Source organism: Pseudomonas spirodelae, from assembly GCF_034653255.1.
In the GTDB taxonomy this organism is placed as follows: domain Bacteria; phylum Pseudomonadota; class Gammaproteobacteria; order Pseudomonadales; family Pseudomonadaceae; genus Aquipseudomonas; species Aquipseudomonas spirodelae.
Window position 1 is genome coordinate 230,686 of record NZ_JAYEET010000001.1, and the last position, 55,700, is coordinate 286,385.

Below are 55,700 nucleotides of genomic sequence, written 5' to 3' on the forward strand. Positions count from 1 at the left end.
GGAAGCACGCATTCTGGCCCGCGAAGACTATTACCTCGACCGTGGTGCCAAGCTGTCGCCGACCGACCTGGCGCTTGGCTGGGGGCCGATGGCCGACCCCGAGGTCGTGCGCCATATCAGTATCAGTCAGCGCAACCGCTGGTACTTTTGGCGCGCTGAGCAACTGCCCATTGCGCGCCGTCAAATCGAGACGCACAGCGCCAACATGCACCTGATCCCCGCCACCCCCGAAGTGGCCAAAACCCTGGCACAGCTCAAAGAGGGCCAGCAGATTCGCCTGGCGGGCCAACTGGTGCGCGTTGATGGTGACGACGGTTATCGCTGGGTCAGCTCGCTCAGCCGTGAGGACACCGGCGACGGTGCTTGCGAACTGATCTGGGTCGAACAGCTGGCTGTACTACCCTGATCATCCCGGCGCTCAACAAAGCGGCGCCTAGCTGAGGATGAAGCGTCTATAACTAAACGGCACTTGGTCGGGCTTATGTGGTCAAATCGATCCGCATTGCACTGCGACACCAGCAACAGCCCTCGCTCTCAAGAGATTTAGCCATGCCGTATTTCCTTCGCCTGCTTGCCCTTCTCGGCTGCCTGGCTCTGGTCACTAGCGCCAGCGCCGCCGACATCGACGCTGACAGCTATGGCTACCCCATCAGCAACGCCTTTGAAGCCACCCTGGTAACAACCCCGCCAGAACTACGCCCAAAGCTGCCGACAGATGCCGATATCAACCAGCGTGATTACCAGATCAAACTGCGCCCGGGGCGTGAATTTGAGCTGCCGGAAAACTTCTGGCCCGTCACCAAAATGCGCTACCGCCTGGCCAAGCAACGTGGCGAGGCACCACTGATCTTTATCATCGCCGGCACCGGCGCGCATTACGCCAGCAGCACCCCGGAGTACCTGAAGAAGCTGTTCTACGGCGCCGGTTATCACGTGGTGCAACTGTCATCGCCCACCAGCTATGACTTTATGTCCTCAGCCTCGCGCTTTGCCACACCGGGCATTACCCGTGACGATGCAGACGATCTGTACCGCGCCATGCAGGCAGTTCGCGCTCAGCATCCGCGGCTGAAAGTCAGCGCGTTTCACCTCACCGGCTACAGCCTGGGCGCCTTGCAGGCGGCGTTTGTCAGCGAACTGGATGAAACCCGTCGCAGCTTCAACTTCAAGCGCGTTTTGCTACTCAACCCGCCGGTCAACCTCTACACCTCGGTGACCAACCTCGACCGCATGGTGCAAACCAAGGTTAAAGGGATCGACAGCAGCACCACCTTCTACGAATTGGTACTGGGCAAGCTGACCCACTATTTCCAGGACAAGGGCTACGTTGATATCAACGACGCCCTGCTCTATGACTTCCAGAACTCCAAGGAGAAACTCAGCGACGAGCAGATGGCCATGCTGATCGGTGCGGCGTTTCGCTTCTCCTCCGCCGACATTGCCTTTACCTCAGACCTGATCAACCGCCGCGGCCTGATCACCCCGATCAACTATCCAATCACCGAAAACACCAGCCTGAGCCCGTTCTTCAAGAATGCGCTGAAGTGTGACTTTGATTGCTACCTGACCGAACAAGTGATCCCGATGTGGCGGGCCCGCTACGACGGCGGCAGCCTGGCGCAACTGATCGACCAGGTCAGCCTATATGCCGTGGCTGACTACCTGAAAAACAGCAGCAAAATTGCCGTCATGCATAACGCCGATGACGTCATTCTCGGCCCTGGCGACCTGGGCTTTCTACGCCGCACAATGGGCGAACGCCTGACTGTTTATCCGCTGGGTGGCCATTGCGGCAACCTCAACTACCGCGTCAACAGCGACGCCATGCTGGAGTTTTTCCGTGGCTAAGCCTATTTCCCTTGCCGTGTTTTTTAGCCTGCTGCTGGCCAGCAACCTGGCCTGCGCAGAGCACACGACCGACGACGACGGCTTCAAGCAGCCGATGCAGCACCTGCAATTTAACCCAGGCCTAGACCAGCGTGAATTCGAGCGCTCAACCCTCAGCGCATTGAATGTTTATGACCCATTAGAGTCGTGGAACCGCCGCGTTTACCACTTCAACTACCGCTTCGATGAATGGGTATTTCTGCCGATTGTCGATGGTTACCGCTACATCACGCCCACGCTGGTGCAAACCGGCGTCAGCAACTTCTTCAGTAACCTGGGGGATGTACCCAACCTGCTCAACAGTGCGCTGCAGTTCAAAGGCAAACGCACCCTGCAAACCACCGCACGCCTACTGTTCAACACCACCATTGGTGTCGCCGGCCTGTGGGACCCGGCCACGCTGATGGGCCTGCCCAAGCAGAAAGAAGACTTTGGCCAGACCCTCGGCTATTACGGCACCCCAGCGGGGCCTTACCTGATTCTGCCGCTACTGGGCCCATCCAACCTGCGCGATACCGGCGGCTTGGTTGCTGACTTTGCGGCGAAAAGCCAGGTTAACTGGCTGAATGTCGCCGAGGTCAGCACTAGCCATCCGGAAATCACGCTACTGGAGGTCGTAGACCAACGCTCAACGGTGAACTTCCGCTACGGCCAGCTCAACTCGCCATTTGAGTACGAGAAAATTCGCTTCTTCTATCACGAGTCGCGCAAGCTGCAGATTGCCGAGTAGCTTGACCCAAGGGCCGCCCCAAGGTTTTAACCTGATGCGGCCTAGCACTACTGGAGAACAAGGGTCATGCGCGTCGCCCAACTGGCAAAAGCTGCGGCAGTCAGCAGTGAGACCGTACGCCACTACACCGACCTTGGTCTGCTCAGGCCCACACGCAACCCGGATAACCGCTACCAGCAGTATTCCAATGCGGACCTGCAACGCCTGCGTTTTATCGCCCGCGCCCGCCGCCTGGGTTTTAGCCTGAAAGACACGCAACAAATCATCAGCAGCGCCGATAACGGCCACGCACCGTGCGCCGAGGTGCGCGACTTATTACACGAACGCTTAGCTGCGTTGCAGGCGCATATCGAGGAATGCCAACGCCTGGCGCTGGTGATGCAAAACGCCTTCAACGACTGGGCCGACAAGAACGATTGCGCCCCTGACGGTCAAGCCATTTGCCGTTTGATCGAAGACTTCGAACCGCAGATCGAGCGCCGCCCAGCGACACCCTGCCCCGCCCACTAACCAAGCTGCCTGAGATCTCGCAAGCTAGAGTCCTGCAAGGCGCTACGTTAGTAACAGCCTCCGGCTGGTCAAAACAAGCGAGGACGCGGAGTGTACTTTTGTACATGAGCATTCCGAGCTTGTTTTTAACGCAGTAGGGCCGACGCGCAGCAGATCGTAACCCTAGTTACTGCGCGTAGCGGCGATTCAGGCCAGGCGGTACACCGCTGCTGTCAGTCGGTAACCAAGGCCCTTGCGGATTAGTGGCCCAACTCCAGCCAGCATTCCAGCGGTAATAGGTGCGCTCACGGTAGTACAGATGAGAAGCGCCACCGACCACATACACCCCCAGCCGTGCATCCCACTGACTGGCCACCCCGGGTGGCGGGGCAAAGCGTGGGTGGTTGCTGCTGCCACTCGGGTACGTCACCGGCGCTGTGCTGAGCGGCGCCTGCACGCAGGCGCCGAGGCTCAGCACGCTTACAAGTACAACACCACGCCATAGCGGACTCATGGCGCCTTACTGTCTGCGCTGTCGATCAGCAGTTGTTGTGGCTCAGTGGTCTTGCTGGCCAGCGGCAGGCTGCTGCCGACCCACTCACCGGCCGTGGCATTGCCACTGCGAGAAATACGCGCCACCAGCTGCACCTGCTCGAAGCCAGAGATCTTCAACTGCGGCATCATCGCGTCGCTGTCCGACAAGCGCACTTCAGCGGGCAGGTCAGCCACGGTCAGACGCTTGACCGCCAGCGGCATCGGTGGCCCGGAAACCGCGCGGGCGAAGATAAATACCGCATCGCCCGGTTGCACCTTGGCCTGCAAGTCGTCGGCGAGCGCCACCTGTACCGTCAGGCCAGGGCCGGCACTAACTGCCGCCTCTTCAACGGGCTCACCAAGCTGCTCGCGGGCGCGGTCTATCCCGCCCTGAATCGCCTGACGTGAAGGGTCTTCAGCCGGCAGAACCGCCACCAGCTGCTGCCAGTGACCAATCGCCTGCTTGAACTGCCCGCTCTCATAGGCGGCAATACCCAATAGGCCAAGGCTGGTGACTTCCGCCGGATCGGCTTTAAGCGCCTCGTCGGTCAGTGCCTGCAACTGCGGCGTCCATTGTTTGCCACCGGCAAAATAAAGCGCCTGCGCCCATTGCCCGAGCAGCTCAGGCGCACGCCCGGCTACTTCAATGGCACGTTCAAAAGCCTGGGCAGCATCAGCCGCACGCTCCTGAGCCATGTAGGTGCGACCCAGGAAGTACCAGCTTTCGGCTGACTTGGGATCACTTTTTACTGCAGCTTCCAAGCGCGCAGTCATTTCCTCAATGGTCTTTGGCTGATCAGCAAAGGTGCGGGCACGCTCGACATCATCGATAGCCCCCCAATGCTGATACAGGCCATACCCCAGCAAGGGCATCAGCAAGGCAAACACCAGTGGGACTTTAATGCCCAGTGTGCGCTGCGGCGGCAGCGCCTGCGCACCTTCGGTATCGGCCAGCAACTCACGGGCTGCCTCATCACGACCAGCGGCAAGCTGCTCAGCGTTCAACGCGCCAGCAGCATTCTGCGCCTGCAGGTCCTGCAAGCGCTCTTGGTACAGGGTCACATTGAGGGCGGTGCGGTCTTCTTCAGCCTGGAGCTTGCGCCCACGCAGCACGGGAATCAGTACAAATGCCAGGGCTGTCAGCAACAGCAGGCCGGCGCATAACCAAAATTCAATCATCAGTCTTTTTATCCACAGGCGGTTGATTGGCGGGCTGTTGGCTGAGCAACGTCGCCAGACGCTGCTGCTCGTCCGCAGACAGGCCGCTGGCGACACCACCCGACTTAATACGACGACGCAACAGGATGACCCCAAGCAAAGCGAAACCACCGATCAGCAGACCGGCCGGGCCGTACCACAGCAAAAGGGTGCGCGTGGTTACCGGCGGTTTGTAGAGCACGAAATCGCCATAGCGGCTGACCAGATAATCGATGATCTGCTGGTTGCTCTGCCCCTCCTCCAACATGCGGAAGATCTGCGCACGCAAGTCCATGGCAATCGGTGCATCGGAGTCGGCGATGTTCTGGTTCTGGCACTTAGGGCAACGCAACTCTTGCACCAGGTTGCGATAACGCTGGCGCTCGGCCTCAGTGGCGAACTCGTAAGTATCGATAGCGGCCTGAGCGGTACCTAACAGAGCCAGACCCAGCACGGCGGCGGTGAGTAAACGCCTCATGGCTGGGCCTCATCGACCAATTCTTGATAAAGCGGCGCCAGCTGCTCACGCCAAACACGCTCATCGATCACGCCAACAAACTTGTGGCGGATGATGCCGGCCTTGTCGATCAGGAAGGTCTCAGGCGCGCCATACACGCCCAGGTCCAGCCCTAGAGTGCCTCGGGCGTCGTTGATATTCAGCTGATAGGGGTCATGGAACTCCACCAACCACTTTTGCGCGGCGGCATTGTCGTCCTTGTAGTTGACCCCATAAATGTTCACGCCCAGCTTGGCCAACTTGTTCAGCACCGGGTGTTCGACCCGGCAAGCCACACACCAGGTGGCCCAAACATTGACCAGCGCAGGCTTACCCTTGAGATCGGCCTCGCTAAGCAACTTACCGTCCTGCACGGCCGGCAGGGAGAACGCCGGCAGGGGCTTGCCGATCAGCGCCGATGGCAGCTCAGACGGATCGAGGAACAGCCCGCGGTAGAGAAACACCGCCACACCGAGAAAAAGCGCCAGGGGCAAGAGCAGCAACAAACGCTTCATGCCTGCGCCCCCGCCATACCCAGCGCTTCACGCACGCGGGTGCGCACCTTCATCCGGTAGCGTTTGTCGGAGGCTGAAAGGAAGCCACCAAAGCCCATCAGCAGCGCGCCGAACCAGATCCAGCGCACAAACGGCTTGATGTGCACGCGCACTGCCCAGGCGCCATTCTCCAACGGTTCACCCAGGGCGACGAACAGGTCTCGGGTGATCCCGGCGTCAATGCCGGCTTCGGTCATCACCGATTGCTGCACGGTGTACAAGCGCTTCTCAGGGTGCAGCACGGCAATCTGCTTGCCGTCTTCGAGGATGCGCACAGTGCCTTTATCCGAGGTGAAGTTCGGCCCTTCAAAGTGCTCGGCACCTTCGAAAGTGAACTGATAACCGCCAATCTCCACTGACTCACCCGGAGCCATGCGCATATCACGCTCGAAACTGCCGACACTGGTCAGCACCACGCCCAACGCACAGATCGCCATGCCCAGGTGCGCCGTCTGCATGCCCCAATAACTGCGGGTCAGGCTCGGCAAACCTTTGAGCAAGCCCTTGTGCCGGGTTTTCTCAAGAATGTCGCGCACACCGGCCAAAACCACCCAGGCAGCCAGCAGCCAGACCCCGAGCACCGCCCAGTTAAAGTCACCCACCAGGAAGGTGGCGATAACCGCCAGCACCACGCTGCCGATCAGTACCGGCGCGAGCATGTTCAGCAACCATTTAACTGGCGTGTCTTTCCAGCGCACCAGCACACCGACCGCAATCATCGCCATCAACAGGCCCATCAACGGCACGAACAGCGCGTTGAAGTACGGCGGACCAACCGACAGCTTGGCGCCGGTCATGGCGTCCAGCACCAACGGGTACAGGGTGCCGAGCAGAATCATCGCCGCGGACACTACCAGAATCAGGTTATTCACCAGCAGCAGGGTTTCCCGCGACCACAGGGCGAAGCCGACCTGGCTCTTGACCACCGGCGCACGGATTGCAAACAGCGCCAGCGAGCTGCCTACCACGATCAACAGGAATGCCAGGATAAACACGCCGCGCTCAGGGTCGCTGGCGAAGGCATGCACCGAGGTCAGCACCCCGGAACGCACCAGGAAGGTCCCCAGCAAGCTGAGGGAGAAGGCGGCGATGGCCAGCAGCACGGTCCAGCTCTTGAACACGCCGCGCTTTTCCGTGACCGCCAGGGAGTGAATCAGCGCGGTGCCGACCAACCAGGGCATAAAGGAGGCGTTTTCCACCGGGTCCCAGAACCACCAGCCGCCCCAGCCAAGTTCGTAGTAGGCCCACCACGAGCCCAGAGCAATACCAATGCCGAGGAAGGCCCAGGCAACGATGGTCCACGGCCGCGACCAGCGCGCCCAGGCCGCATCCAGCTTGCCGCCGAGCAAGGCGGCGATGGCGAAAGCGAAGGCGACAGAGAAGCCGACATAGCCCATGTAGAGCATCGGCGGATGCACGATCAGACCAAAATCCTGCAACAGCGGATTGAGATCACGGCCATTGGTCGGGGTATCAAACAGCAAGCGCGCGAACGGGTTGGACGTCACGATCAGAAACAACAGAAAGCCGATGCTGATGATGCCCATGACCCCAAGCACGCGCGCGAGCATTTCTTCCGGTAGCTGGCGCGAGAAGATCGACACGGCAAAAGTCCAGCCGGCGAGAATCAAGCCCCAGAGCAACAGCGAACCTTCGTGGGCACCCCACACGGCGCTGAATTTGTAATACCAGGGCAGCGCGCTGTTGGAGTTGTTGGCCACATAGGCGACGGTAAAGTCGTCGACCATAAAGGCGTAGGTCAGGCAGATAAAGGAAAACAGCAGGAAGGCAAACTGACCCCAGGCGGCCGGTGCCGCCAGGCTCATCCACTGACGGTCGCCCCGCCAGGCGCCAATCATTGGTAATGTCGCCTGCACCAGCGCCATGCACAGCGCCAGAATCATTGCCAAATGGCCGAGTTCGGGGATCATTGCGCCGCCTCCAGTCGGGACGCCTGCTTGGCCGCTTGGGCCGCGTCGTGTTTCTGCTTCATCCCGCTTTGCTCCAACGCCTGCATGACTTCCGGCGGCATGTAGTTTTCATCGTGTTTGGCCAGCACTTCATCGGCAATTAACACATTGCTGGCGTCGAGCTTGCCCATGGCGACAATGCCCTGCCCCTCACGGAACAGGTCCGGGAGAATGCCGCTGTAGCGGATGGTCACGCGCTTGGCGCCGTCGGTCACCACAAAATCAGTTTCCAGCGAATCGCTGGAACGCTTCACGGAGCCCTCTTCGACCAGGCCACCGGCACGAATCCGGGTGTCCTGCGGGGCGTCACCATTGGCAATTTGCGTGGGCGTGTAGAACAGGTTGATGTTCTGCTGCAATGCGCTCAGGGCCAGAGCCACGGCGATGCCTACACCAGCGATGATCGCCAGAACGATAAACAGGCGTTTCTTGCGCAGCGGGTTCACTTCGACTCCTCCCGGCGCAAACGACGCGCCTCGTCTTGCAGATAACGTCGACGTGCCAGGATTGGCAGCGCCACATTCAACCCCAGCACAACCAGGCTGATGGCATAACAGGACCAGACATATGGCCCATGGGTCCCCATGGCGAGAAACTCGCTAAAACTGGCAAAACTCATAGGCCTTTCTCCACCTGCGCCTTCACTTCGGCCTTGGCCCAACTGCTTCGCGCCTCGCGCTTGAGCACCTCCAAACGCATGCGCAGCAGTAACACCGCGCCAAAGAAGCAGTAGAAGCCCAGCACCATGATCAGCAGGGGCATCCACATTTCAAACGGCATACTTGGTTTTTCCACCACGCTGAAGGTGGCGGGCTGATGCAGGGTGTTCCACCACTCCACCGAGTATTTGATGATCGGGATATTCACCACGCCGACAATCGACAGCACCGCACAGGCCTTGGCGGCGCTGTCACGGTTGGTGATGGCGTTGCCCAAGGCGATCACGCCGAAATACAGGAACAATAAAATCAGCATCGAGGTCAGGCGTGCGTCCCAGACCCAGTAGGTGCCCCACGTGGGCTTGCCCCATATCGCGCCAGTCACCAGAGCAATAAAGGTGATCCAGGCACCAATGGGCGCCGCCTGCTGCAGCGCGACATCGGCCAACTTCATTTTCCACACCAAGCCAACGGTGCCGGCGACTGCCAGCATCACGTAGATGGACTGAGCCAGAAAAGCCGCTGGAACATGGATGTAGATGATGCGAAAACTGTTGCCCTGCTGGTAATCCGGCGGTGCAAAGGCCAGGCCCCAGACCAACCCAACCAGCAACAGCAAGACGGCAGCAGCGGCCAGCCAAGGTAGCCAGCGGCTGCTGATTTCATAAAACCATTTGGGCGAGCCGAGTTTGTGAAACCACGTCCAGTTCATCAGGTTACTCATCAGTGCTAGGGCTGATCGCGGTGCAGGTAGGCACCTGCGGCGGCCGGCCATTCAGGCTTAGTTGTCTACTCAGCGACACTGATCGTTAGACCAGCGGCGATGGCAAAAGGTGTCAAGGTCACCGCCAATGCGGTGAGGCTGGCCAACCACAACAAGTGGCCGACCGCCGGCAATCCTTGCAGGCTGGCTTGTAACGCACCGCTGCCGAGAATCAACACCGGGATGTACAACGGCAAAATCAACAACGCGAGCAGCAGACCGCCACGTTTAAGGCCCACAGTCAGCGCGGCACCGACCGCGCCCAGCAAGCTCAACACCGGGGTGCCCAACAGCAGGGAAATCAGCAATACCGGTAAACAGCGCTCAGGCAAGCCCAGCATCAACGCCAACAACGGCGCCAACAGCACCAGCGCCAAGCCGGAAAAAAGCCAGTGTGCCAGTACCTTGGCCAAAACCAGAAGAGCCAGGGGGTGCGGCGAAAGGACCCACTGCTCCAGAGAGCCATCCTCAAAATCACTGCGAAACAGCCCGTCCAGCGAGAGCAGCACGGCCAATAGGGCCGCCACCCACACCAGCCCGGGCGAAAGGCTTTGTAACAACTGCGTTTGCGGCCCCACCGCCAGAGGGAACAGGGCAATCACAATGGCGAAGAACACCAGCGGGTTGGCCAACTCGGCGGGACGCCGAAACAGCAAGCGCGCCTCACGCGCCAGCAGCAGGGTAAAAACATTGCTCATGATGTGCGCAGCCCCAAATCAAGCTCGCGATAACCGGCCGGTTTAACGCGTAACTCGTGATGCGTGGTCAGCACCACCAAGCCGCCCTGCTGACAATGAGCGGCCAGATGCTCTTCCAGCTGCGCCACTGCGGCTTTATCCAGCGCGGTGAAGGGTTCATCCAGCACCCATAGCTTCGGCCCTGGCAGGTACAACCGCGCCAAGGCCACACGTCGCTGCTGGCCAGCCGACAGGGTATGGCAGGGCACGTCTTCAAAACCGCGCAACCCCACCGCATCCAGCGCCTGCCAGATAGCGTCGCGCTCCGCCGGCTGATGCAGCGCGCACAGCCAGCCGAGGTTCTCTTCGGCCGTCAGCAAACCCTTGATACCGGCGGCATGACCAATCCACAGCAGGTTGCGCGCCAGTTCAGCACGCTGCGCCGTCAACGGACGACCATTCAGGCGGATCTCGCCGGCAGTCGGCTGCATCAAACCGGCCAACAGGCGCAGCAGGCTGGTCTTGCCGCTGCCGTTAGGCCCGGCAACCTGCAACATCTCACCGGGAACCAGACGTACCTCCAGCTGCTCGAACAGCATGCGCCAGTCTCGCTCACAGGCGAGCGCCACGGCTTCGAGAAGAGGACTGATCAAGGCATCGGTACCTAAAGTGGATGGCAAAAGCGGCTCAAGTCGGCAGCGTCTTGGCCGCTATACTGACGCAAGTGAAACACGCAGCCGGCCCGGACGGGGCGCGATTATACATGCCATGCCCCGCCTCCCGCAGCGGGCATTTTCGACAGGTTGTAACCCACCCATGAGCGAAATCAGCAGTCCACGGCCCCTGCCGCCGACACCCCCCAGCAGCCGCCCCAACGCCGTAGCGGCTGACCAAGCGGTGAAACTGCTGCAACCCCTGCAAGGCTTGCTGCTCAGTGGGGAAACCGCCAAGGCCGAAGTTATCGCCTTGAAGGAAGTGGCGCAGAGCTTTCAGTTGCTACTCAAGTTGACGCTGGAGAATGGCCGGCAAACCACCCTCGAAGCCAGCAGTTCCCGGCCTATCGCCCAGGGCACCTCACTGGCGGTGACCGCCTTGTCGGAAACCCGCCTGGCCTTAGCTGTACTGGCCGGGGGCAACAAACCTCTCACCAGCCTGGACCTCGAACAACTACCCGTCGGCACCCTGCTACAAGGCAAGGTGGTCGCCCGCGAGCAACTGCTGCAGGGCCGCGCGCAAGAGGTGGTCTACAAAGTCGTGGTCAACTTGCTCAACACGCAGCTGGCCGGCAGCAAGCTGTCGCTGGAAACTCCGCTGGCGCTGCCGGTGGGCAGTTTGCTCAGCGCGCAAGTGCAGGGGAACCAGTCGTTGAGCTTTCTGCCCTTGAGCGGCCGCCTGGATCAACTCGCGCTAAGCCAGCAATTGGCCTCACAAAGCAACCGCCAAGGTTCATTGGAGGGCTTTTTCAGCGCCCTACAAGGTCTGCGCGGCAGCGCCGAGATGAGCGAAGGTCTGCGCACCAGCATCGATAAACTCTTCGGCACCCTGCCCGATGCCGCTCAGCTAAGCACCCCAAAAGGCCTGGCCGCCGCCCTGGAGAACAGCGGTATTTTGCTCGAGAGCAAACTATTGGGCGGCCAGGGCCAAGCTCTGCCGAACGACCTCAAGGCCAACCTGCTGCGCCTGATTACCCAACTATTACCCAGCCTGTCAGCCGGTACCCCTTTGGCCGCCGCCACTGCCAGTTCCGCAATGGCACAGGCCATGCCGGCCCTGGCCCGCGACCTACTTGGCAGCCTAGGTAAGGCCAGCACACGCCAACAAGGACTGAACTTCCCCCTGCCCTCGCGCCTGCTGCAATCGATGGAAGGTGAGGCTGACCTGGAGGCCCTGCTAAAACTTGCTGCAGCGGCCATCTCGCGCCTGCAAACTCACCAGCTGTCCAGCCTGGCGCAGAGCCAGGTCGGATCGGACGGCAACCTGCTCACCACCTGGCAACTGGAGCTACCCATGCGTAACCACCAGGAGCTGGTGCCGCTGCAGGTAAAAATCCAGCGCGACGAAAGCAACCCACAAGAAAAACCCGAGAAAAAAGAAACCCTGTGGAAAGTTGAGCTGGCATTCGATATCGACCCACTGGGGCCCCTGCAGATCCAGGCGCAACTGGCCCATGGCCGTCTATCCAGCCAGCTGTGGGCAGAACGCAGCAGTACCGTCAGCCTGATTGACGCCGAACTGGACAACCTGCGCCAACGCCTTAATGCCGCAGGCGTCCAGGTAGGTGAGCTGGCCTGCAGCCAGGGCATACCGCCGCGTGGTCCACGCACAACCTTGGAACAACGCTGGGTGGATGAAACCGCATGAAGAAGACCACGCCACGCCAAGCCATCGCCCTCACCTACGACGGGCAGAATGCGCCTGTGCTCAGTGCTAAAGGCGATGACGAACTGGCCGAAGCAATCCTGGCGATTGCCCGAGAATATGAAGTTCCGATCTACGAAAATGCGGAGCTGGTACGCCTGCTCGCGCGCCTGGAGTTGGGTGATGCAATCCCGGAGCAGCTGTATCGCTGTATCGCGGAAATCATCGCCTTTGCCTGGTACTTGAAGGGTAAAGCACCGGCGGGTGGTGGGCGCGATACAGATATCACGCCGCCGCTGCGCCTATTGGAAGGCCCAGCCCACTGAGCAACCGCCGATCTAGAAGGAAGGGTTCATCAGTAACGCTGCAGTTTGGCCTGCTGCATTTTGCTGACCAACTCAGCCTCAGCCTTGCTCAGGCCGCAGGACTGAGTCAGGTCATCCACACTGGCACCCATGCCAGCCAGTCGCGCCGCTTGGGTAAACGACAGGCTACTGGGGTCACGCTGTTCAATTTGATTGAGTTTGTCCGGCAGCGGCGCCACAACGCGGCGCAGCTCTTGTAACTCCTCACCCATCTGCACACTGCCCGCCAGGTAGGCATCCAGACGCCGACTGAGCTCTTTGAACCGCCGGTCACGCGCGGCGTCACGCTCACCTTGCAGCTTGACGACGTCGCGCAACTGCCGTGCAAGCCAAATGCAGGCACCCATTAGCCCCAGGCAAACCAGGACTAGGACGGTAAGCAGCGCGACAAGCATGAGCTAGATGCTCTCCAGCTCGGACCACTCTTCTTCACTCATCATTTTGTCCAGCTCAACCAAAATCAGTAGTTCGCCGTTCTTGTTGCATACGCCCTGAATAAACTTGGCGGATTCATCATTGCCAACGTTCGGCGCTGTTTCCACTTCAGATTGGCGCAGGTAAACCACCTCCGCCACGCTGTCGACCAAGATACCAACCACCTGCTTGTCAGCCTCGATAATCACGATACGGGTGTTATCGGTCACCTCAGTGGAGTCAAGGCCAAAACGCTGGCGCGTGTCGATCACGGTGACCACATTACCGCGCAGGTTGATGATGCCCAGCACATAGCTCGGAGCACCCGGCACAGGGGCAATTTCGGTGTAGCGCAGAACTTCCTGCACTTGCATCACATTGATGCCATAGGTTTCGTTATCCAGGCGGAACGTCACCCACTGCAGAATCGGATCTTCAGAGCCTTGTGCCGAACTTTTCTTCATGTCCCTAACCTCGTCTTGAACCGCTCACGGCGGCGATCGCGGGTATCTAGCCCGGTGTCTTTACTGTAGTTGCCAGGCGGTGCAGCGCACAGCCCGTGCGTTATTCAATGACCCTGTCTGGCCGCCATACGTTTAGCGGCACCACTGGCAATCAACTCAGCCAGCGATGCAATATCCAACAGGGCACACATGTGTTCAATCACCGTACCGGCCAGCCATGGGCGCTGAGTCCGCTGGCTGCGCCATTTGACCTCATTCGGGTCGAGCCGAATCGAGCGGCTGACCTGATGCACAGCCAGCCCCCACTCATAGCCCTGAACGGAGATCACATACTGTAAACCTTCGCGAAAATCATCGCGGTAACGATCAGGCATTACCCAGCGCGCAGTATCCAGCACCTTCAGGTTGCCTGCCTGGCTAGGCAGTATGCCGAGAAACCAGTCGGGCTGGCCAAATAATGGCGTCAGCTCCTGGCCTTGCAGGGGATAAATCGAACCCAGACACACCAGCGGCACGGCCAACGTCAGGCCGGCAACGTCGAACAATAGACATTCGAAAGGCTCCTGAGCCCATTCCGGACGACCCGATAATACCGGCTCGGGCACCATCAACGACGGCAGCGGTGCGCGCTCAACCTCAATCACGGCTAGAGTGGCAGCCACTTGCGGCGCGACTTCAACGGACGGTGCCGGGATCTCGATAGTGGGCAGCACAAGCGGTCGCGCAGCCAGTTCAGCCAAGGGTTTGCTGGCCACGGCTTGCACTTGAGGCAGGGTTCGGGCGTCGCGGACCTGCTCTTCAAGCACCGCCGCTTCGAACTCATCCAGCGTGATGCTATCGGCTAACTCGACCGCAGCGTCCTGCAACAAGCTATCCAGATAGGACTGCAAGGCCAGTTGCGGACGTGTCGCGGTAGCAAGGGGAAGACTCATGAAAACAACCCGTAATAACAATCTGTACAGACTATCGGCCGCGCTAGCGACAGACTTGAGCCTATATCTTCAGCATAGCCGCTCATCTCAGGCGACCTGCGCGGCAATCTGCTGCGCCAACAAGTGCTTGAGAAGCGCCCGATAGGCAATCACGCCACGGCTATTTTTATCGAATTGCGACGGTGTCAGGCCGGCCCGACTGGCGTCGCGCAGGCGCGTATCAACCGGAATATAAGCGGGCCACAGGTGCTCAAGGTAATTGTTGCGCAAGACCCGCAGCGTACTCATGGAGGCCTGAGTACGGCGATCAAACAGCGTCGGCACGATGGTGTAAGGCAGCGCCTGCTGCCGCGAGCGGTTGATCATGGCCAGGGTATTGACCATGCGTTCAAGGCCTTTGACCGCAAGAAACTCAGTCTGCACCGGAATCACCAACTGTTGGCTGGCCGCCAGGGCATTGACCATTAACACGCCGAGCAAGGGCGGGCTGTCGATCACTGCATGATCAAAGTCCTCCCAAAGCTGCGCAAGGCTCTTGGCGATCACCAACCCTAACCCGCTCTGCCCGGGTGACTGACGCTCAAGCGTGGCAAGTGCGGTACTGGAAGGCAGCAAAGAAATTCGCTCATGGCTGGTCGGCAACAGCAATTGCTGCGGCAAACCGCGCGGCACGCTGCCCTTGTGCTGAAACAGATCAAAACTGCTGTGTTCAAGGCTGTCAGGGTCGTGCCCGAAATAGCTGGTCATCGAACCATGAGGATCGAGATCGACCACCACCACGCGCTTACCGGCATCAGCCAGCAGGCCCGCCAAGGCGATTGATGTGGTGGTCTTACCAACGCCACCTTTTTGATTGGCTACTGCCCAGACTCTCATCGTAATCATCCTCTCGGTGCAGGTGATGCCTGACCGAGAACGGGGCCACCTTTATGGGGCCGGCGACGGGGGGTTGACGGCACCCGCTTGCGGGGCCGGCGCTATCAGTGTTGCTGCAGGTTGCGTGCCAGCCCGCTTCAGGGCCGCATCAGGCTGCGCATTCGCACTGCCCACACCACTTACGCTGCGGCGCACATCGAGATTGCGCGATATCACCAACACCACCCGACGATTGCGGCCACGCCCTTCTGCAGTGGTGTTATCGGCCACGGGCTGGAACTCACCGTAACCTACAGCCGCCAAACGACTCGGGTTGACCCCATCCATCGCCAGCATCCGGACGATACTCGCGGCCCTTGCGGTAGACAGCTCCCAGTTAGTAGGGAACTGCGCAGTCTGAATGGGCAGATTATCGGTAAAGCCTTCTACGTGAACCGGATTCTCATAGGGCGCCAGAATTTTGGCTACCTTCTCGATAATATCGAACGCCGCATTATTAGGGACGGCATCGCCACTGGTGAACAGCAGGCTGGAACTGAGTTCAATCTCGATCCATAACTCATTGCCGCTGACCTTGAGCTGACCGGACTGAATCAAGCCGCCAAAGGCATCACTTATGCTTTGGGCGATGCTTTCCAGCGAGTCGGCAGCTGACAGCGTGCTTTCTTCATCCACCAGCGAACGATCCGGCTCAGTGGTACGCGGCCGCTCATCACCGACCGGAATCGGCTTGATCGCACGATCAGGCTGATTGAACACACCGGTCAGGCTGTCTGAAAGAATTTTGTACTTGCCTTCGTTAATCGAGGAAATCGAGTACATCACCACGAAAAACGCAAACAGCAAGGTAATGAAGTCGGCATAGGAGACCAGCCAACGTTCGTGGTTTTCATGTTCTTCTTGATGACGCCGGCGGGCCATGTTGTGCCTCCATCAATCCATAAAGCCTTGCAGCTTCAATTCGATGGAGCGTGGGTTTTCACCCTCGGCAATCGACAGGATGCCTTCGAGCAACATCTCGCGATAACGCGATTGGCGTTGAGCGATGGCTTTGAGCTTGTTACCAATGGGCAGCAGCAGCAGGTTGGCAAAACCAACGCCATAAATGGTCGCCACAAACGCCACCGCAATGCCGCTGCCGAGCATGCTCGGGTCGGCCAGATTACCCATGACGTGAATCAGGCCCATCACCGCACCGATAATGCCAATCGTCGGCGCATACCCGCCCATGCTTTCAAACACCTTGGCAGCCTGAATATCACGGCCCTCCTGGGTGTACAGATCGACTTCGAGAATACTGCGAATGGCTTCCGGCTCTGCCCCGTCAACCAACAGCTGCAAACCTTTGCGGGCGTAGGGGTCCGTTTCAGCATCAGCCACCGCCTCAAGGCCCAGCAAACCTTCCTTACGCGCGGTCATGCTCCAGCCGACGACCCGATTTATGCCTCCAACCAGATCTATCCGCGGCGGGAAAAAGATCCAGCTGATAATTGCCAGCGCGCGCTTGAATACATGGACGGGAGCCTGGAGGAATGCTGCGCCTAGGGTACCGCCGATCACGATCAGCGCTGCTGGCCCATTGAGCAAAGCACCAACATGACCGCCTTCGAGATAGTTGCCGCCGAGGATCGCGACAAATGCCAGGATGACCCCAATAAGGCTCAGTACATCCATTAAATACAGGCCTCCACCAGGTGCCTGCCAATATCATCCAACGGGTACACAGCATCGGCCAGATTGGCTTTGACGATAGCCATGGGCATGCCGTAAATCACACAACTGGCTTCATCCTGTGCCCACACCTGGCTGCCAGTCTGTTTGAGCAGGCGCGCACCTTCACGGCCATCCGCGCCCATGCCCGTCAGCACGACCGCGAGCACTTTGTCCGCGTAAGATTTGGCCACGGAGCCAAAGGTGATATCGACACAAGGCTTGTAGTTAAGGCGCTCGTCACCCGGCAGGATCTTCACCATGCCACGGGCGTCGACCATCATCTGCTTACCGCCTGGGGCTAGCAGCGCCAGCCCAGGCCGCAGCACATCGCCATCCTCAGCCTCCTTGACGCTGATACGGCACAGTTTGTCGAGGCGTTCGGCAAAGGCCTTGGTGAAGGCTGCGGGCATGTGCTGGATCAGCACCAGCGGCGCGGGGAAGTTAGCCGGCAACTGCGTCAATACACGCTGCAGCGCCACCGGCCCACCCGTTGAGGTGCCGATAGCGACTAATTTATAGGGCTTACGCTTGGGTGTAGCACTCGAAACGGCCACAGGAGCAGGGGCAGGTGCAACCGCGGGTCGACTCAGCGTGCTGGCCGTTGAGGCGGGGCGTACCGCTGGCCGGGCTGGCGCAGCAGCTGATGCCGCAGGCTGCGGGCTCAGGCTGCGGCGGTTGCTGCGGGCGATGGTATGGATTTTCTCGCAGAGCAGTTGTTTAACCCGCTCGGGGTTACGCGAAATGTCCTCAAAGTTCTTCGGCAGAAAATCCACGGCACCCGCTTCAAGAGCATCCAGGGTGACGCGTGCGCCCTCATGGGTAAGCGAGGAGAACATCAATACCGGCGTTGGACAGCGCTGCATGATGTTACGCACGGCCGTGATGCCATCCATCATCGGCATCTCGTAATCCATGGTAATTACATCAGGCTTGAGCGCTTGAGCCTGCTCAATCGCCTCACGACCGTTAGTGGCGGTGCCGATTACCTGAATATTCGGATCGGCTGAGAGAATTTCCGACACGCGCCGACGAAAAAAACCGGAGTCATCGACCACCAACACCTTAACAGCCATATACAACTCCTAAGCGGCGCGAAAAATACCCGCGCCGCGAACAATCAGATACGTCGCGCGTAATGTTTGAGCATGCTCGGCACGTCAAGAATCAGAGCAATACGGCCATCACCGGTGATCGTCGCGCCTGACATGCCTGGTGTGCCCTGCAACATTTTGCCCAGCGGCTTGATCACCACCTCTTCCTGACCCACCAACTGATCGACCACAAAGCCAATACGCTGGCTGCCAACAGTGAGAATCACCACATGCCCCTCGCCCTGCTCCACGTGGGCGGCATTGCCGATCAGCCAACGCTTGAGGTAGAACAGCGGCAAGGCTTTATCACGCACGACCACCACTTCCTGGCCATCGACAATATTGGTACGCGATAGATCAAGGTGGAAGATTTCGTTGACGTTAACCAGCGGAAAGGCGAATGCCTGATTGCCCAACATCACCATCAGCGTCGGCATGATCGCTAGGGTCAGCGGCACCTTAATGACGATCTTCGAGCCCTGCCCCTTCACCGAAAATACGTTGACGGTGCCATTGAGCTGGTTAATTTTGGTTTTCACCACGTCCATGCCCACACCGCGACCGGAGACATCGGAGATCTCCGTCTTGGTCGAGAAGCCGGGGGCGAAAATCAGGTTGTAGCACTCGAACTCATTGAGCCGATCAGCCGCATCCTTATCCAACAAACCTTTTTCCACGGCCTTGGCACGCAACACATCCGCGTCCATGCCCTTACCGTCATCGGAGATCGACAAGAGGATGTGATCGCCTTCCTGCTCGGCGGACAGCACCACTTTGCCGCCTCGCGCTTTACCGGACGCTTCGCGCTCGTCAGGGGTTTCAATGCCATGGTCAACCGCGTTGCGCACCAAGTGCACCAGCGGATCGGCCAGCGCCTCAACCAGGTTCTTGTCGAGGTCGGTTTCTTCACCGACCAGCTCCAGATTGATCTCTTTCTTGAGCTGGCGCGCGAGGTCGCGAACCAGACGCGGAAAGCGCCCGAAGACTTTCTTGATCGGCTGCATGCGGGTTTTCATCACCGCCGTCTGCAAGTCGGCCGTCACCACATCCAGGTTGGACACCGCCTTCGACATAGCTTCATCGCCGCTGCTGGAACCCAAACGCACCAGGCGATTACGCACCAGCACCAGCTCACCGACCATGTTCATGATTTCATCCAGGCGCGCAGTGTCGACCCGCACGGTGGTTTCCGCTTCGCTGGGCGGCGCAGCCTTTTCTACCGCAGGCACCTTGGCGGGTTCAGCCTTAGCCGCAGGCTTTGCAACAGCAGGCGCTGCACTTTTGCTGGGTTCTACTGGCTTGGCAGCTGGCGCCGGCGTAGCGGCTTTGATCGCCTCTGGCTCGACAAACTTGCCTTTGCCATGCAGCTGATCGAGCAAGGCTTCAAACTCATCGTCGGTGATGTCACCGCTTGCAGCAGCAGGCTCAGTCTGGGCGGCCGGCGTAACGGGTGCCGAAGAGGCTGGCGCTACAAACTGGCCTTTGCCGTGCAGCTGGTCGAGCAACGACTCAAATTCATCGTCGGTGATTTCATTGCTAGAGGTAGGCTCGGGTACGGCAGGTGCGACGGGAGCCTCGGGCGTGACGAACTGACCTTTGCCATGTAACTGATCCAGCAACGACTCGAATTCATCATCAGTAATTTCATCGCTGCTGGCGGCGCTGGAAGCGGCTGTCGCCGGTTCATCCAAAGCACCGAGCAACGTCTCGAATTCACTGTCGGTAATGTCGCCAGCAACGGGCTCAGGCGCATGCTCAGCGGGCACTTCAACCGCCACGACAGGTTCAGGCTCAGCACCTGCCGGTTCAGCCAGACGCGCCAAAGCAGCCAGCAGTTCAGGAGTAGCCGGGGTTAGATCGGTACGCTCGCGCACCTCGGTAAACATGCCGTTAACGGCATCCAGTGCTTCAAGCACCACATCCATTAACGCGGAGTCGACGCGCCGCTCACCCTTGCGCAGGATGTCGAAGACGTTTTCTGCGATATGGCAGCATTCCACCAGCTCATTGAGCTGGAGAAAACCAGCACCACCTTTGACGGTATGAAAACCGCGAAAAATAGCGTTGAGCAGATTCATGTCGTCCGGACGACTTTCCAGCTCTACCAGCTGCTCGGACAACAGTTCAAGAATCTCGCCGGCCTCTACCAGGAAGTCCTGGAGGATTTCTTCATCGGCGCCGAAGCTCATAAGACGTGTGCTCCTAAAATCCTAAGCTAGAAAGCAGGTCGTCAACATCATCTTGATTAGATGCGACGTCTTCACGCTTATCGGCATGAATCTGCGGACCTTCACCGTGGGAAGGTTCTTTTTGTTTTTCTTGCTCGGCACGGAGTAACTCGTGATTGTGCTCAATGCCGGCAAATTGATCCACCTGACTGGCCATCAGCACCAGTTTCAGCAGGTTGCTCTCAACTTCAGTGACCAACTGGGTCACCCGCTTGATCACCTGCCCAGTGAGATCCTGATAATCCTGAGCCAGCAAAATATCATTGAGGTGCCCGGAGATTTTCGCGCTATCACGCTCACTGCTTGCTAGAAAAAGCTCAACACGCTTGGCCAATTCACGAAAACCGTCTGCGCTCATCTCGCGGCGCATAAAACGCCCCCAGTCAGCACTCAGGCTTTGCGCTTCAGCACTGAGGTCATTGACCAGCGGCGCACTCAACTCAACCAGGTCCATGGTGCGATTGGCCGCTTTCTCGGTCATCGTCACCACATAATTCAGGCGTTCGGTGGCATCGGTGATTTGCGAGACTTCAGTGGCATGCGGCACACGAGGGTCAAGCTGAAAGTTGACGATGGCGTTGTGCAGCTCACGGGTCAACTTGCCGACCTCATGATACAAGCCACGGTCACGCGCCTTATTCAAGTCATGTATCAGCTGGACCGCTTCACCAAAATTGCCTTTTTCCAGGCTGTCTACCAGTTGGCGAGCGCTGTGCTTCAAGGACGATTCAAGATCACCCTGAGCAGGATTTTTATGCTCCATAGAACCTCGTGGCAGACATCAGCCGTTGACCCGCTCAAAGATTTTCTCAATCTTCTCTTTCAGAACCTGGGCAGTGAACGGTTTGACTACATAACCGTTAACCCCAGCCTGGGCAGCTTCGATAATCTGATCACGCTTAGCTTCTGCCGTGACCATCAGCACCGGCAGGCTTTTCAGCCGATCATCCGCACGCACGGCACGCAGCAAGTCAATACCGGTCATGCCAGGCATGTTCCAATCCGTTACCAGAAAGTCGAAGCTGCCGCTTTGCAGCATGGGCAATGCAGTCGTGCCGTCATCGGCTTCTGCGGTGTTGGTGAACCCCAAGTCACGCAGGAGGTTCTTGATGATCCGTCGCATCGTTGAAAAGTCATCAACGATGAGGATTTTCATGTTTTTGTCCAAGTCGACCTCCGTACAGTCCCAAACGCACCCAGCAACCTGCATGCGCCTTTATTCATGAAACCAGCCGCGCGAGCGGGCAGTTTAGTGCGCGCGCCACTCACCCAGACGGGCGCGTAAACGAGCGGCACACTGACTGTGTAGTTGGCTTACGCGTGACTCGCTAACCCCCAACACCGCGCCGATCTCTTTAAGGTTCAATTCTTCATCGTAATACAGTGCCAACACCAAGCGCTCGCGCTCTGGCAGGTTGCCAATGGCATCTGCCAAGGCCGCCTGAAAGCGTTCATCTTCTAGATCACGAGAAGGTTCGAGGTGATGGTTGCCAGCGTCTTCATTCAACTCGCCGTGCTCGCCGTCCTGTAACAGGTCGTCGAAACTGAACAGGCGGCTGCCCAAAGTGTCGCCAAGAATGCCGTAGTAATCCTCCAGACTCAATTGGAGTTCGGCCGCAACCTCTTGATCTTTAGCGTCACGACCGGTTCTGGCCTCAACTTTTCGAATGGCATCGCTCACCATGCGGCTATTGCGGTGCACCGAACGGGGTGCCCAGTCGCCTTTACGCACCTCATCAAGCATGGAGCCGCGAATACGGATACCGACGAATGTCTCGAAACTGGCACCTTTACTGGAGTCGTATTTTTTTGACGCTTCAAGCAGGCCGATCATCCCCGCCTGGATCAAGTCGTCAACCTGCACACTGGCCGGCAAGCGTGCCAGCAGGTGATAGGCAATGCGTTTGACCAGAGGCGCGTAGCGCTCGATCAGCTGGTGCTGGGAATCCTGCGCCTGCGCTTTGCTATACATACGAAGTCCAGAGGCTGCTGTCATATGGCCGTGTCTACGATCGGTTGCTGCACCAGTCGCTCAACAAAGAACTCTAAATGACCACGCGGGTTGGCCGGTAATGGCCAGGCATCGACTTTCTGAGCGATTGCTTTGAACGCCAGCGCGCATTTCGAGCGCGGAAAAGCTTCATAAACCGCGCGCTGCTTCTGCACGGCCTTGCGCACTGACTCGTCGTAAGGCACTGCACCGACATACTGCAGGGCAACGTCAAGAAAACGGTCAGTCACTTTGGTCAGCTTAGCAAAGAGATTACGACCTTCCTGCGGGCTGTGAGCCATGTTGGCCAATACGCGAAAACGATTCATGCCGTGGTCGCGGTTGAGCAATTTAATCAGGGCGTAAGCATCGGTAATCGAGGTGGGTTCATCACACACCACCACCAGAACCTCCTGCGCGGCGCGCACGAAGCTGACAACACCATCACCGATCCCGGCGGCGGTATCGATAATCAGCACATCGAGGTTGTCACTGATATCGCTGAAGGCCTGGATTAATCCAGCATGCTGCATCGGCGACAACTGCACCATGCTCTGAATGCCCGAAGCGGCAGGCACGATGCGAATACCACCCGGCCCCTGCAACAGCACATCACGCAGCTCACACTCGCCGCTGATAACGTCTTCCAGGGTGCGTTTAGCACTGAGCCCCAACAATACATCGACGTTGGCCAAACCCAGGTCAGCGTCCATCAACATAACCCGGCGCCCCAGATCAGCCAGGGCCAACGCCAGGTTCACCGAGACGTTGGTCTTGCCGACGCCACCTTTGCCGCCGGTCACCGCAATCACCTGTACGGGATGCATACCCATAATTTCTAATACCTTGTCTAACGTCGACTGGAGCCACTTGCTCGGCCAAACACCGCTCAATTCCAATAATATTTAGCTTAACTGGCACGCCGTGCAGGCTGCTGGTAAAGACCGGAAAACATCTCTGCCATCGTATCTTCACTCGGTTCTTGGGTCGCCTGCAGCCCAACGGCCCGACTCACCAACTGATGACTGCGCGGTATCTGCAGATCATCGGGAATGCGTGGCCCATCAGTGAGGTAGGCTACCGGTAGACGTTGGCTAATAGCCAGCCCTAACACCTCACCCAAACTGGTGGCTTCATCCGCTTTAGTGATAATACAGCCAACCAGACCACAGCGTTTATAACTATGGTAGGCGGCTTTCAGCACTTGGCCCTGGCTGGTTGCGGCCATCACTAGATAGCTCTTGGCATTGACGCCACGGCTGGCCAGCGTTTCCAGTTGCATGCGCAGCGCCGGATCATTGGCCGGCAGGCCAGCGGTATCGATCAACACAACACGCTTGCGCGCCAGAGGAGCCAAAGCCTGGGTCAAGGATTGACCCGGATCGACCAGCGTGACTGGCACGTTAAGAATACGACCCAGAGTTTTGATCTGTTCCTGCGCGCCAATGCGGTAGCTATCGAGGCTGACCAGGGCAATATGCTGCGCGCCGTACTTGAGCACATAACGCGCCGCCAGCTTGGCCAAGGTCGTGGTCTTGCCCATACCCGCCGGGCCCACCAGGGCGATGACGCCGCCATCTTCCATTGGCTCTTGCTGCGGCGTCTTGATGGCGTGAGCCAGATGCGCCAGCAACATGCGCCAGGCCTGACGCGGCTCGGCGATGTTGGCAACGCGCTCAAGCAGCGCTTTCGCAAGTTCAGCGGACAGGCCCATGCGTTGCAGACGACGCCACAGATTCGCTTGCTGCGGCTGGCGGCTCTGCAACTGCCCCCAGGCAATTGAACCCAGCTGCACCTCAATCAGTTCACGCAGGCCATGCAGTTCGAAGCGCATGGCATCCAGGGCGCCCTGATCAGCGGCTGCAGGAGCAGCACGTGCCGGAGACAATGCCTCAGCCAAGCGATCGACTGGCACACTGGCGGCGGCGCCAAACAACTGACGATCCTTGCCGGCATCGACTTGAGCACGCGTGGTCAGCTCCGCCTGCGCTGTGGCGATTTTTGCCTGAGTCTTGCGTAATTCGGCTTCCAGCGCCGGATTAGGCTGACGGGCTGGCGCGGCGGGCACTTGATAATCCAGTGCGGCAGTCAGCTCGACACCGCCAGCAACCCGGCGATTGCCAATGATCGAGGCATCGGCACCCAGTTCATCACGCACCAGCTTCATGGCGGTACGCATATCGGCGGCGAAAAAGCGTTTGACCTGCATGGCCTGTAACCTCGGTTAGTTCTGCCCCACCGTCGCAACGATGGTGACCTGCTTATTATCCGGAATTTCCTGGTATGCCAGTACATGGATACTCGGAACCGCCAGCCGCGCGAATCGCGAGAGCATCGCCCGGACCGGACCGGCCACCAGCAGTATCACTGGCTTGCCGAGCATTTCCTGGCGCTGCGCCGCTTCCACCAGGGAACGCTGCAGCTTCTCGGCCATGCCAGGCTCAAGGAGGATGCCCTCCTCGGAGCCTTGACCGGCCTTCTGAATACTATTTAGCAATATCTGTTCCAACCTTGGCTCAAGGGTGATCACAGGCAGCTCCGGCTCTAGTCCCACAATGCTTTGCACAATTGCGCGGGCTAACGCGACACGCACCGCAGCCACCATCACGGCGGGATCTTGACTCTTCACCGAGACATTGGCGATGGCCTCGGCAATGGTACGGATATCACGCACCGGCACCTGCTCCTGCAGCAGGCTTTGCAGCACCTTGAGCAGGGTCGACAGGGAAATCATCCCAGGCACCAACTCTTCGGCGAGCTTGGGTGAGCTCTTGGCCAGCAGCTGCATTAACTGCTGCACTTCTTCATGCCCCAGCAGTTCATGGGCATGTTTGTGCAGCACTTGGTTGAGGTGGGTGGCGACCACGGTACTGGCATCCACCACGGTGTAACCGAGGGACTGCGCCTGATCACGCTGGCTTGGGTCAATCCACACGGCCTCCAGGCCGAATGCCGGATCCTTGGCGGCAATGCCATTGAGCGGACCGAATACCTGACCGGGATTGATCGCTAGTTCGCGATCCGGATACACCTCAGCCTCGGCCACGCTGACGCCCATCAAGGTCAGGCGATAGGCGCTGGGCTGCAGGTCAAGGTTGTCGCGGATATGCACCGACGGCATAAGAAAGCCCATTTCCTGGGAAAGTTTTTTGCGTACGCCTTTGATCCGCGCCAGCAACTGGCCGCCTTGGTTACGGTCAACCAGGGGAATCAAGCGATATCCGACTTCCAGGCCGACCATGTCCACCGGCGTCACGTCGTCCCAGCCCAGTTCCTTAACCTCCTGAGCCTTCTGCGCTGGCAGCAGTTCCTGCTGGCGCTGCACTTCCTTCACCTCGCTTTCTTTGGTCGCGCGCTGCTTATTGGCAATCCAATAGGCCGCGCCCGCCGCCACCAATCCCAGGCTGATAAAGGAGAAATGCGGCATGCCAGGCACCAGGCCCATGGCGATCATCACAGCCGCCGTCACTGCCAGCGCGCGCGGCGAAGCGAACATTTGCCGATTGACCTGGGCACCCATGTCTTCCGAACTGGAAACCCGGGTCACCATAATCGCGGCAGCAGTGGACAGCAGCAACGAAGGAATCTGCGCCACCAGACCGTCACCGATGGTCAGCAAGGTGTAGATACGCCCCGCGTCGACAAAGCTCAGGTCATGCTGAAAAATCCCGATGGCCACACCGCCGATCAGGTTGATAAATAGAATCAGCAAGCCGGCAATCGCATCACCACGCACGAACTTGCTCGCACCGTCCATGGAGCCATAGAAGTCGGCCTCCTGGGACACCTCGCTGCGCCGCAGCTTGGCCGTTTCCTGATCGATTAGGCCGGCGTTGAGGTCGGCGTCGATGGCCATTTGCTTACCGGGCATGGCATCCAGAGTGAAGCGCGCGCTGACTTCGGAGATGCGCCCAGCACCCTTGGTGACCACTACGAAGTTGATGATCATAAGGATCGCAAACACCACGATACCGACCACGTAGTTGCCGCCGATCACCACCTCACCAAACGCTTGAATCACCTTACCCGCGGCATCTTGGCCGTCCTGGCCATTGAGCAGCACCACCCGCGTGGACGCGACGTTAAGCGCCAGCCGCAGCAAGGTCGCCGCGAGCAGAATGGTCGGGAATACCGCGAAATCCAAGGGCCGTAGGGCATAGATCGCCACCAACAACACGACGATCGACAAGGCAATACTGAAGGTAAATAGTACGTCGAGCAGGAATGGCGGAATCGGCAGCATCACCATGCCAAGCATGACCAGCAGCAGCAACGGAATACCCAGATTGCCCTGCTTCAACCCCGACAGGTTGCTGCGTACATCACCGATCATTTGTGAGCGATCTATTGCCACACCACTACCCCAGCCAATTCAATCTTTTGACGCTTTGCGCGCCTCTGGGCAGGGATTTGCAAGAAGCTGTCCAACTTTGCCGGCCTGAGGCAAACAGCCGGTAAATGCACGGATTGCAGCGCACGGATGATCAGTCGTCGCGGCGTAAATCCGGCGGGATCGGTATCTCTGGCAGCGGCCCTGGGCGTTTGCCTTTACCCGCCTGGTACTGGCGCAGCTGGTAGACGTAAGCCAGTACCTGGGCAATCGCCAGATAAAGCCCTGCGGGAATTTCCTGATCCAGCTCAGTGGAATAGAACACGGCCCGCGCCAGAGCCGGAGACTCCAGCACCATCACCTTGTGCTCATTGGCAATTTCACGAATCTTCAATGCCGTAAAGTCGCCGCCCTTGGCCAGCAGCACCGGCGCGCTGCCTTTGGCCGGGTCGTATTTCAAGGCCACGGCAAAGTGCGTCGGGTTGGTGATCACCACATCGGCGTCAGGCACCGACTGCATCATGCGCCGCTCGGCCATTTCGCGCTGTAGCTGACGAATACGCTGCTTAACCTCCGGCTTGCCTTCGCTGTCTTTGTACTCGTCGCGCACTTCCTGCTTGGTCATCATCAGCTTCTGCTTGCTGCTCCAGAGCTGGAATGGCACGTCTACGGCAGCAATCAAAATCAACCCGCAGGACATCCACAGGGCGCTCCAGCCCACAACCGTCATCGAATGCAGAATCGCCGATTCAAGGGGTTCATGGACAATCGCCAACAGGTCTTCCTGCCAGGCAGACAACACCACCACGCACACCAACAGGATCAGAATGAATTTGGCCAACGCCTTGAGTAGCTCGACCAGCGCCTGCACGGAAAACATCCGCTTAAGGCCCGCAGCGGGATTCATCCGGCTGGCCTTGGGCGCCATGGCTTCGGCGGAAAACAGCCACCCCCCCAGGGAAATCGGCCCAACAATCGAGACGATCAACAGCAGTATCAGCAGTGGAAACAGCGCGTTTAATGCGATTTCCCCGGATGCCGCCAGCCACAGCCCCATGCTGCGCTCATCCATGACCACCTCACGCGGCAAGGAAAAATTGCCCTGCATGATGTCCATCATGGCCTTACCGATACTGCCGCCGAACGCCAACATGCCGCCAAACCCGCCCAGCGTCACCGCAAGGGTGTTGAGCTCTTTAGAGCGGGCAATCTGGCCCTTCTCACGGGATTCGCGCAGGCGTTTCTCCGTGGGTTCCTCGCTTTTATCAGCACCACTCTCGGACTCGGCCATGGCTTAGCGCGCCCTCGCCATTTCACGAAGGAACTGCAAGGCTTCGGTCGCAAACATCTGGTACTGCGCGAGGAAATCGGCCATGCCGATCCAAACAATCACCAGCCCGAGCACCAAAGTCAGCGGAAAACCGATCGAGAAGATATTTAGTTGCGGCGCCGCCCGGGTCATGACCCCGAACGCGAGGTTGACCACCAGCAGCGCGGTGACCGCAGGCAGTACTAAAAGCAAAGCGGCGCCTAGCACCCAACTCAGTTTGTGGGCGATCTCCCAGTAATTTTCCAAGAGAAAACCACCGCCAACCGGCAGGGTAAAGAAACTCTCGGCGAGTACTTCAAAGACCACTAAATGGGCATTCATCGCCAGAAACAGCAAGGTCACCAGGATCGTAAATACCTGGCCGATCACCGGCACCGAAATACCGTTGGCGGGGTCAACCATTGAGGCAAACCCGAGGCCCATCTGCATGGCAATAATTTGCCCGGCAATCACAAAAATCTGGAAGAACAGCTGCAGCACAAACCCCAGCATCGCGCCGATCAGGATCTCCTGAGCAATCCAGATAAAGGCCTCCACACTGATGGCATCAATAGCCGGCATGGGCGGCAGGCTCGGCATAATTGCCAGGCAGATGGCCAGAGACAGATACAGGCGCACCCGGCCAGGAACCAGCTGAGTGCCGATGAGCGGCATAAACATCAACAGCGCAGAAATGCGAAACAGTGGCAGCATAAAACTGCCCACCCACGCCCCAATCTGCCCGCTGCTTAATTCGAACATGTCAGCCGATCAACAGCGGAATGTTCATGATCAGGTTTTGGGTGTACTCCATCAATTCGCGCACCAGCCAAGGGCCGAGCACTATCAAGCAGATCAGAATCACCAGCAACCTGGGTAAAAAACTCAGGGTCTGTTCGTTGATTTGGGTCGCTGCCTGGAACATTGCCACCAGCAAACCCACCAGAAGACTAGGCACGACGAGCACAGCAACAATCATCGCAGTCAACCACAAGGCATCGCGCACAAGATCAACCGCAACTTCAGGAGTCATGGCTAGGTACCTCCGAAGCTGGCGGCCAAGGTGCCCATGATCAGCGCCCAGCCATCAATCAACACAAACAGCATGATCTTAAACGGCAGGGAAATGATCAGCGGTGACAGCATCATCATGCCCATCGCCATCAGGATACTGGCGACCACCATGTCGATGATCAGAAACGGGATAAAGATCATAAAGCCAATCTGGAAGGCGGTTTTCAGCTCTGAGGTGACAAAAGCCGGCACCAGAATGGTCAGCGGAGCATCATCCGGCGTGGCGATATCCGTGCGCTTGGACAGGCGCACGAACAGTTCCAGATCGCTTTCGCGGGTCTGCGCCAGCATAAAGTTTTTGATTGGCCCTTCCGCCTTGAGGATCGCATCCTGGGCGTTCATCTGCTCGCTGAGGTAGGGCTGCAGGGCTTCGCGGTTAATCTGATCAAACACCGGGGCCATGATAAACATGGTCAGAAACAGCGCCAGGCCCACAAGTATCTGGTTCGACGGCGTTTGTTGCAGGCCCAGCGCCTGCCGCAGAATCGAGAAGACGATGATGATCCGGGTAAAGCTGGTCATGAGCATGACAAACGCTGGAATAAAACTCAGCGCGGTCATGATCAGCAAGATCTGCAGGCTAACCGAGTATTCCTGCTGTCCTTCGGTGTCGGTACTTAGGGTGATCGCCGGAATCGATAACGGGCTACTGCCCGACTGAATCAGCGTGCTCCCCGCCGGCGGATCTGCAGCGAACGCAAGCGAAGCCGCCAGGCTAAAAACCAACACCAGTAAGCAACGCAGCATCACGACTTGTCCTTCTGATCCTTACCCAGCAACTCCATCAGGCGCTGCGCAAACTCGGTCGAAGCCGGCTCGGCATCCGGCAAATGCACCGGTTCCTGCATCACATGTAACGAGGTGATGTTGCCTGGCGTCAGCCCCAGCAACACCTGCTCGCTCCCCACCTGCACCAGCACCAAGCGATCGCGTGGCCCTAAGGCCTGGGTGGCCACCACTTTGATCACCTGACCACCACGCGGCACGATCCGCTGTACCCGGCGCATCAGCCAGGCCAACAGAAAGATCAAGCCGATCACCAGCAGCAGGCCCAGCAACAGCTGCACCAACTGCCCGCCCATACCTGAACTGGCAAGCGGGGCAGCGGCTTGTGCGGCGGGTTCGGCAGCCATTGCAGCAACAGGTAGAGCCAGCAGGCTCAGCAGGAGGGTTCTATACATGGTCAGCGCAACTTCTTGATGCGTTCGCTGGGGCTGATCACGTCAGTCAGACGAATGCCGAATTTCTCATTCACCACCACCACTTCGCCATGAGCAATCAGGGTGCCGTTGACCAACACATCCAGCGGCTCGCCGGCCAGGCGATCCAACTCAACGACCGAACCTTGATTGAGCTGCAGCAGGTTGCGAATGGTGATATCAGTGCTGCCGACTTCCATGGAGATCGACACCGGGATATCCAGAATCACATCCAGATTCGGCCCATCCAGGTTAACCGGCAGGTTGTTCTTGGGCGCGCTGCCGAATTCTTCCATGGGCGCACGTGGGACCGAGGGTGCCGAATTGCTTGCTGCGAGCATGGCGTCGATATCGTCCTGCCCGGCATCGCCGGCCTCGGACAATGCAGCCGCCCACTCATCGGCCAGCGCCTGCTCTTCAGGGGAGCTGGCTTCTTCGCCGTCTTCGATATTATCGTTTTCGTCTGCCATCGTTCTTCCTCGGCTGGCGTGAATAGGGTTAACAGTTAACGCAAGCGCTCAATCGGATCGAGCACCTGCAACGCCAGGTTGCCTTTGTGGGCCCCTAGCTTGACCTTGAATGAAGGGACGCCATTAGCGCAGAGCACCATATTTTCTGGCAGCTCAACTGGGATCACATCGCCTGGCTGCATGTGCAATATGTCGCGCAATTTAAGCTGGCGCCGCGCGACGGTGGCACTCAGCGGCACGCTCACACCGAGGATGTCTTCGCGCAGGGCCTTGATCCAACGCTCATCCTGATCGTCGACATCGGACTGGAAGCCCGCATCAAGCATCTCGCGAATTGGCTCGATCATCGAATACGGCATGGTGATATGCAGATCACCGCCGCCGCCGTCCAATTCGATATGGAAGGTCGACACCACAATCACTTCACTGGGGCTGACGATGTTGGCCAGCGCCGGGTTCACTTCCGAGTTGACGTACTCGAAATTGATATCCATCACCGCGTGCCAGGCTTCTTTCAGGTCAACAAATGCCTGATCCAGCACCATGCGCACCACGCGCAATTCGGTCGGGGTGAACTCACGCCCTTCAATCTTGGCGTGACGACCGTCACCACCAAAGAAGTTATCCACCAGCTTGAACACCAGCTTGGCGTCGAGAATAAACAGGCCGGTGCCGCGCAGCGGCTTCATCTTCACCAGGTTGAGGCTGGTCGGCACATACAGCGAGTGCACGTACTCGCCAAACTTCATCACCTGCACGCCGCCCACTGCCACATCGGCGGAGCGGCGCAACAGGTTGAACATGCTGATGCGGGTATAGCGGGCGAAGCGCTCGTTGATCATCTCAAGCGTCGGCATGCGCCCACGGACAATGCGGTCCTGGCTGGTCAGGTCATATTGCTTGACGCTTCCCGGCTCGGCTTCATCCTCGGTTTCAACCAAGCCGTCATCCACGCCGTGTAACAGGGCATCGATTTCATCCTGGGAAAGCAGGTCTTGCACAGCCATATACCGCTCCTGGTTACTGCAATACGAGGTTGGTGAACAACACTTGCTCGATCGTGACCTTGCCGGTCTCTTTCTGCGCCAACTCCTGCACGCTAGCGGTGGCCTGCTGGCGCAGCATTTCCTTGCCCACCGGGGTGATCAGGGAGGCGAAGTCCTGTCCGGAAAACAACATAACTAAACGATTACGCAGCACTGGCATATGTACTTTGAGGGCATCCAGTGCAGCCTGGTCGCGCGTCATCAACGCAACGCTGACCTGCATATAGCGGGCGCGCCCCTGATAGTTGAAATTCACTACAAATGCCGGCGACAGCTCTTCATAGATAGCCGCCTGTTTGACTGGCGCTGCAGGCTCAGCACTGGCAGCTGCCTTGGCTTCTTCAGCGCCCGCGTCATTCTTGCTCAAAAAGAACCAGGTGCCGCCCACGGAAAGGCCTACAGCCAGCAGCACGGCGAGCACGATGATGATGATCAGCTTCATTTTGCCGGCTGGTTTCGCTTCGCCATCTGCCGGCGCTTGCGCTGCTTCTTTCTTAGCCATGCCAATAATCCGTCATTATTCGGAGTTCTATCCGCTTTCAAAGGGTTGCGAGCAAGTGTTATGCCAGTCTGTCAACAGGCCTGCTCACTTCGGGTGGCCCAGCACCCTAAATAGGTGCGGGCAAGGCATCGATAAGCGCACGCCCCAAACAAAACCGCCCGACTCCCACGCAATGGGAGTCGGGCGGTACGCAGTTTAGATCAGTGGGCCGTGCAACTACAGCGCCAAGCACCTCAGAACCTAACCAAAGCCGGCGGCGCATCGCCTGCCCTGCATTAAGGCAGGCTGATGCGGGCTAGCGGTTGCTACTCGCTCAAGCGTAATAGTCGACCAGGCCACGGGCACTCCCCGCGTTTGGTCGCGCGGATTCAACAGTGCTCACATGCAGTTCTTCGTCCGCGCCCGATCGTTCACCCGAGGCACCACCGCGCCCTCTGCCGTCACCACCGTCCTGGCCTTGCCAACCACGGTTCAGCGACTGATCGGAAACGCTCACGTCCAGCTGGTTCATGCCTTGCTGGGCGAACAGCTCACGCAGGCGATGCATCTGCGCATCCAAGGCTTCGCGTACTCCCGCATGGGGGCTGGCAAAGGTCACTTGGCTCTGCTCTTGGTTGACGCTAATGCGCACCTCCAGGCGCCCCAACTCGGCCGGATCGAGTTGAATTTCGGCAGATTTGAGATTCTGGCTGGACATCACCATCACTCGATCCACTACCGCCTCACTCCAACCGCCCTGCTGCATGGGCACCGGCTGCCCAACCACAACCGGCGCACGCGCAGAGAGTGGGCTTTGTTGGCCAATTGCCTGACTCAGCGCATTGAGTTTGCTGACAAAGTTCTCAGGCGAATTGTTCGCTGTGCCTTCCTTCAGTGCTTCCAGGCTTTTGCCGGTAAGGGCCTCAAGCTGTACGTCCGAGAGCTCGAGCGCATCGCCTTCAACTGGCGCCTCATCCTGCAGCAGCTGACTGGCCAGCATGCCCTGACTCGCGCTCTGCGTTGCCTGATTAGCCTGCGCCAAAGGTGTAGCGGCTTGTTCCGCCAAGGCTTTTTCCTTCGCCCCCATTTCCAATGCCATACGCACTGCCGGCAGTTGGTTGAGCGCATCCAACTCAGCGTCAAAGCTGGCCTCGGTCATGCTCGCAGGCCCTGAACTGGTCAACCCACTGGTTACCAGCAAGGGCGCAGGCGAGCTGTCGGGCGCGAGCCCTTGCTGCGGCAGTTCGCCGGTTATACCGAGCAACAACAGCGGATCAAGCGCATCCGCCTCGCTTGCCGGGTCACTCGGCAAAGGCTTGCCGCTATCGGCAACCTCGCCCGGCCCAGTGGCGGCAACAACCTGCGGCTCATCGTCTTGCTGTTCTTTCGGTTTACTCTCACGCGCAGGCTTTGCGGCAGCATCGTTACGCTCGACCGCCTTGGCCTGACGCTCCTTGGCGTACACCTGGGAAAAGCTGGATGCCTCGTTTTTATTGGCCTGCGCGGGTTTTTCCGGCGGCTTTGCTGCAGCAGCCTTAGGCTTTACGGCAGGTGCCGATTTAAGCAGCAGATCGGGGGCAACGGACATTGATACTCTCCGCTCGGGGTTGGTCGTGCAGAGGCAAATGCAAGGGGCGGGCCAACTCATTGGCATAGCAATAAACAAGGCTGGCATGCAGCAGGCGCCTGCTCAACAGCAAAACTAATGCCGATAACGCTGGCGCTCGGACTTCAGCAAGATGCGCACAATGGCAAACTCACGCTCGACCTGCTCAACCAGTTCAGGGGCTTGCGCCAATTGCTCGCGCCGCGCGGCCTCTTCCAGTTGCCTGCAAAGCCCTGCGAGAATCAGCGCCCCCATATTGCTGCAACTGCCTTTAAAACTGTGGGCGGCCAGTCGCAGGCTCTGTGCATCCGTCGCCTGCTCAGCCTGGCGTAGCGACAGTAGGCGCTCTTCGGAGTCGATCAGAAAGGTATCCAGCAACACTGGATATTCATCTTCCATAACGTCCTGCAATGCCAGCAACACGGTGCTATCAAGATGAATATCGGACAACGTCTCACTCCCTGGGCGTTATTGGGTCGATTATGCCCTAGGCTGCCAAGAAAACTCCACGCGCACCCCGGACTCGCCGTCGCCCCAACTGCAACGCTCACTCAACCGCCTGACCAGCGCCAACCCGCGCCCGCTTAGGCGATGGGTATCGCTCGGTTGCGCTGACACCTGCGGCGCATTGAAGCCCGAGCCACTGTCCTCGACGCGGACAATCAAACGCCCGCCAGCACCTTCGGGGATTAACTGCAGATGAAAACGCACAAACCCGTCTACCAGCGCGGCCAGCCGCATGCTGCGCTGGCGGTAATAGTCGGCAAACCCTTCGGCATTCGCCTTGAGCGCAGAATCCAGGCCCAACACACCATGCTCCAAGGCGTTCGAATACAGCTCGGCCAGCACACTGAACAGCGCACCGCCTTGGGGGCGCAGCCCTTGCACCTCCAGCAGCAGCTGCAAGAGAAACGGCAAAGGATTGAAATGCCGCAGGGTTTCACCGCGAAACTCGAAGTTCGCCGACCAGTCCAGTGAGTGACTCTGGCCATTGTCCGCAAAGGCCAGTGGCGGCCGGTTCAGCGTGGCCTGATCGACCAGGCTGACCTCAACAAGGCTGACATCATCCTGTTGCTCACCACTGAAATGCGTCAGTGCCTGCTGGATTTCAGCAAACAACTGCGCCTGCTGCCGGTTGGCACGAAACACCTCAAGCAAACGTTCCTCACCGAACAGCTCACCCTGCTTATTGCACGCCTCCAGCACACCATCGGAGAGCAGGAAAACCCGATCACCCAGCGCCAGCGGGTAGACCTCGTACTTGTCATTGAACGCGCCAGGCTCCAGCACGCCCAGCGGCAAATGCCGCGACACCAACGGTATCCGCTCGCCATTGCCGCGCAGCAGATAACCATCCGGCAAGCCACCACCCCACACCTCGACCACCTGACGCTGGAAGCTGATGTTCAGAATGCTCGCACAGCAAAACACGCCCACGGGCAGGATGTGTTTGAGCTTGGCGTTGATTTCACGCAGCACTTCGGCCAGGGAATAGCCCTTGGCTGTCATGCCATAAAACACCTCGGCCAACGGCATCGCGCCAATCGCCGCAGGCAAGCCATGCCCGGTGAAATCACCGAGCAACACATGCATGCCACCGGAGGGTTTGAACGCAGCGAGCAGTAGATCGCCGTTAAACACCGCATAGGGCGATTGCAGGTAGCGGATATTCGGCGCATCCAGGCAACCGGAATGGGTCACCTTGTCGAATACCGCCTTGGCCACCCGTTGCTCGTTGAGCAGATGCTCGTTGTGCATGGCAATCAGATCGCGCTGCTGCAAGACGGTGTCCTGCAAGCGCCGCAGGCGGTCCATCGCGTTGATCTTGGCCTCAAGAATGACCCGATTGTAGGGTTTGGCCAGAAAGTCATCACCGCCAGCCTCCAGGCAACGCACCAAGGCTTCGCCTTCGGTCAGGGAGGTCAGAAAAATGATCGGCACCAGTTCTTCACCAGCAGCCTGCTTGATTCGCCGTGCGGCGTCGAAGCCATCCATCACCGGCATCAGGGCGTCCATCAGCACCAGCTGTGGACGCTCCTGCTCGAACAACGCCACCGCCTCAAGGCCATTGCTAGCCGTCAGCACCCGGTGCCCCTGGCGGCTGACGATGGTCGACAGCAGCATGCGGTCGGCAGCGTTGTCCTCGGCGATCAGAATGGACAGGCGCTCTGGCATGGCATGCGCCCCGATCAGGTGATTTTGAACAGCTGCTCGAAGTTCGAGATCGCGAGGATTTTGCGCACATCCGGGTTGCAGTTGCGCAAGCTGATCTGCGCACTGTCGCCGCCGGCGTGATCACGCAGCAGCAGCAACATGCCCAGCGCTGAGCTGTCCAGGTAAGTGGTGCCCTTAAGATCTACAACATAGCGCTGCGGCGTAGTGCTGACGCGCTCATAGGCATTGCGAAATTCCTGATGCGCAGCGAAATCGAAGCGGCCCTGAATCACAATGGTCAGCTCTTGCCCATCGGATGAGGGCTGCGAGGTGATTGCCATGAATTACTCCTTTAACAAATAGACTCGGGCGCATGTTCGAGTATGCCAAGCGGCACGTTATGCACAGTCAAGATGTAGCATCGCAAAGCCTGTGCGGCAACTGTTTCGGCGGTATTGAGTGGTGATTCAAGCCGTTATATCGACGCCTAATACTGGGAATCACGGGCCACTAAGCGCTGCGAGAGTTCATCAAGCAATTTCTGTTCGCGCTTGTCTTCGGCCAGACGCGCTTCGTCCTGATAACGCTTGACCAGTTTGCGCAGCCCTTCCATGCGGGCGTAGCGCTGTTGCCAGATATCGCGCACCTTGTCCATATTGGCGCGGTGCCAATCGACACTGTTGCGCTGCTGGCCGATAGCACCTTCCAACTGAGTGAGAAAACGCTGGTAGTTCATCAGCCACTGCCCAGAAACACCGCGCTGGCCTTCACTGATCCATTGCTGCTGATAATCACCGCGGTAGCGCTCCAAGTCCCCCAACTGCACTTCAGCCTGACGCAATAAGCCCTGACAATGGCCCAGCTGCAACGCGGCCTCGCGCTCGGCACGCTCGGCCATGACCACTACAGGAGCCAACCGCGCCGCGCGGCTTTGCGCCATGGCTTAGTTGCCCGCCGCGCCAGGGTTGAAGGTGGCAGCGAGCATCGCACTGCTGTTTTCCAGGCTTTCATTGTCGTGCAGCCCTTGACGCAAGTATCTGACCATGGCCGGCTGACGGGCGATGGCCAGGTCGGTATCCGCGTCGCCCCCCGACACATAAGCGCCCACGCTGATCAGGTCGCGGCTTTGCTGATAACGCGACCACAACTGCTTAAAGCGCTGCGACAGGCGCAGATGCTCAGCACTGACCACCTGCGGCATCACCCGGCTGATCGAGGCTTCAATATCGATGGCGGGGTAGTGCCCCTCCTCGGCCAAGCGTCGCGACAACACGATATGCCCATCGAGCACCCCACGGGCGGCGTCGGCAATTGGGTCTTGCTGATCGTCACCCTCACTGAGCACGGTGTAGAAGGCGGTAATCGAGCCGCCGCCCTCCTCGGCATTACCGGCACGTTCCACCAGCTTGGGTAGACGGGCAAATACCGACGGCGGATAGCCCTTGGTCGCTGGTGGCTCGCCAATGGCCAGGGCGATTTCGCGCTGCGCTTGAGCAAAACGGGTCAGCGAATCCATCAGCAGCAGTACGTTCTTGCCTTTGTCGCGGAAGTATTCGGCTATTCGCGTGCAATACATGGCGGCACGCAGACGCATCAGCGGCGCGTCATCGGCTGGCGAAGCCACCACCACGGAGCGTTTAAGGCCCTCGTGACCGAGAATCTCATCGATAAATTCTTTTACTTCACGACCCCGCTCACCGATCAGCCCGACCACGATAATGTCGGCCTCGGTAAAGCGCGTCATCATGCCCAGCAGCACCGACTTACCCACACCGGTACCGGCAAACAGGCCAAGACGCTGACCGCGGCCGACGGTCAGCAAGCCATTGATCGAGCGGATACCAACATCCAGCGGTTCACTGATGGGATTACGCTTGAGCGGATTGATCGTCGGGCCATCCATCGGCACCCAGTCTTCGGCCTTCATCCCGCCTTTGCCGTCGAGCGCGCGGCCGGTGCCATCGAGAACCCGACCGAGCATCGACATGCCCATGGGCAGTCGGCCGGTATCCGGCAGCGGCACCACACGCGCACCGGGGGCGATACCGGCCAGACTGCCGACCGGCATCAAGAAGATTTTGCCATTGGAAAAACCCATCACCTCGGCTTCGACCTGCACCGGGTGATAGCTGTCATCGTTGATCACCAGACAACGGCTGCCGAGTGCAGCACGCAGGCCTTCGGCTTCCAGGGTCAGACCGACCATGCGCAGCAAGCGGCCTTCAACCTGCGGCTGAGTCGGCAGCGCTACGACATTGCTGTAACCGGCCAGGCGCTTGGCAAAGCTGATCCGTTCAAGGCGCATCCGCAATCATCTCGGGGGCATCCAGGTCAGTTTGCAGGTCGGCTTCCAGCGGGTGCATGGCCTGCTCGCGCTGCTGTTCAAACAACTGCTTAATGGCCTGATTCAGTCGGGTTTCCACCGTGGCATCAATGCGGCTGAGTTCGCTTTCCACCCGACAACCGCCGGGCAGCAAAGCGGCATCTTCGAGAATTCGCCAACTCTCTTCATGGCGCTCGCGCAGGGCTTTAACCATCTCGAAATCTTGCGGATTAAGGTGAATGCGGATATTGCCCGCGCCCATCGGCAGCAGCTTCAACGCCCCGCTGAGCACCTGACGAATCTGGCTGGAATCACTGACCAACTCACGCTGAATCACCTGGCGCACGATCTGCTCAAGCAGCTTGATCAGCCCCTCTTCGAGCTGCTGATCCTGCCCGGCGATCGGCTCGAACAAGTGAGTCATCAGCTGCTCCAGCCCAGCTATTTTTGCCGCCAAGGCCACATCGGCGTCCTGTTTGGCTTTTAGCTGGCCGGCATGGAAGCCGTCTTTTTCGCCGGTGGCAAACCCCTCGTTGTAGGCGTCCTGACGGATCGCCTCCAACTCATCCAACGTCAAAGGCTTGACGTCTTCTAGAGCCACCTCTTCGCTGTCGGCCTGTGCAGGTTCGCTCGTTTCAGCGGTCGGCTCGACAGCCTGTTCTTCTGCGCTGGGTTCAGGCGTCGGCGCGTGCGGGTCAAAGCTGGGCAACGCCCAAACGTTAACCCCTCTTAGATCCTTGGCGCGAATCAGCTCACTCGCCGGTTCTTTACTGGACATTGCTTAGACCATTTCCTCGCCGCCTTTGCCGCCCAAGACAATTTCCCCGGCTTCGGCCATACGTCTGGCGATGGTAAGGATTTCCTTCTGCGCCGTTTCCACATCGCTGACGCGCACCGGGCCTTTGGCTTCCAGATCGTCGCGCAGCAGTTCGGCAGCACGTTTGGACATGTTTTTGAAAACCTTTTCCTTGATGGCCTCATCGGCGCCCTTGAGCGCCAACACCAGCACATCGGAGGAAACTTCGCGCATCAACGCCTGGATGCCACGGTCATCCACATCGGCCAGGTTGTCGAAGACGAACATCAGGTCTTCGATCTGGCTGGACAGGTCCTCGTCAACCTCACGGATTGAGTCCATCAGCTGACCTTCAACCGAGCTGTCGAGGAAGTTCATGATGTCGGCGGCACGCTTAACCCCGCCCAATGCAGCGCGGGTGCTATTGGAGCTGCCGGAGAACTGTTTCTCAAGGATCAGATTGAGCTCTTTCAGCGCGGCTGGCTGTACGGTGTTCAGTGAAGACACCCGCAGCACGATATCCAAGCGCACCTTGTGATCGAAGTGGCCGAGCACTTCACCGGCCTGGTCGGGATCGAGGTAAGCCACAACAATGGCCTGAATCTGCGGGTGCTCGTAGCGGATCACATCCGCCACGGCGCGCGGCTCCATCCATTTAAGGCTGTCCAAACCGCTGGTGCTGCCACCGAGGAGGATACGGTCAATCAGATTGCCGGCTTTGTCTTCGCCCAGGGCCTGCGTGAGCATCTTGCGGATATAGCCGTCGGCACCAACGCCCAGGCTGGTCTGGTCGCCGACGATGTCAACGAACTCGCCCATGACCTGCTCGACCTGCTCACGCTGAATATTGCGCATACCGGCCATGGCCACGCCTACGCGCTGCACTTCCTTCGGCCCCAGATGCCGCAGCACTTGGGCGGCATCCGTTTCACCGAGCGAAAGCAGCAGGATCGCGGCCTTATCGACCTTGTTCAACTTGGCGACGGTTCGATTATCACTCATCGGCGTTAATCCACTCTTTCACAACCTGGGCGACGCGGCCCGGATCTTCTGCGACCAGGCTCTTGATGGCGTTTAGCTGTGCATCATACCCCTCACTCGGGCTCGGCAGGAGGATGCTTTGCGGCCCGCCGAGGCTGACCCGGTCTTCGGCCAAGTCACCGCCCAACCCGCCCATTTCACCGAGTTCAACGTCGCCACCACGGCCATCGCCCTGACCGCGGCCGGCACCGGTGATGTTATTGAGCACTGGGCGCAACACACCAAATACCAACACCAGGATAAACAGGACGCCAAGTACCTGTTTGACCACATCCCAGAACCACGGCTGGGTGTAAAACGGAATTTCGATCAGCTCTTCACCCAGTTCAGCGGAGAACGGCGTATTGATCACGCTGACGCTGTCACCACGGCTGGCGTCGAAACCAACCGAGTCCTGCACCAGACGGGTAAAGCGCGCCAGGTCGTCACTGCTCCACGGCACGCGAGTAACCTCACCCGTGGCGGCATCCAGCTTAGCTTGATCATCGACCACCACCGCCACCGACAAGCGGCGCAGACGCCCCTGCTGTTGTTTGGTGTAGCTGATTGAACGGTCCAGCTCGAAGTTGCGTGTCGATTGCTCACGCTTGTCCGCCGGATAAGGCGCGAGCATGGCCAGGCCGGTGGCCGGGTCGATGATTTGCGCGCCGTTGGCGTCCAGCAAAGGCTGCCCGGGCGCAATCGCCCCTGCCACAGCTGCCGCCCCGGCACCGGCTTGCTGAGGTGCTGCGGCGGGACCTGGCGGCTGATTGCTCAGGGCACCGGGCACACCTTGCGGTGGCAGGCTGCTGGTGCGTTGCTCATTGACCTGCTGCTCACTGCGCAGCGCCGGCTGGTCGGGGTTGAACATCTCCGAGGTGGACTCCACCGCGCTAAAGTCCACATCCGCCGACACTTCGGCCTTGTAACGACCAGAGCCCAGTACCGGCTGCAAAATATTGTGCACACGCTGGGTGAACAGGCTCTCCATGCGGCGGCTGTAATCGAACTGTTTGCCGGCCATGGTCAGCTCGGACATTTCCTGAATGTCCGAGAGCAGGTTGCCCTTCTGATCGACCACGGTGACCTGGGCCTTATTCATTTCCGGCACGCTGCTGGCAACCAGATTGACGATGGCCATCACCTGGCTCGGCTCCAGGCTGCGGCCCGAATACAACTCAACCAGTACCGAGGCGCTGGGCTTGCGTTCGTCGCGCACGAACACCGAGCTTTTCGGGATAGCCAAATGCACGCGGGCGGCTTTGATGTTGTTCAGGCTGGCGACCGTACGGGCCAGCTCGCCTTCCAGGCCGCGGCGGTAGCGGGTGGCTTCCATAAACTGGCTGGTGCCCAGGCCTTGCTCCTGGTCGAGAATCTCAAAGCCGACGCTGTTGTCTTTCGGCGCAACGCCAGCGGCCGCCAGACGCATACGCGCACGGGCCAGGTCATCGGCCTGAACCAATAACGCGCCGGAGTTGGGCTCCACGGTGTATTTGATATCGGCAGCGGACAGCGTCTCCATCACCTGCGAAGCATCCATGCCATCGAGGCTGCCATACAGCGGGCGGTAATCCGGTTGCTGCGACCACAGCACCACGGCAAAGCCGATGGCCACACTGGCGGCAAGACCGACCAACAAACCGATCTGCCGCAACATCGACATATCGGAAAGGTTTTCCAGGAAGGTCAGGCCGAACAATGGTTTTTTCGGCTCACCACCAGTGGTGGCAGGTACGTTTGCAGCGACAGCTTCCGCCATGATTCAGCCCTACCCTTAAACCGGCATCTGCATAATGTCTTGATACGCCTGAACCAGCTTGTTGCGCACTTGGGTCATGGCTTGCATGGAGACGCTGGATTTCTGCGAGGCAATCATCACATCCGTCAAATCCACACCACTGGTGCCCATTTCAAAGGCGGTTGCCAACTTACTGGCTGCCTGCTGGGTTTCGCTAACCTTGCCCACCGCCTGGCCGAGCATATCGGAAAAGCTCGGGGCCCCTGGTTCAGGCGTGCTGGCGACAGGTTTCTGACGCACCATGGCGTCGGCCTGCATAGAACGCATTTCCAGCATCAAACGATTGAACTCAACACCCTGACTCATCACTTCCTCCACTGGCCGCAGTTTTTTGACGCTTTGCGGCGTTTGCAGAGGTATTGCAACAAGGGTGCCAGGTTACCGACCTAGCGCTCAGCGCCTAGCGACCTAGCGCTCAGCGCCTAGCGACGCGCCTGCGAGCGGATATACAGCGCTTCAACCTTCTCCCGTGCCCAAGGCGTCTTGCGCAAAAAAGTCAGGCTGGACTTGATGCTCGGATCGCTTTTGAAACAGCGAATATCGATGCATTGCGCCAAACCATCCCAACCATACTGGGCAACCAGAGCGGTGAGGATGGCTTCAAGTGTCACGCCATGCAGCGGATTGTTCGGTGATTGAGTCATGCAGAACCTGTACGGACAGCCTGATTGAAAATATGCGCCACCTTAGCCAAGCCCACGTCTGACCGAAAGTACGAATACTGATGCCGGGGCTTTTATCTCATCATAAAACGGCTCTGGCCGTTTTATGACGTCGCCAAGCAACGGCGTAAGGGCGTAAGAGCAATAGCTAAGTATGACGACCAAAAAAAACCGGCCCAACAACAACGTGTGGGCCGGCAAAAGAACGCTTAAGTCACATGCACATCAGCGCAAAACACGCTGGCTGGGCAACTGCGCGATCGGTCAGTTGCCCACTGCGGGGGATTATCAGGCCGACTGGTATTCTTTCTCGGCCTCGTCGAAGCGCTTGATCATGCCAGCCGATGGGCCGTTGCCGATTTTGCTGAACACGACGATGGCCAGCGTGGCGAAGATAAAGCCAGGGATGATTTCGTACAGACCCAGGTGACCGAGAAGGTTCTTCCACAGGATCACGGTCAGGGCACCCACCAGCATGCCGGCCAACGCGCCGTTGCGAGTCATCTGCTTCCATACCAGCGACAGGATCACCACCGGACCGAAGGCTGCACCGAAGCCTGCCCAGGCATAGGACACCAGGCCCAGTACACGGTTTTCCGGATTAGCCGCCAACATGATGGCGACGATAGCAATCAGCAGCACCATGCCGCGACCCACCCATACCAGCTCGACCTGCGACGCATCTTTACGCAGGAAAGCCTTGTAGAAGTCTTCCGTCAGGGCACTGGAGCACACCAGCAACTGGCAGCTCAGGGTGCTCATCACCGCGGCGAGAATGGCAGACAACAGAATGCCGGCAATCCATGGGTTGAACAGCAACTTGGCCAGTTCAATAAAGACGCGCTCTGGGTTATCGGTTACCGGGCCAGCAAGGTCCGGGTTGGCGGAGAAATACGCAATACCAAAGAAGCCCACTGCCACGGCACCCGCGAGGGTCAGGATCATCCAGGTCATGGAAATGCGACGGGCAGCGGGGATCGACTTAACCGAATCAGCAGCCATGAAGCGTGCAAGGATGTGCGGCTGACCGAAGTAACCCAAGCCCCAGGCCAGCAGCGAAATCACGCCAACAAAGGTCGCGCCCTTAAGCATGTCGAAGTTAGTGGCGTCCTGCAGTTCGATGGCAGCGAAGGTGGTATCTGCGCCACCGGTGGCAATCATCACCACGACCGGAGTGAGGATCAGCGCGAAGATCATCAGCGTGGCCTGCACGGTGTCAGTCCAGCTCACCGCCAGGAAACCGCCAATAAAGGTGTACGCAATGGTTGCCGCCGCGCCAGCCCACAAGGCTGTCTCATAGGACATGCCGAAGGTGCTTTCAAACAGACGGGCACCAGCCACCACGCCCGAGGCGCAATAAATGGTGAAGAACACCAGAATGATCAGCGCCGAGAAAATACGCAGCACACGACTGCCATCCTCAAAGCGGTGGGTGAAGTAATCGGGCAGGGTCAGCGCGTTGCCATTGTGCTCGGTCTGCACCCGCAGACGGCCAGCCACGAACAACCAATTCAAGTAGGCACCGGCGATTAGGCCGATGGCGATCCAGCCTTCAGACAGGCCCGAGAGGTATACCGCGCCCGGCAAGCCCATTAGCAGCCAGCCGCTCATATCCGACGCCCCCGCCGACAAGGCGGTAACAAAACTGCCCAGGCTACGGCCGCCCAGGATGTAATCGGAAAGGTTCTTGGTGCGCATATAGGCGACCAGGCCAATCAGCACCATGAGCGCGATGTACACCACAAAGGTGACGAGCATCGGAGTACTTGCAGTCATTAGGGAGTCCCCTCTTGATTGTTGTTATTGGGCAATAGGGAGTAGCCCCATTACCAACGTGGCATTTCATACCCGCGGTGCAGGTGAAGCCGGTTCACGCAGTCGGAGTTCTAGACCCCATTACAAAAAGGGCGCATGTCGCAAAACAGTCGCCCTTAAAACGCCTTTAACGGCTTGCCAAGACCTCGCACGCAAAGCCACGGCACGTACTCAAACTACGAATTAATACTGCGCACGGCTGACAACTTAACACCCAAAGAATGCGGAGTTTGCGCACGATCAGCCGCAGAAGCGACCCTGCAAATTATACCGACACGCCCTGCCTTTTATTGGCCGCTACCTGTATTAGGTCTAGCCCAATTGCAGCGACTTGCAGGAACGCCCTGTGGCGCAAACCTAGGCACGGCGTAAGCCGGGAACGGAATTTAGTGGCAGAGGCATGAACGCTTCTTACAAAATGCTCTGGAGTTTTTACAAAAAGCTCCATGCCGGGAACTTCCGGCAAACACCTGTTTCAAGCTCCGAGCAGTGATGGCGGCGCCATTTACCGCACGACCTACCCGCATAGTACCGATCTAGACAGCCTGAACAAATATTGAGGTGTGTATTGCAGAGCGAAACATCCGACTATTCCGTCTACCGGCGCTTGGTCTCGCAACTGCTGCAGGGTGAGGAGCAATTACCCAGCCTGCCGACCCTCACGATGGATATTCGCCGCGCCTTGGGCGATCCCAATATTTCGCTCAACGCCTTAACCCGCTTAATCAGTCGCGACCCTGCCCTTAGCGCCTTGCTGATAAAGCATGCGTCCAGCGCCCTGCACCGTACCACCACGGCACCGAAAACCCTGCTTGAAGTCATCAGCCGGCTCGGCATGGCCGAAGTCGACCGAATCACCATGGCGCATAGCATCAAAAGCCTGTTTACCCTGCACAGCCCCAAGCATAAACAGCTGTTTATCGAGGCGTGGGAGCGCGTGGTAATCAAGGCCAGCACCCTGCTGGCTCGCCAGCTTGGCCATGTGACGGCGGAACACGCCCTGTTGGCCAGCCTACTCAGTGAAGTCGGCACCCTCGTCGTGCTTTCGGCGTTCCGCAACGACAGCGTGCCCCTCTCCAGCGCGCTGTATTACAAGCTGTGCCGCGAATACAGCAAATCGCTGGGGATTATCGTGTTGAAGAAATGGTCGGTGGATAACGACTATATCGAGATCATTCGCAACACCGGCAATTGGCAGCACAGCCCGGCAGGTAAGCTGCAATTGCTGGATATGGTCAACCTGGCGCTCTACCACTCGCTCAAGGAGCACGAGCCAACGGCCGATTTGCCGCCGCTGCAAGAGCTGGCGGCCTATAAGAAGCTGACGCCGCCGCAGAACTCCATCGATGAAAACGGTGAACTCAGCCTGCTGAGCAGTCACCGCGCCGAGATCCTGGCAATCGCCCAGACCTTACGCTGAGCCTCTTTACGGCTTCACACGCTCGAGCCAAGCAACGCACTGCGCGGGCAACAGCGTCAGGCTGGGTTTGATACCGTAGGCCTATGCGCAACAGACCAGAACTAAACGTTAGCGATCGATAACCTGCGCCCGCATGGGCGCCAGCCGCGCCAGCAGGCGATTCTGCGCGGGCATAGGGACGCCCTGGGCACTCATGGCCTCTTGCAGGTTTTCCACCAGGGCATTGAAGTCACTCGGCGTGAGGTGCTGGCCCTTGTGGCTTTCTTCCATGCTGTCACCGCTGTAAGTACAAGGGCCGCCAACCTCGAGGCAAAGCTGCTCCACCAACTTGTCGCGCAGACGCACGATGTCGATATTTTCAAAGTGCCTAACGATGCGCGGGTCGCCGGCAATATTTAGCAGCATGCCCTCGACGATGCGGGTAATCCCGGCCTGTTCCCCCAGGTCTCTGTAGAGGCTATCGTCTTTGGCAGGCTGCTGGGCACAGGCCGTCAGGGTCAACACAATGGCCAGCAGCAGGCTGCGCATGCTTAGAAGCTCCCTTGCACGGACAGGTAAACGCCGTCCTGATTATCCAGCGTGGCGATTTCCCCCAGGCGTGCATAGGCCAGCACCACAGCCAGATGCTTGTTGGGGAAGTAACCGAGAAACAGGTCGGCCCAGTCACTCTCCCCGGCAAAGCTGAGGTTGTCCGGTTTCTCGCGGTACTCAACGCCCAACGCCCAGCGCGGGTTGAACAGCACAGCAACCGAGCCTTCCTTGAGCACCGAGTGGCGATCACGCCGATCACCGCCAAAGCCCAGCAGGCCCAGCTCATTGGCCCGGCTGTAACGAACACCGCCATTGAGCAGCAGGTTGTAGCCCATGGCACCGCCAAGGATCAGCCGGCTCGCGGTGATATAGCCCTCGGTGTCTTCGCTGCGTTGCGCGCCAATCAGCCGGGGGATCAGAAAATCCTTCTGGCGTTTGTGCTGAATACCCAGCGACACCTGCGGCAGCTGGTCGTATATCAGGTCGCCAAACAGACGCACCTTGAGGCCGAAGACATCCTGGCTCAGGCTGTTTTCCGGCAGGTTGAGGTTGCGCGCCAGGGTGCCCAAATCAAAGCGCTGGCGGGCGAAGGACAACTCGATTCGGTTATCGAATGCTACCCCAATACCGGCCACATCCAGGCGGTAGTCGCCGGTTTCCACCCGTGTAGCAAATACATCCGCGCCCCACTCGCCGCGCTCGCCATACCCGGACAACACCGCCCAGGGCGTGATGCCACCGCCGGCCGCGCCCTCCAGGCTGCTGGCGCCACCGGTGGCCAGCAAGCGACCATCGGCCCAGCTCAGGTTGGCCAACAGGCCCAGCAACAGAAGCACACCGTGAAACGGCTTTAGCATGGTCAATGCACCACGTCCGAGGCGGCTAGCGCGTGTTGCGCCAGCCAGGTTTCAAAGGCTGACGCCGCCAGCGGCCGGCTGATCAGGTAGCCCTGAGCGGTGTCACACTTCCAGCGCGCCAGCAGTTGCAGGCTGCGCTCAAACTCAACGCCTTCAGCCACCACCTTGAGGCCCAGGCTGTGGCTCATTTCGATGGTTGAACGCACGATCACCGAATCTTCACTGTCATCATCCAGATCGCGGATAAACGATTGATCGATCTTCAGCTCCTGCACCGGCATACGCTTGAGCTGAGCGAGGGACGAGTAACCCGTACCAAAGTCATCCACCGACAAGCTGATACCGCACTCGCGCAAGCCATGCAGCACCTGCAGAGCGACTTCCGGATTGAGCATCACCCCGCTTTCGGTAATCTCAAAAATCAGCTGTGCGGCCGGCACTTGGTATTCAGACAACAGTTGGCTGACCCGCGCCGGCAACTGCGGATCGATCAGGTCCTCGGTGGAGATATTCAATGACACCTGCACGTAAAGGCCGCGCCCGCCCCACTCACGCAACTGGCGCATAACGTCTTCTAGCACCCAGGAGGTCAACAGCTGAATGCTGCCGGTGCGCTCAGCCAGCGGAATAAATTCCCCAGGCGAAACCATGCCCAACTCAGGATGCTGCCAACGCAGCAAGGCCTCTGCCTGCCGTACCCGCCCGCTGGCAATATCCAACTTCGGTTGATAGTGCAGCAGCAGCTCGGCCTTACTTGGCGCGTGGCGTAAATCGCGAATCAGGCGAATCTGCCGCTGCTGGGCATCATCGCGCCCCCGCTGGTAGACCTGCAGATGGCTGGCCATACCGGCCGCATCCTGCATCGCGATGGCCGCCCGGCGCAGCAGTTCTTCCGGGGCGTTGCCATCCACCGGGTAACTGGCAATGCCAATGCGGCAATCCAGTGCTACATCATGGCTGGCCACGCGCAAAGGCTTGAGCAGCAGTTGCTGCAGCGTGTCGGCAATGCCTACGGCGCTGTCGCTGTCGGCGTTTTCCAGCAGCAGGAGAAACTCGTCACCGATGATCCGCGCCACGCTATCGCCGGGGCGCAAAATCCCCTGCAGTTGCCGGCTAAGCTGCTGCAGCGCCAAGTCGCCGCCCTCCGGCCCGAGGCTTTCATTGACCGTACGAAAGTTCGCCACCCCTAAATACAGCAACGCCATCGGCCGCCCCGCCGTAATGGCACTGCCCAGGCGCTCCAGCGCCAGCGTGCGGTTGGGTAAGCCGGTGAGCGCATCATGTAAGGCATTGTGCGCCAACTGCCGTTCACGCTCGGCAATGCCTTGCTGCATGGCCTTGAAGGCCATGGCCAAACGCCCTAATTCGTCAGCGCGGTGCAGGTCCAGATCGGCCTGATAATCCCCCTGACGCACGCGTTCGGCGACGGCAGCCAGTTGCTGCACGGGTTGCGACACCGAGCGCGCCAACAACAGGGCGCCGCATAGAGACGCGGTCAGTGCCACCAGGGCGATCAGCAGAATATTTTGATCAAGTGACGCGAACGCCTGCTGCGCCTGACTCAGGGATTTGTGCAGCAGCGCACGCACCTCAAACCCGTCGCCACTGGCCAGCACCAGTGCTTGGTTAAGGTAGCGTTCGCTGCCGATCAAGCTCACTGCATCACTCGCCAGGTGGGTCATCCCCTCCTGTACCTGCTCGCGCTGCGCCGCTGGCAAGGTACTGATCCAGATATCGGCAACCCCCTTCTGGGTCGCCAACAGGGTTAAGTCCAGGTGGGTCAGTTCGCGCAGCTCGGCAGCAAAGGCATCATCCACCTGAAAGCCCATCATCACTCGGGCAATCGGCAACGGTGCGCTAACGGAGGCCTGCACCAGCAGGTAAATTTTCTCGGCAATCGGCATCAGGAAAATCTGTGCGCCTTCGCGCTGACGCTGCATCACCTGGGCACTCAAGCGCTGGGCTGTGGCGCCGCTAATCTGCCGGTCGCTGCTGACTTCTAGGTTGCCGTCTAGGGACAGCATCATCACCACACTGGCATTGATCCGCGCACCGTGATTGGCCAACGCCGAACGAATGGTCTCGGTGTCACCGCTGGCCACGGCGTCCTTAAAACCGAAGTCAGCGGCCAACACCTGAACGGCATCGTGCAACTGCCGGCCACGCACTTCGAGCAACTGCTGAAACACCAGGCTGCCGACATCCAGCTGCTCGCGTGCCTGGCTGCGCACTGCTGCATTGGTGGCGGTTTGTACGGCTACATAGAGCGCCCCGACCACAATGAGCAGCAGCAGGACCAATACACCGGCAATTCGCGCCTGGAAGCTATTGCGCAGCATCGCGAGCCTTCTTAAACGCATCGCCAAAGGCACTGGCCGGCGCACGCGGGGCGACCTGGGCAGCCGGGGCTTGTATGGCCAAGGTAAAACGCTGCTGGTTACCGCCCTCGCTCAACTGCACCTCACCGGCCGCCTGTGGCAACATCTCCGGGGCTTGTGGGTGCCACAGGCTGGCCGAGTAAGTACCCGCCGGCAGCTGGTCAATACGCAAGCGCCCCTGCTCATCGCTAACAGCAAACCAAGGATCGTCGGTGACATAGACATAGCCCAGCATCCAGTCGTGAATATTGCAGCCAAGCACGACCACACCGGGCTTATCGAAGATCACCGGTTCACTTGGCGTGCCCTGATACAGGCGCAATTCAAAGCGCTTGGCTGGAGAGAAGGAATAGACGTGGTGGCGAATATTGTCGCTATTGGGAAACTTCACCGACGTGCCGCTGCGCACCGCCAGCACATTCGGTACGAACTGCTGCGAGCGTTGATCCATAATCACAGCCGCCGATGCAGTCGGTGCATCCGCGAGGCTGCGCAAACTAAGTACGGCATTCGCAAGCGGCTGGCCTTGGCTGTCCAGCAGTTCAGCCTGCAAGCTGGCGGCATGCAGCGGCGCGCTCAGCAGCAAGAAAATCAGCAGCGAGCGCACGAAGGATAAATACAGGTATTGGCTCATCAAGACGACTCGTACGCGAGGGGCACACTTGATTAGGAACAGCATCCATGCCTGACACATTGAGTGCCGCAGTGAGCCACAGCTTAGCCGCCTGCCTGCAGAAGTTCACCTTATGTCGGCCGCCATCCCCCGTTGTATCGCCGCGAGCCAGATGCAACGCAGGCTAGAAGGGCCGTTTACTCGGCGCTGCGCAGGCGCTTGGGCGTCAGGCCGAGGTAGCGACGCATCGCCGTGGTGAGCGCGCTCTGGCTAGAGAAGCCGCACTCCTCGGCGATGCGGATAAGCGGCAACCCGCTCTCGCGCAACAAGCGCACAGCGCGATCAAGGCGGGTTTTCAGCAGGTACTGGTGCGGCGTAAGGCCGACACTGTCCTTGAACTGCGCGTGAAAATGACTGGGGCTCAAGCAAGCCACCTGGGCCAGCTCAGCCACGCTGATGCGCCGAGCCAGGTGCTCGACGATATAAGTGTCGAGTCGTTCTAAATTCAGCGGGCCAATGGCGCGCGCCTGCTGCTCACCAAACAGTCGCAGGTGTAAAGCCCTCAGCAAAACGCCACCGAGCGCCCGCGCCAACAGCGGATCAGAGCCGTAACGCTCCAGCTCGGCGCCGGCATAGCTCAACAGGTTCTGGAAGTCGGCATCCAGCTGCGGGTAGCGCGGTGTTTCAAACAAACCCGTCAGCAGCTGCAGGTCTTCACTGGATACACCCTGCTCATCCAGGTCGATGATCAACATGCGGTTATCGCCCATACCGGCGAACTGATGATCGGCATCCCCGGGCACCAGGCAGGCACGCATGCGGCACACCTCGCCGCCACGACCATTGACCTCAAACTCCGCGCGCCCAGCCAGCGACAACACCAGCTGGTGATGGTCGTGGGTGTGTTCATGGGCTTGGTCATCAAGACGTATCAAGCGCGCGTTGAGCATTAAAAGTGCAACCCCGGATAAAAGAGGTGCAACTTTAACCTTTTGCCCGGTGAAACTGCAGCCAGCACGACAAATGGGCAGCGCCCGCTGCGCCCCTTAGGGCTAATTAAAAGCGCCTGAATACGCTGCCTGTAGTCAGCCCCTGGTGGGTCAATCACCTTTCATTTGCACGACCTGGCAAGCGATTTGCTGAGCAATCCTGTCCCTTGCGCATCGCTCGGGTTTTAGGACATCCGCTATGGTTTTCAGCATTGCCCTCGCTCTCGCATCAGCACTGTTACTTGCCGGCCACTACCTCAGCCAGCTTGCGGCTAAACGCCATGAGCAGCACCTAAACCAACTGCAATCAGGCCGCCCCCTGGCACTGCAGGTGACGCGCCAACCCTAGTGCGGATTTCCGCAGGCGGGCCGTTGCAGTTATGCTGGCAACCTCGACTTTCGCCAGGAGTTCACCATGCTCGCTCCCCGCCTAACGCTGATGTTTGGCCTTGTGCTGCTCAGTGCCTGCGCACAAAAACCCAGCAGCGTCAGCCTGGAGCAGAACCAGCAGAGTAAATGCCCGATATCACTGCACATTGGCCAGCAATTTATCCTGCGCTTGCCGAGCAACCCGACTACTGGCTTTCGCTGGTTGATGCGCGACTCGGCAACACAGGTTCTGCAAAGCCTCGGCCCGGAGGTCTACAGCAACCCTGAAGATGCCGGCCTGGTCGGCAGCGCTGGGGTTTCTACCTGGCGCTTCCAGGTGGTCAAGGCCGGCGAAGGCCAACTGGCCCTCACCTATGAACGCCCCTGGGAAGTTGGCGTAGTGCCCGCTCAGCGCTTCGACTGCACACTCAAGGCGCAGTAACCTGTCGCCATAGGCTGCGCTAACTGGTTGGGCCAATGGGCAATCACCGCATCAGCCTTTAAGCCGGCTAACGAGACCGCGAACTAGCGCCGCATACGTGACGGCCGCATGGATTTGCGACCAATAGCTGCAATCAACGTTTGGCTATGGACGTTACTTGGCTAAAATGCCCGGCTTTATCGACCAGTGCGCAGCCAACGTGAGCAAACAACCCGACCGTCTTTTCGCCCAACCCCTGGCCCAGGTGCCGGACTTCGTTTTCAACGAAGATGTGGTGCGGGTCTTCCCCGACATGATCAAACGCTCGGTACCGGGTTACCCGACCATTGTCGAAAACATCGGCGTGCTTGCTGGCCAGTTTGCCCAGCCGCACAGCGTGCTGTATGACCTCGGCAGCTCATTGGGCGCAGTTACCCAAGCGTTGCGCCGGCATGTACAGATCGCCGACTGCCGAGTGATCGCCGTGGACAACTCCAGCGCTATGGTCGAGCGCTGCCGCGAATACCTGCATGCACAAGACTCGATGTTTCAGGAGCTACTCCCGGTCGAGGTGCTCGAAGCCGATATTCTCAGCCTCGACTTTCAGCCAACCTCGTTGGTGGCGTTGAACTTCACCCTGCAATTTATTCAGCCCGAACAGCGCCTTGAGTTACTCGCCCGCATTCGCCAAGCCCTGCTGCCCGGCGGCGCACTGATTCTCTCGGAAAAACTGCACTTCGAGGACGCCGAACAACACCGCCTGCTCGGCGACCTGCACATCGCCTTCAAGCGCGCCAACGGCTACAGCGAGCTGGAGATTGCCCAGAAGCGCAGCGCCATTGAAAAAGTCATGCTGCCCGACAGCCTGGAGCAACACCGCGAGCGCCTCCTCGCCGCGGGTTTCAGCCAAGTAGTGCCGTGGTTTCAATGCCTCAACTTTGCCTCGATGATTGCCCTGCCATGATTAATCGCCTCGACCTCGACGCCCTGCAAGCAGTGCTTGCCGGTACCCCGCTGCAGGATTGGTCCGCCGACTTGCCTGGCCAGATCGATGCCAAACTGGCCATCGGTCACGGTGACCTGCCGCGCTGGTACGGCGCCGTCCAAGCACTGCCTGAACTGCAGGTTGAGCAACTGGAGTTGCTGCACGATTTCAGCCTCAATGGCCGCTGCGATGAGCCGACGCGCGGCGCGCTAAAAACCGCTTTGCAAGGGCTGATCCCCTGGCGCAAAGGGCCGTTCCATCTGTTTGACGTACACGTCGACACCGAATGGCGCTCGGACTGGAAATGGCAGCGGGTGGCCCCCTACCTCGATCTCAAGGGCAAGCGCGTGCTGGATGTCGGCTGCGGCAACGGCTACTACATGTGGCGCATGCTCGGCGCAGGTGCGGACAGCGTGGTGGGCATCGACCCGAACTGGTTGTTCCTCTGCCAGTTTCTGGCGATGAAAAATTACCTGCCCGACCTGCCCGCCTGGCACCTGCCGTTGGCCTTCGAAGAACTGCCCGGCAAGTTGCAGGGCTTCGATACGGTATTTTCCATGGGCGTGCTGTATCACCGCCGCTCGCCCATCGATCACTTGATCGACCTCAAGGACTGTTTGGTCAAAGATGGCGAGCTGGTGCTGGAAACCCTGGTGGTGGAAGGCGATGCCCAGCAAGTGCTGGTACCTGAAGATCGCTACGCGCAGATGCGTAACGTCTGGTTCCTACCGTCGGTGCCGGCCCTAGAGCTGTGGCTGCGCCGCGCCGGCTTTGTTGATGTGCGCTGCGTGGATGTCAGCACCACCAGCGTCGACGAACAGCGCTCAACCGAGTGGATGCGCTTTCAGTCGCTGCCTGAGTTCCTTGATCCGGCCGACCATAGCCGCACGGTCGAAGGACTGCCGGCGCCAAGCCGCGCGGTATTGATCGCACGTAAGCCGTAAGATGAGTTAGACGCGCAGCGGCGTAACCCATGAGTCCGAGAGATGGGTATCGCTGCGCTCAACCCATCCTACAACTCGCCTCTCGATCAACCGCGATTGGCCGCTGCGGTGATCAGCTGCTTCATTTCCACCACTGCCTGCTTAAAACCGACAAACAGGGCGTGTGCCACCAGTGCATGACCAATATTCAGCTCGTTGATCCCGGCAATCGCGGCCACCGGCTCAACGTTGTGGTAATGCAGACCATGGCCGGCATTGACGATCAGCCCGTGTTGCAGGCCGCAAGCCACGCCGTCGCGAATCCGCGCCAGCTCGCGTGCCGCCTCTTGCGGCGTATGGGCATCGGCATAACGACCGGTGTGCAGCTCGATAGCCGGGGCACCTACGCGCTTGGAGGCTTCAATCTGCTGCGGCTCAGGGTCGATAAACAGCGACACTTCACAGCCAATTTTGCTCAGACGCTGAACCGCCGCACGAATGCGTTCTTCTTGTCCTGCCACGTCCAGGCCGCCTTCGGTGGTCAGTTCCTGACGCGTCTCTGGCACCAGGCAGACGTGCTCGGGACGAATGCTTTCGGCAAACGCGAGCATCTCCTCGGTCACGCCCATCTCGAAGTTCATCCGCGTCTGCATGACTTCCTTGAGCAGGCGCACATCACGCTCTTGAATATGCCGGCGATCTTCACGCAGGTGCACGGTAATCCCATCGGCCCCGGCCTCTTCAGCGTCCAGCGCCGCCTTGACCGGGTCTGGGTAGCGGGTACCACGGGCCTGGCGCAAGGTGGCCACATGGTCGATGTTCACACCCAGCAGAATACGATTGGCATCAGTCACGGCTTGGCTCCTTGAGCGTCATAAAAAGTTCGCGGCTGACCAGCGGTCGTCCGCCTAAATGGGGGGCCAGGGCTTGGCGCATCAGGCGCTTGGCAGCCGCCAGGGCGCCGGGCGTGGTCCAGTCGGCCTCGGCCATGGCCAGCAATTCAATCCCGTGGAAAACCCCAGGCTGAAAATGCCCGATGGGCACCAGCCCGGTTTCGGTCTGCAGCCGATACAGGCCAGCTTCGGCGATGGGCTGGCCTTCGCTGTCCAGATTCAGGGCAAAACCATAGCCCAGCTCATCCAGCAAACGCCACTCAAAAGAACGCAGCAACGGCTCCAGCGCGCGGCCCTCGGCAAGGGCCAGCACTGTCATCGCGTAATGTTCGAAGACGGCAGGATGGGGCGCTTCAGCGGGGAGCAAGCGGATCAGTAGCTCGTTGAGATAGATACCACTAAAAAGGGCCTCACCGACTAACAGATTAGGAATGCCTACGGGATCGAGGCGGCCAACGTTTTTCAGCTCGCCGCGCCCGCGAAACTCGGCCTCAAGCGGAATAAACGGCCGCGCCAAGCTGCCCGCCTTCCCCCGCGCACTGCGCAATACCGCCCGCAGGCGGCCTTGCGGCGTAAGGAAATCCACCAGCGCACTGCTCTCGCGGTAAGCACGGCTGTGCAGCACATAAGCGGGCTGGCTAGGCGCAAGCATCAAGGCTTACTCGAAATAGCGGGCACACAGGCGGGCCCGCGGCGCATCAAATATTGTCGTAGCCCAAAGAACGCATGGCGCGCTCATCGTCAGACCAGCCACTTTTGACCTTGACCCACAGATTAAGCATGACCTTGGAGTCGAACATCACCTCCATGTCCTTGCGGGCTTCCTGGCCAATACGTTTGATCCGCTCACC

The 55,700-nt window shown here is 59.1% G+C and carries 62 protein-coding genes (2 of these 62 only partly in view); 10 read left to right on the forward strand and 52 right to left on the reverse strand.

The features are described from left to right. The 4 genes from SOP97_RS01065 to SOP97_RS01080 all read left to right on the forward strand — a co-directional run. Positions 1-406 carry the 3' portion of a hypothetical protein gene (locus SOP97_RS01065; RefSeq protein ID WP_274087884.1) on the forward strand. 167 nt of this gene lie to the left of the window's left edge, so the window shows 406 of its 573 coding nt (coding positions 168-573); its start codon lies off the left edge, out of view; it ends in the stop codon at positions 404-406. Between the two features lie 143 nt (positions 407-549). Continuing rightward, positions 550-1,848 (forward strand): serine/threonine protein kinase, encoded by a 1,299-nt coding sequence (locus SOP97_RS01070; protein WP_274087883.1) that lies wholly within the window; start codon positions 550-552, stop codon positions 1,846-1,848. 16 nt (positions 1,849-1,864) lie between these two features. After that, complete coding sequence (locus SOP97_RS01075; RefSeq protein ID WP_274088004.1) at positions 1,865-2,617, forward strand: MlaA family lipoprotein; 753 nt, start codon at positions 1,865-1,867, stop codon at positions 2,615-2,617. Between the two features lie 66 nt (positions 2,618-2,683). Further along, a complete protein-coding gene (locus SOP97_RS01080; RefSeq protein WP_274087882.1) occupies positions 2,684-3,127 on the forward strand; it encodes a MerR family DNA-binding protein in 444 nt (147 codons plus the stop codon). Positions 3,128-3,293: 166 nt separating this feature from the next. Here SOP97_RS01080 and SOP97_RS01085 read toward each other — a convergent pair whose 3' ends face one another. The 10 genes from SOP97_RS01085 to ccmA all read right to left on the reverse strand — a co-directional run bounded on the left by SOP97_RS01085 (position 3,294) and on the right by ccmA (position 10,609). After that, positions 3,294-3,620 (reverse strand): hypothetical protein, encoded by a 327-nt coding sequence (locus SOP97_RS01085; RefSeq protein ID WP_322947761.1) that lies wholly within the window; start codon positions 3,618-3,620, stop codon positions 3,294-3,296. Further along, positions 3,617-4,819 (reverse strand): c-type cytochrome biogenesis protein CcmI, encoded by a 1,203-nt coding sequence (gene ccmI / locus SOP97_RS01090; protein WP_274087880.1) that lies wholly within the window; start codon positions 4,817-4,819, stop codon positions 3,617-3,619. The genes SOP97_RS01085 and ccmI overlap by 4 nt, the downstream gene beginning before the upstream one ends. After that, entirely contained in the window at positions 4,812-5,315 is a 504-nt protein-coding gene (locus SOP97_RS01095; RefSeq protein ID WP_274087879.1) for a cytochrome c-type biogenesis protein, read from the reverse strand. The genes ccmI and SOP97_RS01095 overlap by 8 nt, the downstream gene beginning before the upstream one ends. Beyond that, complete coding sequence (locus SOP97_RS01100) at positions 5,312-5,848, reverse strand: DsbE family thiol:disulfide interchange protein (protein WP_274087878.1); 537 nt, start codon at positions 5,846-5,848, stop codon at positions 5,312-5,314. Before SOP97_RS01100 ends, SOP97_RS01095 begins: the two co-directional genes overlap by 4 nt. Next, positions 5,845-7,818: a heme lyase CcmF/NrfE family subunit gene (locus SOP97_RS01105; RefSeq protein WP_322947763.1), complete on the reverse strand. Its 1,974-nt coding sequence runs from the start codon at positions 7,816-7,818 to the stop codon at positions 5,845-5,847. The genes SOP97_RS01100 and SOP97_RS01105 overlap by 4 nt, the downstream gene beginning before the upstream one ends. Beyond that, positions 7,815-8,303, reverse strand: a complete 489-nt coding sequence (gene ccmE / locus SOP97_RS01110) for a cytochrome c maturation protein CcmE (protein WP_274087876.1) — start codon at positions 8,301-8,303, stop codon at positions 7,815-7,817. Before ccmE ends, SOP97_RS01105 begins: the two co-directional genes overlap by 4 nt. Continuing rightward, complete coding sequence (gene ccmD / locus SOP97_RS01115) at positions 8,300-8,476, reverse strand: heme exporter protein CcmD (RefSeq protein WP_274087875.1); 177 nt, start codon at positions 8,474-8,476, stop codon at positions 8,300-8,302. The genes ccmE and ccmD overlap by 4 nt, the downstream gene beginning before the upstream one ends. Beyond that, positions 8,473-9,231, reverse strand: coding sequence for a heme ABC transporter permease (locus SOP97_RS01120; protein WP_274088003.1), 759 nt, complete (start codon positions 9,229-9,231; stop codon positions 8,473-8,475). The genes ccmD and SOP97_RS01120 overlap by 4 nt, the downstream gene beginning before the upstream one ends. Before the next feature lie 74 nt (positions 9,232-9,305). Next, positions 9,306-9,977, reverse strand: a complete 672-nt coding sequence (gene ccmB / locus SOP97_RS01125) for a heme exporter protein CcmB (RefSeq protein WP_136666296.1) — start codon at positions 9,975-9,977, stop codon at positions 9,306-9,308. After that, positions 9,974-10,609 (reverse strand): cytochrome c biogenesis heme-transporting ATPase CcmA, encoded by a 636-nt coding sequence (gene ccmA, locus SOP97_RS01130; RefSeq protein WP_274087874.1) that lies wholly within the window; start codon positions 10,607-10,609, stop codon positions 9,974-9,976. The genes ccmB and ccmA overlap by 4 nt, the downstream gene beginning before the upstream one ends. Before the next feature lie 163 nt (positions 10,610-10,772). Between ccmA and fliK the strand changes: the two genes are divergently transcribed. Together fliK and SOP97_RS01140 are read left to right on the forward strand one after the other, a co-directional pair. Then, entirely contained in the window at positions 10,773-12,317 is a 1,545-nt protein-coding gene (gene fliK, locus SOP97_RS01135) for a flagellar hook-length control protein FliK (protein WP_274087873.1), read from the forward strand. Next, entirely contained in the window at positions 12,314-12,640 is a 327-nt protein-coding gene (locus tag SOP97_RS01140) for an EscU/YscU/HrcU family type III secretion system export apparatus switch protein (protein ID WP_274087872.1), read from the forward strand. The genes fliK and SOP97_RS01140 overlap by 4 nt, the downstream gene beginning before the upstream one ends. 29 nt (positions 12,641-12,669) lie before the next feature. On the opposite strand, the gene SOP97_RS01145 is transcribed toward SOP97_RS01140, so the two are convergent. The 34 genes from SOP97_RS01145 to putP all read right to left on the reverse strand — a co-directional run bounded on the left by SOP97_RS01145 (position 12,670) and on the right by putP (position 44,431). Beyond that, complete coding sequence (locus SOP97_RS01145; RefSeq protein ID WP_274087871.1) at positions 12,670-13,074, reverse strand: DUF2802 domain-containing protein; 405 nt, start codon at positions 13,072-13,074, stop codon at positions 12,670-12,672. Between the two features lie 3 nt (positions 13,075-13,077). Further along, on the reverse strand, positions 13,078-13,557 hold the full coding sequence (locus tag SOP97_RS01150) for a chemotaxis protein CheW (protein WP_274087870.1): 480 nt from the start codon (positions 13,555-13,557) through the stop codon (positions 13,078-13,080). Positions 13,558-13,661: 104 nt separating this feature from the next. Continuing rightward, positions 13,662-14,489, reverse strand: coding sequence for a CheW domain-containing protein (locus SOP97_RS01155; RefSeq protein ID WP_274087869.1), 828 nt, complete (start codon positions 14,487-14,489; stop codon positions 13,662-13,664). A gap of 87 nt (positions 14,490-14,576) precedes the next feature. Beyond that, positions 14,577-15,365, reverse strand: coding sequence for a ParA family protein (locus tag SOP97_RS01160; RefSeq protein WP_274087868.1), 789 nt, complete (start codon positions 15,363-15,365; stop codon positions 14,577-14,579). Positions 15,366-15,416: 51 nt separating this feature from the next. Next, a complete protein-coding gene (gene motD / locus SOP97_RS01165) occupies positions 15,417-16,286 on the reverse strand; it encodes a flagellar motor protein MotD (protein ID WP_274087867.1) in 870 nt (289 codons plus the stop codon). 12 nt (positions 16,287-16,298) lie between these two features. Further along, entirely contained in the window at positions 16,299-17,039 is a 741-nt protein-coding gene (locus SOP97_RS01170; RefSeq protein ID WP_274087866.1) for a flagellar motor protein, read from the reverse strand. Beyond that, the gene (locus tag SOP97_RS01175) at positions 17,039-18,151 is read right to left on the reverse strand and encodes a protein-glutamate methylesterase/protein-glutamine glutaminase (RefSeq protein WP_322947768.1); all 1,113 of its coding nucleotides are present in this window, start codon (positions 18,149-18,151) and stop codon (positions 17,039-17,041) included. Before SOP97_RS01175 ends, SOP97_RS01170 begins: the two co-directional genes overlap by 1 nt. A gap of 44 nt (positions 18,152-18,195) precedes the next feature. Further along, the gene (locus tag SOP97_RS01180; protein WP_322947770.1) at positions 18,196-20,358 is read right to left on the reverse strand and encodes a chemotaxis protein CheA; all 2,163 of its coding nucleotides are present in this window, start codon (positions 20,356-20,358) and stop codon (positions 18,196-18,198) included. 13 nt (positions 20,359-20,371) lie between these two features. Beyond that, complete coding sequence (locus SOP97_RS01185; protein WP_274087863.1) at positions 20,372-21,160, reverse strand: protein phosphatase CheZ; 789 nt, start codon at positions 21,158-21,160, stop codon at positions 20,372-20,374. Between the two features lie 18 nt (positions 21,161-21,178). After that, on the reverse strand, positions 21,179-21,553 hold the full coding sequence (locus SOP97_RS01190; protein ID WP_208598743.1) for a chemotaxis response regulator CheY: 375 nt from the start codon (positions 21,551-21,553) through the stop codon (positions 21,179-21,181). A gap of 93 nt (positions 21,554-21,646) precedes the next feature. Further along, on the reverse strand, positions 21,647-22,393 hold the full coding sequence (gene fliA, locus SOP97_RS01195) for an RNA polymerase sigma factor FliA (protein WP_322947772.1): 747 nt from the start codon (positions 22,391-22,393) through the stop codon (positions 21,647-21,649). Next, positions 22,390-23,220, reverse strand: coding sequence for a flagellar synthesis regulator FleN (gene fleN, locus SOP97_RS01200; RefSeq protein WP_274087861.1), 831 nt, complete (start codon positions 23,218-23,220; stop codon positions 22,390-22,392). Before fleN ends, fliA begins: the two co-directional genes overlap by 4 nt. 77 nt (positions 23,221-23,297) lie before the next feature. Beyond that, positions 23,298-24,596, reverse strand: coding sequence for a flagellar biosynthesis protein FlhF (gene flhF, locus SOP97_RS01205; protein ID WP_322947774.1), 1,299 nt, complete (start codon positions 24,594-24,596; stop codon positions 23,298-23,300). A gap of 15 nt (positions 24,597-24,611) precedes the next feature. Then, positions 24,612-26,735, reverse strand: a complete 2,124-nt coding sequence (gene flhA / locus SOP97_RS01210) for a flagellar biosynthesis protein FlhA (RefSeq protein WP_274088002.1) — start codon at positions 26,733-26,735, stop codon at positions 24,612-24,614. Positions 26,736-26,871: 136 nt separating this feature from the next. After that, entirely contained in the window at positions 26,872-28,008 is a 1,137-nt protein-coding gene (gene flhB / locus SOP97_RS01215) for a flagellar biosynthesis protein FlhB (RefSeq protein WP_322947776.1), read from the reverse strand. A 3-nt stretch (positions 28,009-28,011) separates the two neighbouring features. Continuing rightward, complete coding sequence (fliR, locus tag SOP97_RS01220; protein ID WP_322947778.1) at positions 28,012-28,788, reverse strand: flagellar biosynthetic protein FliR; 777 nt, start codon at positions 28,786-28,788, stop codon at positions 28,012-28,014. A gap of 1 nt (position 28,789) precedes the next feature. Further along, on the reverse strand, positions 28,790-29,059 hold the full coding sequence (gene fliQ / locus SOP97_RS01225; RefSeq protein ID WP_274087857.1) for a flagellar biosynthesis protein FliQ: 270 nt from the start codon (positions 29,057-29,059) through the stop codon (positions 28,790-28,792). Positions 29,060-29,061: 2 nt separating this feature from the next. Beyond that, on the reverse strand, positions 29,062-29,847 hold the full coding sequence (gene fliP, locus SOP97_RS01230; protein ID WP_322947781.1) for a flagellar type III secretion system pore protein FliP: 786 nt from the start codon (positions 29,845-29,847) through the stop codon (positions 29,062-29,064). Continuing rightward, positions 29,847-30,281 (reverse strand): flagellar biosynthetic protein FliO, encoded by a 435-nt coding sequence (gene fliO / locus SOP97_RS01235; RefSeq protein WP_322947783.1) that lies wholly within the window; start codon positions 30,279-30,281, stop codon positions 29,847-29,849. The genes fliP and fliO overlap by 1 nt, the downstream gene beginning before the upstream one ends. 2 nt (positions 30,282-30,283) lie before the next feature. Further along, the gene (fliN, locus tag SOP97_RS01240; protein ID WP_322947785.1) at positions 30,284-30,769 is read right to left on the reverse strand and encodes a flagellar motor switch protein FliN; all 486 of its coding nucleotides are present in this window, start codon (positions 30,767-30,769) and stop codon (positions 30,284-30,286) included. 35 nt (positions 30,770-30,804) lie between these two features. Then, a complete protein-coding gene (gene fliM, locus SOP97_RS01245; RefSeq protein WP_274087853.1) occupies positions 30,805-31,776 on the reverse strand; it encodes a flagellar motor switch protein FliM in 972 nt (323 codons plus the stop codon). A 13-nt stretch (positions 31,777-31,789) separates the two neighbouring features. Beyond that, positions 31,790-32,317, reverse strand: coding sequence for a flagellar basal body-associated protein FliL (fliL, locus tag SOP97_RS01250; protein ID WP_274087852.1), 528 nt, complete (start codon positions 32,315-32,317; stop codon positions 31,790-31,792). 313 nt (positions 32,318-32,630) lie between these two features. Then, complete coding sequence (locus SOP97_RS01255; RefSeq protein ID WP_322947787.1) at positions 32,631-33,884, reverse strand: flagellar hook-length control protein FliK; 1,254 nt, start codon at positions 33,882-33,884, stop codon at positions 32,631-32,633. Between the two features lie 114 nt (positions 33,885-33,998). Beyond that, a complete protein-coding gene (locus SOP97_RS01260) occupies positions 33,999-34,352 on the reverse strand; it encodes an Hpt domain-containing protein (RefSeq protein WP_322947789.1) in 354 nt (117 codons plus the stop codon). A 30-nt stretch (positions 34,353-34,382) separates the two neighbouring features. Continuing rightward, complete coding sequence (locus tag SOP97_RS01265) at positions 34,383-36,077, reverse strand: fused response regulator/phosphatase (RefSeq protein ID WP_322947791.1); 1,695 nt, start codon at positions 36,075-36,077, stop codon at positions 34,383-34,385. Positions 36,078-36,091: 14 nt separating this feature from the next. Then, complete coding sequence (locus SOP97_RS01270) at positions 36,092-36,397, reverse strand: STAS domain-containing protein (protein ID WP_274087848.1); 306 nt, start codon at positions 36,395-36,397, stop codon at positions 36,092-36,094. Between the two features lie 146 nt (positions 36,398-36,543). Further along, complete coding sequence (gene fliJ, locus SOP97_RS01275; RefSeq protein ID WP_274087847.1) at positions 36,544-36,996, reverse strand: flagellar export protein FliJ; 453 nt, start codon at positions 36,994-36,996, stop codon at positions 36,544-36,546. Between the two features lie 3 nt (positions 36,997-36,999). Beyond that, on the reverse strand, positions 37,000-38,361 hold the full coding sequence (gene fliI, locus SOP97_RS01280) for a flagellar protein export ATPase FliI (RefSeq protein ID WP_274087846.1): 1,362 nt from the start codon (positions 38,359-38,361) through the stop codon (positions 37,000-37,002). Further along, positions 38,351-39,157: a flagellar assembly protein FliH gene (gene fliH / locus SOP97_RS01285; RefSeq protein ID WP_322947794.1), complete on the reverse strand. Its 807-nt coding sequence runs from the start codon at positions 39,155-39,157 to the stop codon at positions 38,351-38,353. The genes fliI and fliH overlap by 11 nt, the downstream gene beginning before the upstream one ends. Positions 39,158-39,160: 3 nt before the next feature. Beyond that, positions 39,161-40,177 (reverse strand): flagellar motor switch protein FliG, encoded by a 1,017-nt coding sequence (gene fliG, locus SOP97_RS01290; protein WP_274087844.1) that lies wholly within the window; start codon positions 40,175-40,177, stop codon positions 39,161-39,163. After that, on the reverse strand, positions 40,170-41,954 hold the full coding sequence (gene fliF / locus SOP97_RS01295) for a flagellar basal-body MS-ring/collar protein FliF (RefSeq protein ID WP_322947796.1): 1,785 nt from the start codon (positions 41,952-41,954) through the stop codon (positions 40,170-40,172). The genes fliG and fliF overlap by 8 nt, the downstream gene beginning before the upstream one ends. Positions 41,955-41,969: 15 nt before the next feature. After that, positions 41,970-42,299, reverse strand: a complete 330-nt coding sequence (fliE, locus tag SOP97_RS01300) for a flagellar hook-basal body complex protein FliE (RefSeq protein WP_322947798.1) — start codon at positions 42,297-42,299, stop codon at positions 41,970-41,972. A 116-nt stretch (positions 42,300-42,415) separates the two neighbouring features. Continuing rightward, the gene (locus tag SOP97_RS01305; protein ID WP_322947800.1) at positions 42,416-42,637 is read right to left on the reverse strand and encodes a VF530 family protein; all 222 of its coding nucleotides are present in this window, start codon (positions 42,635-42,637) and stop codon (positions 42,416-42,418) included. 306 nt (positions 42,638-42,943) lie between these two features. Next, a complete protein-coding gene (putP, locus tag SOP97_RS01310; RefSeq protein ID WP_274087840.1) occupies positions 42,944-44,431 on the reverse strand; it encodes a sodium/proline symporter PutP in 1,488 nt (495 codons plus the stop codon). Between the two features lie 607 nt (positions 44,432-45,038). Here putP and SOP97_RS01315 point away from each other — a divergent pair. Beyond that, the gene (locus SOP97_RS01315) at positions 45,039-45,890 is read left to right on the forward strand and encodes an HDOD domain-containing protein (protein WP_322947802.1); all 852 of its coding nucleotides are present in this window, start codon (positions 45,039-45,041) and stop codon (positions 45,888-45,890) included. A gap of 108 nt (positions 45,891-45,998) precedes the next feature. Here the strand turns inward: SOP97_RS01315 and SOP97_RS01320 are convergent, their stop codons facing one another. From SOP97_RS01320 to SOP97_RS01340, 5 genes are all read right to left on the reverse strand, one after another. Then, positions 45,999-46,418 (reverse strand): group I truncated hemoglobin, encoded by a 420-nt coding sequence (locus tag SOP97_RS01320; RefSeq protein ID WP_322947804.1) that lies wholly within the window; start codon positions 46,416-46,418, stop codon positions 45,999-46,001. 2 nt (positions 46,419-46,420) lie between these two features. Next, complete coding sequence (locus SOP97_RS01325; RefSeq protein WP_322947806.1) at positions 46,421-47,278, reverse strand: DUF3034 family protein; 858 nt, start codon at positions 47,276-47,278, stop codon at positions 46,421-46,423. Positions 47,279-47,280: 2 nt separating this feature from the next. Further along, positions 47,281-49,617, reverse strand: coding sequence for a putative bifunctional diguanylate cyclase/phosphodiesterase (locus SOP97_RS01330; RefSeq protein WP_322947808.1), 2,337 nt, complete (start codon positions 49,615-49,617; stop codon positions 47,281-47,283). Then, positions 49,604-50,290 (reverse strand): methylamine utilization protein, encoded by a 687-nt coding sequence (locus SOP97_RS01335; RefSeq protein WP_322947810.1) that lies wholly within the window; start codon positions 50,288-50,290, stop codon positions 49,604-49,606. The genes SOP97_RS01330 and SOP97_RS01335 overlap by 14 nt, the downstream gene beginning before the upstream one ends. 176 nt (positions 50,291-50,466) lie before the next feature. Continuing rightward, complete coding sequence (locus SOP97_RS01340) at positions 50,467-51,219, reverse strand: helix-turn-helix transcriptional regulator (protein WP_322947813.1); 753 nt, start codon at positions 51,217-51,219, stop codon at positions 50,467-50,469. A 454-nt stretch (positions 51,220-51,673) separates the two neighbouring features. Between SOP97_RS01340 and SOP97_RS01345 the strand changes: the two genes are divergently transcribed. The 3 genes from SOP97_RS01345 to cmoB all read left to right on the forward strand — a co-directional run bounded on the left by SOP97_RS01345 (position 51,674) and on the right by cmoB (position 53,977). Further along, complete coding sequence (locus SOP97_RS01345) at positions 51,674-52,069, forward strand: protease inhibitor I42 family protein (RefSeq protein ID WP_322947815.1); 396 nt, start codon at positions 51,674-51,676, stop codon at positions 52,067-52,069. A 166-nt stretch (positions 52,070-52,235) separates the two neighbouring features. Continuing rightward, on the forward strand, positions 52,236-53,012 hold the full coding sequence (gene cmoA / locus SOP97_RS01350; protein ID WP_322948014.1) for a carboxy-S-adenosyl-L-methionine synthase CmoA: 777 nt from the start codon (positions 52,236-52,238) through the stop codon (positions 53,010-53,012). After that, complete coding sequence (cmoB, locus tag SOP97_RS01355; RefSeq protein WP_322947817.1) at positions 53,009-53,977, forward strand: tRNA 5-methoxyuridine(34)/uridine 5-oxyacetic acid(34) synthase CmoB; 969 nt, start codon at positions 53,009-53,011, stop codon at positions 53,975-53,977. The genes cmoA and cmoB overlap by 4 nt, the downstream gene beginning before the upstream one ends. Positions 53,978-54,063: 86 nt before the next feature. Here the strand turns inward: cmoB and pdxJ are convergent, their stop codons facing one another. The 3 genes in view from pdxJ to era are tightly spaced (at most 46 nt apart) and all read right to left on the reverse strand, a layout consistent with a single transcriptional unit that may run on beyond the window. Beyond that, a complete protein-coding gene (gene pdxJ / locus SOP97_RS01360) occupies positions 54,064-54,810 on the reverse strand; it encodes a pyridoxine 5'-phosphate synthase (RefSeq protein WP_322947819.1) in 747 nt (248 codons plus the stop codon). After that, positions 54,803-55,501: a DNA repair protein RecO gene (recO, locus tag SOP97_RS01365; RefSeq protein WP_322947821.1), complete on the reverse strand. Its 699-nt coding sequence runs from the start codon at positions 55,499-55,501 to the stop codon at positions 54,803-54,805. Before recO ends, pdxJ begins: the two co-directional genes overlap by 8 nt. A gap of 46 nt (positions 55,502-55,547) precedes the next feature. Continuing rightward, positions 55,548-55,700: the final stretch of a GTPase Era gene (era, locus tag SOP97_RS01370; protein ID WP_322947823.1), read on the reverse strand. It continues 750 nt past the right edge of the window; 153 of the gene's 903 nt are visible here — the last part of the coding sequence; its start codon lies beyond the right edge, outside the window — the gene reads right to left on this strand; the stop codon is at positions 55,548-55,550.

Bases quoted from the DNA above. Each gene is read 5' to 3' on its own strand.
- SOP97_RS01070 (WP_274087883.1), top strand. From the start codon at position 550: ATGCCGTATTTCCTTCGCCTGCTTGCCCTTCTCGGCTGCCTGGCTCTG.
- SOP97_RS01080 (WP_274087882.1), top strand. From the start codon at position 2,684: ATGCGCGTCGCCCAACTGGCAAAAGCTGCGGCAGTCAGCAGTGAGACC.
- SOP97_RS01085 (WP_322947761.1), bottom strand. From the start codon at position 3,620: ATGAGTCCGCTATGGCGTGGTGTTGTACTTGTAAGCGTGCTGAGCCTC.
- ccmI (WP_274087880.1), bottom strand. From the start codon at position 4,819: ATGATTGAATTTTGGTTATGCGCCGGCCTGCTGTTGCTGACAGCCCTG.
- SOP97_RS01095 (WP_274087879.1), bottom strand. From the start codon at position 5,315: ATGAGGCGTTTACTCACCGCCGCCGTGCTGGGTCTGGCTCTGTTAGGT.
- SOP97_RS01100 (WP_274087878.1), bottom strand. From the start codon at position 5,848: ATGAAGCGTTTGTTGCTGCTCTTGCCCCTGGCGCTTTTTCTCGGTGTG.
- SOP97_RS01105 (WP_322947763.1), bottom strand. From the start codon at position 7,818: ATGATCCCCGAACTCGGCCATTTGGCAATGATTCTGGCGCTGTGCATG.
- ccmD (WP_274087875.1), bottom strand. From the start codon at position 8,476: ATGAGTTTTGCCAGTTTTAGCGAGTTTCTCGCCATGGGGACCCATGGG.
- ccmB (WP_136666296.1), bottom strand. From the start codon at position 9,977: ATGAGCAATGTTTTTACCCTGCTGCTGGCGCGTGAGGCGCGCTTGCTG.
- fliK (WP_274087873.1), top strand. From the start codon at position 10,773: ATGAGCGAAATCAGCAGTCCACGGCCCCTGCCGCCGACACCCCCCAGC.
- SOP97_RS01140 (WP_274087872.1), top strand. From the start codon at position 12,314: ATGAAGAAGACCACGCCACGCCAAGCCATCGCCCTCACCTACGACGGG.
- SOP97_RS01145 (WP_274087871.1), bottom strand. From the start codon at position 13,074: ATGCTTGTCGCGCTGCTTACCGTCCTAGTCCTGGTTTGCCTGGGGCTA.
- SOP97_RS01150 (WP_274087870.1), bottom strand. From the start codon at position 13,557: ATGAAGAAAAGTTCGGCACAAGGCTCTGAAGATCCGATTCTGCAGTGG.
- SOP97_RS01155 (WP_274087869.1), bottom strand. From the start codon at position 14,489: ATGAGTCTTCCCCTTGCTACCGCGACACGTCCGCAACTGGCCTTGCAG.
- SOP97_RS01160 (WP_274087868.1), bottom strand. From the start codon at position 15,365: ATGAGAGTCTGGGCAGTAGCCAATCAAAAAGGTGGCGTTGGTAAGACC.
- motD (WP_274087867.1), bottom strand. From the start codon at position 16,286: ATGGCCCGCCGGCGTCATCAAGAAGAACATGAAAACCACGAACGTTGG.
- SOP97_RS01170 (WP_274087866.1), bottom strand. From the start codon at position 17,039: ATGGATGTACTGAGCCTTATTGGGGTCATCCTGGCATTTGTCGCGATC.
- SOP97_RS01175 (WP_322947768.1), bottom strand. From the start codon at position 18,151: ATGGCTGTTAAGGTGTTGGTGGTCGATGACTCCGGTTTTTTTCGTCGG.
- SOP97_RS01180 (WP_322947770.1), bottom strand. From the start codon at position 20,358: ATGAGCTTCGGCGCCGATGAAGAAATCCTCCAGGACTTCCTGGTAGAG.
- SOP97_RS01185 (WP_274087863.1), bottom strand. From the start codon at position 21,160: ATGGAGCATAAAAATCCTGCTCAGGGTGATCTTGAATCGTCCTTGAAG.
- SOP97_RS01190 (WP_208598743.1), bottom strand. From the start codon at position 21,553: ATGAAAATCCTCATCGTTGATGACTTTTCAACGATGCGACGGATCATC.
- fliA (WP_322947772.1), bottom strand. From the start codon at position 22,393: ATGACAGCAGCCTCTGGACTTCGTATGTATAGCAAAGCGCAGGCGCAG.
- fleN (WP_274087861.1), bottom strand. From the start codon at position 23,220: ATGGGTATGCATCCCGTACAGGTGATTGCGGTGACCGGCGGCAAAGGT.
- flhF (WP_322947774.1), bottom strand. From the start codon at position 24,596: ATGCAGGTCAAACGCTTTTTCGCCGCCGATATGCGTACCGCCATGAAG.
- flhB (WP_322947776.1), bottom strand. From the start codon at position 28,008: ATGGCCGAGTCCGAGAGTGGTGCTGATAAAAGCGAGGAACCCACGGAG.
- fliR (WP_322947778.1), bottom strand. From the start codon at position 28,788: ATGTTCGAATTAAGCAGCGGGCAGATTGGGGCGTGGGTGGGCAGTTTT.
- fliQ (WP_274087857.1), bottom strand. From the start codon at position 29,059: ATGACTCCTGAAGTTGCGGTTGATCTTGTGCGCGATGCCTTGTGGTTG.
- fliP (WP_322947781.1), bottom strand. From the start codon at position 29,847: ATGCTGCGTTGCTTACTGGTGTTGGTTTTTAGCCTGGCGGCTTCGCTT.
- fliO (WP_322947783.1), bottom strand. From the start codon at position 30,281: ATGTATAGAACCCTCCTGCTGAGCCTGCTGGCTCTACCTGTTGCTGCA.
- fliN (WP_322947785.1), bottom strand. From the start codon at position 30,769: ATGGCAGACGAAAACGATAATATCGAAGACGGCGAAGAAGCCAGCTCC.
- fliM (WP_274087853.1), bottom strand. From the start codon at position 31,776: ATGGCTGTGCAAGACCTGCTTTCCCAGGATGAAATCGATGCCCTGTTA.
- fliL (WP_274087852.1), bottom strand. From the start codon at position 32,317: ATGGCTAAGAAAGAAGCAGCGCAAGCGCCGGCAGATGGCGAAGCGAAA.
- SOP97_RS01255 (WP_322947787.1), bottom strand. From the start codon at position 33,884: ATGTCCGTTGCCCCCGATCTGCTGCTTAAATCGGCACCTGCCGTAAAG.
- SOP97_RS01265 (WP_322947791.1), bottom strand. From the start codon at position 36,077: ATGCCAGAGCGCCTGTCCATTCTGATCGCCGAGGACAACGCTGCCGAC.
- SOP97_RS01270 (WP_274087848.1), bottom strand. From the start codon at position 36,397: ATGGCAATCACCTCGCAGCCCTCATCCGATGGGCAAGAGCTGACCATT.
- fliJ (WP_274087847.1), bottom strand. From the start codon at position 36,996: ATGGCGCAAAGCCGCGCGGCGCGGTTGGCTCCTGTAGTGGTCATGGCC.
- fliI (WP_274087846.1), bottom strand. From the start codon at position 38,361: ATGCGCCTTGAACGGATCAGCTTTGCCAAGCGCCTGGCCGGTTACAGC.
- fliH (WP_322947794.1), bottom strand. From the start codon at position 39,157: ATGTCCAGTAAAGAACCGGCGAGTGAGCTGATTCGCGCCAAGGATCTA.
- fliG (WP_274087844.1), bottom strand. From the start codon at position 40,177: ATGAGTGATAATCGAACCGTCGCCAAGTTGAACAAGGTCGATAAGGCC.
- fliF (WP_322947796.1), bottom strand. From the start codon at position 41,954: ATGGCGGAAGCTGTCGCTGCAAACGTACCTGCCACCACTGGTGGTGAG.
- fliE (WP_322947798.1), bottom strand. From the start codon at position 42,299: ATGAGTCAGGGTGTTGAGTTCAATCGTTTGATGCTGGAAATGCGTTCT.
- SOP97_RS01305 (WP_322947800.1), bottom strand. From the start codon at position 42,637: ATGACTCAATCACCGAACAATCCGCTGCATGGCGTGACACTTGAAGCC.
- putP (WP_274087840.1), bottom strand. From the start codon at position 44,431: ATGACTGCAAGTACTCCGATGCTCGTCACCTTTGTGGTGTACATCGCG.
- SOP97_RS01320 (WP_322947804.1), bottom strand. From the start codon at position 46,418: ATGCGCAGCCTGCTGCTGGCCATTGTGTTGACCCTGACGGCCTGTGCC.
- SOP97_RS01325 (WP_322947806.1), bottom strand. From the start codon at position 47,278: ATGCTAAAGCCGTTTCACGGTGTGCTTCTGTTGCTGGGCCTGTTGGCC.
- SOP97_RS01330 (WP_322947808.1), bottom strand. From the start codon at position 49,617: ATGCTGCGCAATAGCTTCCAGGCGCGAATTGCCGGTGTATTGGTCCTG.
- SOP97_RS01335 (WP_322947810.1), bottom strand. From the start codon at position 50,290: ATGAGCCAATACCTGTATTTATCCTTCGTGCGCTCGCTGCTGATTTTC.
- SOP97_RS01340 (WP_322947813.1), bottom strand. From the start codon at position 51,219: ATGCTCAACGCGCGCTTGATACGTCTTGATGACCAAGCCCATGAACAC.
- SOP97_RS01345 (WP_322947815.1), top strand. From the start codon at position 51,674: ATGCTCGCTCCCCGCCTAACGCTGATGTTTGGCCTTGTGCTGCTCAGT.
- cmoA (WP_322948014.1), top strand. From the start codon at position 52,236: ATGCCCGGCTTTATCGACCAGTGCGCAGCCAACGTGAGCAAACAACCC.
- cmoB (WP_322947817.1), top strand. From the start codon at position 53,009: ATGATTAATCGCCTCGACCTCGACGCCCTGCAAGCAGTGCTTGCCGGT.
- recO (WP_322947821.1), bottom strand. From the start codon at position 55,501: ATGCTTGCGCCTAGCCAGCCCGCTTATGTGCTGCACAGCCGTGCTTAC.